Here is a 54,979-nt window from a genome sequence, read left to right as displayed (position 1 = left end):
ATGCCCCGCACCGGCTGATCGACATTGTAGGGGGCGTTCTTCGAGCCCTCCTGCCGGGTATAGCTCAGCACGTATTCGTCGGTCGGATTGGGGGTAAAGCCGAATTTCAGGTTCAGGCGGCTGTCCTCGCTGTCGGAATAGTCGCGATGTCCCGCCCCCTGAACGTCCGTCGGCGTGTAGTCGCGCGACAGGTAGTACCCGTCATTGTCGCGCGTGAGGTAGCTGCCCTGCACGAAGAACCGGTCCATCCGGCTGCCCAGCGACAAATACCCGTTGCGGGTCGTCATGTCGCCGCGGTTGCCGGCTTCCAGCCCGACCCGTGCCTCGCCCTCGAAGACTTCGGTCGGTTGCCGCGTGACCAGGTTGATCGCGCCGCCCATGCCGCCCGGCCCGTTCAGCACCGAGACATAGCCCTTCTGGATCTGGGTTTCCGCAAGATCCGGCGTCAGGAAGCGCCCGAAGTCGAGCCGGTTGTCCGCGGGCAGGTAGACGCGGATCCCGTCGACGTAAAGCGGCACCTGAAAGCGGTCGAAGCCGCGCACGAAGATCAGCCGCTCGTTGCGCGATCCGCCGGTATTGCCGACCGAGACGCCGGGCAGCGTGCGCAGCGCGTCGTCCAGCGTGGCGCGGTTGGTGCGCTTGATCTCTTCGGCGCCGACCGTGCGGCTGGTGCCGCCCTGAGCGGCCTCGCCGGACGACCGGACGACGATCTCGCCCAGCGCGAAGACCTCGTCCGGCCCGTCCGAGGACTGCTGGGCAAGGGCCGGAAGGCCGAAACCGCACGATACCAGACAGCCGGTTCGCACCAGCCGTAGAAGCAATGACATGTCTGTCCCCCAAGTCTTGCAGACGCCGCCGCATGGCGGGGTTGCCGATTCGCTATATCGTCAAACTATATAACGTTAACGATTGTGACAGCCCTGTGCCGCGCACCGGAGACCGAAGCGGGTCCGATGCCCGCCGCCAGAGCAGATGCGTCCTGCAGTGCCCATCTGCAGGGCGCCTTGCTGACGGCGGCCCCGGTGGAACGCCAGGCGAGACCTCGGGGCTCGGCCATGGCCCGGTTCCTTGGACCCCGGGCCGCCCGCGCCTGAGGGTCCGCCACCGCGTCCCTGCAATCGTTTAGCGCATCTCGGGATCGGCATCGTCATAGCGACCGGCCCCTATCAGGACCATGTGGAACACCATGTCCGAATGCCTGGCCAGCAGGATCAGAGGGGCTCCGCTGGGCCCGCGCTCTCCGGCGAACCAGTATTCCACGGTCCGCTCGCTTGCCCCGGTCCAGCGCATCGCCGTCTTGATCGCGCGATGGCCAGAGCCAAGCTCAGGCCGCAACGCCATGGCCAGCGTCCCGCGATAGCCGACCGTTTCCGGGCGAAGCTGCACAATTGTGTCCTTCTCCGGCACACCTGTGCCCATCTTGATCCGCATCTCTGCATCCTCCTCCGACAAGACTTCGCGAAGGACATGAGAGACGGCCGTTCGGACTGGCGCCCAATCCTCGGAAAAGGGCCAGTTGCCGGGATCGGCCCGAATGATCGTATCGGGAGGCGGGCGTGGCCCGGGCAAGTCGAGCCAATTCCGAGAAGCCCGACCGCCTGCTGGCGGCGGACTGCGTCCGGATGCCGACCGAGCATCAGCAATACTCCACCCGGAACCAGACGCAGACCATCCGCGACTGCGCCTGGCGGCACGGCATCAGGATTGTCAGAACCTATTCGGACGGCGCGAAAAGCGGGCTGGTCATCGGCGGCAGGATGGCCCTGCAGCAGATGATCGCCGACGTCGACTCCGGCGTGGCCGAATTCAGCGCGATTCTCGTCTATGATGTCCCCCGCTGGGGGCGATTCCAGGACATCGATGAATCGGCCTATGACGAATACCGCTGCCGGAAGGCCGGCATGCAGGTCGCCTATTGCGCGGAGCTGTTCGAAAACGACGGATCGCCGACCTCCACCATCGTGAAAAGCGTCAAGCGGGCCATGGCCAGCGAATACAGCCGCGAGCTGTCGGTCAAGGTTTCGCGGGCCAATGCCGCCTGATCGAGCTGGGGTACCGGCAGGGGCGGCCCGGCGGGCGTCGGGTTGCGCCGCGCCCTGCCCAGTGACCGTGGCGAGGTGAAGACTGACCTGAACCGCGGCGCGCACAAGAGCCTTCAAACCGATCGCGTCGTCCCGGTTCCGGGACCGGATGAGGCGGTTCGGACGGTGCGCGGGATCCAGGACCGCTTTCTCAAGCAAGGCGCGACACAGAGGACGAGATCGCGGCCGAGTTGAACGCGCGCGGCATCCTCACCGATCTGGGGCGGGCCTGGACCCGCGCGACCGTCCGTCAGATCCTGACCAATGAGAAATACTTCGGCAACAACGTCTGCAATCGCCGATCCCTCGAATTGAAACGCAAGCGGGTCGCCAACGGCCCGGAGATGTGGATCCGTTCGGACGGCGCCTTCGATGCCATCGTCGAGCCGAAACAGTTTCAGAAGGCTCAGGCCATCATCGCGGCGCGCAACCGTCGCTTCTCGGATGAGGAGAAGCTGGAGCGCCCGACCCGGTTGCTCCAGCGTCATGGGTGCATTTCCGGGCCGGTGATCGACGACGCAGATGGGATGCCCTCCAGCGGCGCCTGTGCCCATCGCTTCGGCAGCCTGCGCAGGGCCTACTTCCTTGTCGGGTTCACCCCGGATCGCGACCATCGCTGCATCGAAGCCAACCGCGTGTTGCGGCAATTTCACGGCAACGAGATTAAGCGCGTGATCCACGAAATCGCCCTGCTTGGCGGTGCCGTGATCAGGAACCCTGCGACGGACCTGCCGACCATCAACAGCGCATTCACGGCATCCGTCGTCGTCGCCCGCTGTCGCGAAACGTCCTCGGGCGGCTTGCGCCGGAAGATCCGCTTCGACACCGGCCTCGCGCCGGACATCACCATAGCCATCCGGATGAATCGCACGAATACCCGCGCGCTCGATTACGACCTGCTTCCGCAATTCCAGATGCGGAGCAACCTCTTGGGCTTGCCGCGGAAAACGGCCTGATGCTGGACGCCGTCCGGTTCGAGACGCTCGACCCTTTCTTCGACATGGCCCGGCGCGTTCCGGTTTCCGCGGTCTCGCCATGGTGAGGCAGACCGAAGCCGGGGCCGAGGTGCAGACCGTTCCGATCGCTGCGATCACCGGGGAAAATCCTCGCGCGCGGTCGGAAAAGACCTTTCGCGCAACGGTGGACAGTATCGGCAAGGTGGGGCTGAAGAAGCCGATCACCGTCGCGCGGGATGACACGGCGTCAGGGAATGCCTGTCGCCTGGTCTGCGGACGGGGCCGGATGGAGGCCTATGTTGCACTTGGCGGAACCCACATCCCGGCCATCGTGGTGGACGCGACCGAGGTCGACAGGCTTCTGCGCAGCGTGATCGAGACCGTCGCCCGCCGCCAGCAGCGGCCGCTCGAGCTGTTGCAGGACATCGCCACCCTCAGGAACCGCAAATATTCGGACCAGGAGATGGCCGAAAAGACCGGGCTGTCCCAGTCCTGCATCCAGGAAACCGGCGAGCTGATCGCCAACGGCGAGGAGCGGTTGCCGATTGCGGTCGAGACCGGTCAGATGCCCCTCAGTGTTGCACTGTATATCATCCGGGCGGAAGAGAAGGATGTGCAGAAGGCGCTGGAGGCAGCCTATGCCTCGGGTGAATTGCGGGGCAAGAAGCTGCTGGAAGCGCGGCGGCTGGTGGAACTGCGCCACCGGCATGGCAAGAAAGACGGTGCCACACGCACAAAACGATCTGGGGTGCGGATGACATCGGCGGCGATGGTCAGGGCCGATCGTGTCGGGGCGGAACGCCAGCAGGACATGATCCGCAGGGCGCAGGCGACGCGCGGCCACCTGCTGTTCCTCGACGCGGCGTTCCAGTCCGCGCTCGGGGACGAGACCTTCCTGACCCTGCTTCGCGCCGAGGGGCTCGACTCGCTGCCGACCATCATCGTCGAGGGACTGAAGGGCCCCCGGACATGACCGATCCGGGCAAAAGGTCCCCGCCCCGGGGGCCGGGTTTCGAGCCGACCCTGCATCCGATTGCGACCGCCGCCATCCTGCCGGTCAAGCATTTGCCGACATCCTTTCCCAAGGGTCGGAAATACGCCCAGATCGCCGCATCGATCCGCGAGGCGGGCCTGATCGATCCGCTCGGGGTCGCGCGCGCCCGGGACCAGGACGGCACCTTCATCCTGCTCGACGGTCATGTCCGGCTGCATGTCCTGAAAGAGATCGGCCATCCGGCGACCGAAGACACCGACTGGCGCGCCGTGGCGCCTCTGCGCAGGCACCAGCCGAAGGTCCTCCGAGATCACAAGAATTGCCCTGAGCGGACGGCGCTCGCCCGCCCCTTACGATCCAGGCGGCAATTGACCGGCTTGTTCCGCGTTGCAGACCGCAGAGGGCGTTGATTTCCATGCCCCCTTTCGGATCGACCTCGATGAGCTCAGGCTGACGCCTCTCCAAGGGCATAGAACGGGACAGATGCAACCCATGGGCCGAACGGCCTCAGGGCATGATCAGATAGGGCCGTCCGGGTTGAAGCCGTTCGATCTGGTAGACGCCCTCGCCGACCTCGGGCGGCAGGGTGCGGGTGTTGCCGTCATGGCCGATCCGGGTCCAGCCTGTCAGCGCCCCGGCCCCGTCATACTCGGCGCGGTCGGTCCAGGGGGCCGACCAGAACAGCAGCGGATCGTAATAGACCCCGCGCCCCATCGCGTCATAATCGATCGACACCAGCCGCATGCCGCCCGCCCCCGAGGTCGCGTAGGTGCGGTTCTGGTGATCGGGGAAGAACACCGTCACGAAGGCGGGGGCGCTGTCATTGACCCCGTTCGAGGCAAAGACCCCGATCTCGACCCGCGACTGGCGGCGGTTGTGATAGCCGCTGCGGTCGCGGGTGATCGCCGTCTTCGGATCGTGCCAGGCGACCCGGATGCGCGCGCGGCTGCCGTCGGGGTCGAGCGGCTCGATCCAGACCCGGGCCGGATCGCCCTGCAGCAGCGCCCAGGTGAAGGTCAGCTTGCGGCCGTTCGGATCGCGGGTTTCGGCGGCACTGACGGTCATCTCGCGCGACCAGCCGAAGTTGCGCCAGATCCGGGCGATGGCGCCTTCGGTGTCGAACAGCCGCTCGGACAGCCGCGCCAGCCCCTCGGCCTCGCCGAAACCGTCCTGCTCGACCCGAAGCCGCACCATCGGCGGGATCGCGTCGGGCCGCATCGCCGCCGCCTCGGCCATCATCCGCCCGGGGCGCAGCGCGTCGCCCTCGAAGACCACCGGATGGGCGATGCCGCTGAGATAGGCCTCGCGGCTGCGCACCGGGGCATAGCTGCGGCGCAGGATCATCTGCAGCGTCGGCGCCATCAGCCGGGTGTCGCGCAGCGCCGCGAAGGTTTCGGGCGGGAAGGCCGCCAGCGTCATCGCCAGCGCGGCCAGGAAGGGCTGGTCGGACCCCGACGAGCCCTGGCTGATCAGCATGTAGGGCCAGTTCGCGGGATAGCGGTCGGCCTCGTCATGGTCGCGGTGTTCGGGATAGACGTAAAGGTGGTTGTTCTCGTAGAGCCGCGCGCTTTGCGCGGGCCCGTCTTCCGAGGTCATCGCCAGCCGGGGCAGGCTGCGCTGGGCCGGCCCTGACGTGACCGAGGTCGAGGAATTGCCGAAGACGACGGCCGGCAGCAGGATCTTGCCCGCCAGCCCGTAATCGGCCCCCGCCTTGCGCAACGGGTCGCCATAGGTCAGGCGGGTCAGCCGCGGGAAGAGGTCCCCGGGCAGGGTGGAATGGCCCCGGTCGCGATTGTCGTAAAGCACGCCCTCGAAGCCGTTCACCGCCTGCTGCCCGGCCAGATGGCGCAGCACCTGCCCGCCCGAGCGCAGCCCCCGGCCGCCCACCAGCGGCAAGGTCTCGTCCTGCGGCGGCAGCGTGAGCCCCATCGCAAGATAGGTGCCCTGCGCCGCCTCGACCAAGGCCGAGCGCGCCAGCACGACCTCTTCAGCAGCAAGCCGCAGCGGCAAAAGACAGACCATCAGGCACAGGGCAACGAAACCGATACGCATGGGCCGATCCTGCCCAAGCCGGGCGCGCGGGTCCAGTGCCGACCGCGCGGGCCGCGCATTCAGGTCATCCGGATCACGTCCCTGTCGATGGCCAGCACATAGCCGCGCCGGGCCACGTTGCGCACCAGAAGCTCGCTGACGATCTGGTTGCCCAGCGAATCGCGCAGCCGCTTGATCCGGGTCGCGCCCGCGGCCTCGTCGCAATCCTCGGGGCGGCGGCCCGAGACGGTGGCCTCGATCTCGGCGCCCGACAGGATGTCATCGTCCATTCGCGCCTCGGCCAGCACCGACAGGGTCTCGATGGCCGCCTCGGTCAGCCGGAACGCCATGTCGTTCAGCATCACCGTGTTCTCGGCCCGGCTGATCACCAGCGACGAGACCCGGATGCCCGCGCGCTCGATTTCCGACATGCGGCGGTTCAGCGTGACGATGGTGAAGAGAAACACCAGCGCCGCGACCAGAAGCGCGGTCGAAAAGACCAGCAGCACGAAGATCACCATCCGGTAGGACGCCAGCACGTCGGAAAAGGCGGTGCCCGACTGGGCGAGGATCTCCAGAAGCTTCACCTCGGCGCCCGAGCGCAGCGCGTCGTTCTCGACGAAGATCCGCTCGACCCGGGCATTGAAGGCATTGGCGTCGGGCAGGTTCAGAAACAGCAGGACCGCAGCCCCCAGGAGGATGGCGACGATGGCCAGAAGACCGGCCGCCACGACCCGCCCGGCCTGCAGCGGGCGGCGCTTCGGCGGCGCGCTCACCTATCGGTCCTTTCCGGCCTGCCGCCCATCGTCAGTATTTCAGGAAGAAGCCATTGGCGCTGGCCTTGCGGTCGCCCAGCCCCTCGGCCCCGAAGATCGACATGACGTTCAGAAGCTGCCAGCCCCCCCGCCGGATCCGCCGGTCGATCTCGCGCGCGGCGGCGTCGCGGCTGCCGCAGGCCGCGTCGGGCAGCTCGATCACGCCGTAATGCAGCTTCAGCGGATTGTCCTGCTTGGCCTTGTAATCGGCATAGCAGGCGGCCGAGGCGGGCCCGCTGAGGGCGGCAAGCACAAGGCAGGCGAGGATCGGGCGCAGGATCATGGGCCGGAGCATGGTCCAGGCGGCAGCGCTATTCAATGACAACCGTCAGCCCCCTGCAGAAAGGCCCGCGGTTATCCGATAGCAGGCCCGCGTTATTGCGCGGCGGCCGGCCGGGGACCGAGCCTGCGCACATCGACAGGCGGCGGATGTCCCGCCGCGCCCGGATGCAAAGGACCAGATCATGAGACACCGCATCTTCGCCCCGCTTCTTGCCGCCGCGCTGGCATTTGGCACGGTCGGGGTCACCCCCGCCCGCGCCGCCGACGGATCGGATGTCGCCAAGGCCCTGCTGGGGGCGACCGCGCTGTTCGTCATCGTGAACGGGATCGACCGTCACACCGGCAAGGCAGGACGGCACGACCGGCGCCACGTCGCGCCCGCGCCGCCGCAGCGGGCCGACCGCTACGCACCCGACCGCCGCCACGCCGCCCGCTCGATTCCCGCCCGCTGCATCAGCCGGGTCGAGACCCGGCACGGCGCGCGCCCGGTCGCCTCGGGCCGCTGCCTGCGGCAGGCCGGGCTGCGGAACCTTCCCCACCACTGCGCGCTGCCCGGCCGGGGCAAGCGCGATGTCTACGCCATGAACTGCCTCGCCGACACCGGCTACCGGATCGCACCCCGGCGCCGCTGACCGTCCGGAAGGGGGCGTGTCGGGGCACCGGCGGGCAGGGCGCGGGCCGGGGGTAAGGCCCGTGCCGGGGGCGGAGGGAAACGAGGCACCCTCCGCCCCAACGTTTCGCCGTTTCGGTGGCTTCCGGCCACGGTTCCCGGGAATGGGCCTTGCCGGGCCGGGCATTTGGCGGTTCTGTTTGCCCATGACGAAGCCCCTTCCCGATTTCACCCTCGAAGCCGAGGCCCTTGCCGGCGGCGCCCGGCTGGTCGCGGGCGTCGACGAGGTCGGCCGCGGTCCGCTGGCAGGCCCGGTGATGGCCGCGGCCGTCTGCCTGACCCCCGACGACATTCCCGACGGTTTGCGCGATTCAAAGACCCTGACCGCGCATCGCCGCGAGGTGCTGGCCGCCGAGATCCGCGCCCGCGCCGCGGTCGGCCTTGGCGAGGCCAGCGCCCGCGAGATCGAAGAAATGAACATCCTGCAAGCCAGCCATCTGGCGATGTGCCGCGCGCTGGCCGCGCTGCCCGCACCGCCCGATCTGGCGCTGATCGACGGCAACAGCCTGCCCAGGGCGCTGCCCTGCCGGGGCATCCGCGTCGTCAAGGGCGATGCGCGCTGCCTGTCGATTGCCGCCGCCTCGATCGTGGCCAAGGTCGCGCGCGACGCGGTCATGGTGGAGCTTGCGCAACAGTATCCGGGCTACGGCTGGGATCATAACGCGGGCTATCCCACGAAAGAACACCTGCGCGCTCTCCGAGATATGGGGGTCAGCCCACACCATAGGCGTTCGTTCAAGCCTGTATACAATATCTTGTGGCAAGATAAATCCATAAGTCCCTGATTCAAAAAAGAAATTGACGGCGAATCGGGTATGACTCACATTGTCCTTACACAAAGGACGCCGAAGAACGGCGCGAAGCGAGGCAGTGTGACGACGATGACCAGAACGAAGGGGGCGCTTACGCTCCCGCTCAATACCATTTTGCCCGGCGACTGCATCGAGGCGATGAACGGCCTGCCTGAGGCATCGGTCGATCTGGTCTTTGCGGACCCGCCTTATAACCTGCAGCTCAAGGGCGATCTGCATCGCCCCGACAATTCCAAGGTCGATGCGGTCGACGACCATTGGGACCAGTTCGACAGCTTTGCGGCCTATGACCGCTTTACCCATGACTGGCTGGCCGCCGCGCGCCGGGTGCTGAAACCGACGGGCGCGATCTGGGTGATCGGCAGCTATCACAACGTCTTCCGCATGGGCGCCGAGTTGCAGAACCAGGGCTTCTGGATCCTCAATGACGTGGTCTGGCGCAAGTCGAACCCGATGCCGAATTTCCGCGGCAAGCGGCTGACCAACGCCCATGAGACGCTGATCTGGGCCTCGAAATCGGAAGGCGCGAAATACACCTTCAATTACGAGGCGCTGAAATCGCTGAACGAGGGTGTGCAGATGCGTTCGGACTGGGTGCTGCCGATCTGCACCGGACACGAACGCCTGAAGGACGAGAATGGCGACAAGGCGCATCCGACGCAAAAGCCTGAATCGCTTCTGCACCGGGTGCTGCTGGCCACGACCAATCCGGGCGATGTGGTGCTTGACCCGTTCTTCGGCACCGGCACCACCGGCGCGGTCGCCAAGATGCTGGGCCGCGACTTCATCGGCATCGAACGCGAAGAGGCCTATCGCAAGGTGGCCGAGCGGCGGCTGGCCAAGGTGCGCAAGTTCGACCGCGAGGCGCTGGTCGTCTCGGCCTCGAAACGCGCCGAGCCGCGCATTCCCTTCGGCCAGCTGGTCGAGCGCGGGCTGTTGCGCCCGGGCGAGGTGCTGATCTCGCCGCGCGGCAAGACCGCCAAGGTGCGGGCCGACGGCACGCTGGTCGGCGAGGCGGTGACCGGCTCGATCCATCAGGTGGGCGCCGCACTGGAAGGCGCGCCAAGCTGCAACGGCTGGACCTACTGGCACTACCGGCGCGAGGGGCAGACGGTCCCGATCGACGTGCTGCGCCAGCAGATCCGCGCCCAGCTTCACGACTGAGGCAAGGACAGTCGCCCCCGTGCCCGTCAGGGGCGCGGGGCGCGGCCTTGCGCTGCTTTGACCGGGCATCGTTCTCCTGGCGGACCTCGCCAGTGGTCGCGGCAGGCGGAATGCCGCTGTCTTTCCTCCGTTTCCTGTCAGAACCGGTCCGGCGCGCCTATCTGGTACCAGAGGAGGTGACGCATGAAACTGTTGGTGATCGGAGCAAGCAAGGGGATCGGGCTCGAGACGGTGCGCTATGCGCTGGGTCGGGGCCATGACGTCCGCGCCTTCGCGCGGCGCGCCGAAGGCATCGCGATCGACGATCCGAAGCTGGAAAAAGTGACCGGCGACGCGGGCGACGCGGCCGCGGTCAAGGCGGCGGTCCAGGGCGTCGATGCGGTAGTCATGACGCTGGGCCTGCCGAAGACGCTGCCCGCGATGATGCGGAAGACCACGCTTTTCTCGGACGCGACGCGGGTGCTGTTACCGGCAATGAAATCGTCCGGGGTGCGGCGGCTGCTGGCCGTCACGGGCTTTGGCGCGGGCGACAGCAAGGCGAAAATGAGCACGGTCGAAAAGCTGGGCTTCAAGGCCCTGCTGGAACGGGCCTATGCCGACAAGACCGCGCAGGAGCGGCTGATCCGCGAGTCCGGGCTGGACTGGACCATCGCCCGGCCCGGCATCCTGACCTCGACCGCGCCCAGCCATGCCTATGATGTGCTGGTCGAGCCCGAGACCTGGCATAACGGGCTGATCTCGCGCGGGGATGTGGCGCATTTCCTGGTGCATGCCGCCGAGGATGCCAGCCATATCGGCGAAGCGCCGGTGCTGATCCGCTGACCCTCAGCCCCGGGCGTTCCCGGGCGGATCGAAGGCCGGGCGCGCAAGGTCGAAGGCCTTGCGCATCACCGTCGGCAGGTCCGACGGCCGGAACGCGGCGGGCGCGAGAAACTGCCCGCGATCCGGAATGCAGTCCACGGGAAGATCGACCACCCAGAGATCGAGCCTCAGGTGAAAATGGGTGAATGTGTGCCGCACCTCCGCCCCCAGCGGGCGCCAGTCGGCCTCGGCGGGCGGAGCGGGAAAAGGCTCTGTTTCGGCCCAATCGCTGCCGGGCCAGCCCAGCATGCCGCCCAGAAGCCCGGTCTCGGGGCGGCGTTCCAGAAGCCAGGCGCCATCGGTCCGCCGCCCCAGATAGGCCCGCCCCAGCCGGGTCGGCTTGGGCGTCTTCGGCAGCTTGCGGGGCAGCGCGGCGGCGATGCCCTCGGCGCGGGCGAGGCACGGCGCGCGCCAGGGGCAGATCCCGCAGGCGGGGTTCCGGGGCGTGCAGATCGTGGCGCCCAGATCCATCACCGCCTGGGCGTGATCGCCGGGCCTTTCGGGAGGCGTCAGCCGGGCCGCCAGCGCCGTCAGGTCGGGCTTGGCGGTCGGCAGCGGCGTCTCGACCGCGAAGAGCCGGGACATCACCCGTTCGACATTGCCGTCGACCACGGTTTCGGGCCGGTCGAAGGCGATGGCCGCGATGGCCGCCGCCGTATAGGGACCGATCCCCGGCAATGCCAGCAGTGCCGCGCGGCTGTCGGGAAACCGCCCGCCATGGTCGGCGGCGACGGCGCGGGCGCATTTCAGAAGGTTCCGCGCCCGGGCGTAATAGCCAAGCCCCGCCCATTCGCCCATCACCCGGGCGTCCTCGGCCGCGGCCAGCGCCCCCACATCGGGCCAGAGCGTCGTGAAGCGGTGGAAATAGTCCTTCACCGCCGCGACGGTGGTCTGCTGCAGCATCACCTCGGACATCCAGACCCGGTAGGGATCGGGCCGTTCGCCCGCCTTGCGCGCCGCCGGGCCGACCCGCCAGGGCAACTCGCGCGCATGGATGTCGTACCAGGCCAGAAGCTCGGCACTCAACTCGTCGTCACGCAATCTTTATGCTCCCGCCCGGGTCATTTGTCTGGCTGGCCGCCCTGCCGCCGAATAAGGTAGGTCAGGGACCGGGAAATTGACAGGGATGCAGGGAAAAGCCGACCAGAACAGCCGGCGCAGACGCGGGTTCGAAAGAGCCTCGGCGCTGCTTGAGGGACGCATCCGGCGCGTGGGCGAGAAACGCGGCTTTGCGGTCGCGCGGCTTCTGACCCACTGGCCCGAGGTGGTCGGCGACGAGACCGCCCGGATCTGCCGCCCGGTCGAGGTCCGCTATGGCCGCGACGGCTTTGGCGCAACGCTGACCCTGCTGACCACCGGCGCCCATGCGCCGTTGCTGGACATGCAGAAGGACGCCCTCCGCGAGAAGGTGAACGCCTGCTACGGCTATGCCGCCATCGCCCGCATCCGCCTGACCCAGACCGCACCGACGGGCTTTGCCGAGGGCCAGGCGACCTTCGCCCCTGCCCCGAAGCCGCCCGCGCCTGCCCCCGATCCCCGGACCGCCGCCGCCGCGTCGGATCTGGCGGTCGAGGTCCGGGACGAGGGGCTGCGCGCCGCCCTGCAAGACCTCGGGACCAGGGTTCTGTCCCGTTCGAAACGCTAAGGAGACCGCTTCGATGATCCGCAAACTGACGCTGTCCTTCGGGCTGGCCGCGCTGACCACTCTGGGTCTGGGCCTTGCCCCGGCCTCGGCGCCGCTGCTGTCCTCTGCCGCCTGGGCCGAGGAGACGCCCGATGTGACCCCCTTCACCATGGGCGACCCGAACGCGCCGATCGAGCTGGAGGAGTTCGCCTCCTTCACCTGCGGCCACTGCGCGCATTTCCATGAGGACGTCTTCAAGCGCCTGAAGGCCGATTACATCGACACCGGCAAGGTCCATTTCACCTATCACGAGGTCTACTGGGACCCCTACGCGGTCTGGGCCGGTCTTCTGGCGCGCTGCGGCGGCGAGATGCGGTTCTTCGGCATCGTCTCGATGCTGTACGAGAAGCAGAAGGACTGGATCGACCCGAAGGACCCGCAGAAGACCTCGGAAAACCTGCGCCGGATCGGCCAGACCGCGGGGCTCAGCGAGGATGCGATGAACCAGTGCCTCAGCGATGCCGCGCTGGCCAAGGCGCTCAGCGAGACCTCGGACAAGACGGTCGATGCGGCCGGTGTCACCGGCACGCCCGCGATGGTGATCGACGGGCAGCTTTACAAGAACATGAGCTATCGCGACCTCAAGAAGATCCTCGACGAGAAGCTGGCCGGCTGAGCCGATGGCGGCCCCGCTTTCAGGTCTGAAGGTTGTCGAACTGGCGCGGATTCTGGCCGGCCCATGGGCGGGCCAGATCCTGGCCGATCTCGGCGCCGAGGTGATCAAGGTCGAGGCCCCCGAGGGCGACGACACTCGCCGCTGGGGGCCGCCCTTCGTCACCCGCGACGACGGCGTCCGCGAGGCGGCCTATTTCCACGCCTGCAATCGCGGCAAGCGGTCCGTGGCGGCCGATTTCCGCACCCCCGAGGGCCAGGCGCTGGTCCGCGCGCTGGTGGCCGAGGCCGATATCGTCATCGAGAATTTCAAGGTCGGCGGGCTTGCCAAATACGGGCTCGACTATGCCGGGCTGTCGGCGATCAATCCGCGGCTGATCTATTGCTCGATCACCGGCTTCGGGCAGGACGGGCCCTATGCCCATCGCGCGGGCTATGACTACATCATCCAGGGCATGTCGGGGCTGATGTCGATCACCGGCGAGGTCGACGGCCAGCCGCAACGGGTCGGCGTCGCGGTCGCGGATGTCTTCACCGGCATCTATGCCGCGACCGCGATCCTTGCGGCCGTGCATCAGCGGGCCGAAACCGGCCAGGGCCAGCAGATCGACATGGCGCTCTTCGACGTGGCGACCGCGATCACCGCCAATCAGGCGATGAACTACCTGACCACCGGCACCCCGCCCGGCCGGATGGGCAATACCCATCCCAATCTCGCGCCCTATCAGGTCTTCGACTGTGCCGACGGGCATGCCATCGTCGCGGTCGGCAATGACGCGCAATTCGGCAGGCTCTGCGACCTTCTGAACCTGCCCGAGCTGGCCGAAGACCCGCGCTTTGCGACCAATGCCGACCGGGTCGCCCATCGCGAGGCGCTGACCGCCGCCCTGACCGAGGCGACGCGGGCACGGACCAAGGCCGATCTGCTGGCCGCCTGCGAGGCCCGGGGTGTCCCCGCCGGGCCGATCAACCGCATGGACGAGGTCTTTGCGGATCCGCAGATCCGCCATCGCGGTCTGGTGGTCGAGAATGACGGCCTGCCGGGCGTGCGCACGCCGATCCGGTTTTCCGAGGCCGAGCTGACCCTGGACCGGCCCGCCCCGCGGCTCGATCAGGACGGGCCCGAGATCAGGGCGGCGCTCAGCGACCCAGCCCCAGCCGGTCGAAGGCCGCGTCGATAGCGCCCCAGTCGTCCAGCTCCAGCCGCACCGGCAGGGTCAGCACCTTCTGACGAAAGCTCGCGGGCAGCCGCACCGCGTCCTTCTCGGTGGTGACAAGCTGCGCGCCCAGCAGCTTCGCCTCGGTCTCGAGCCGGGTCATCAGCGCAGGCGTCAGCGGCTGGTGATCGTCCAGCGCCTCGGCCCGCAACAGATCTGCGCCGAGGCCTCTGAGCGTCGCGAAGAACTTCTCGGGATGGCCGATCCCGGCAAAGGCCAGTGCCCGGAGCCCCTGCCAGTCCATGCCCGTGGGCAAGGGATGCAGGGCCCCCGCGAGGCGCGGCACATGGATCTCGCGGCCCCAGGTCTCGGTGAACTGGCGTTGCGCGGTCCCGGTGCCGATCGACAAAAGCAGATCGGCCCGGCGCATGCCCGCGGCGACCGGCTCGCGCAGCGGCCCGGCCGGGATGGTGCGGCCATTGCCGAAGCCCTTGGCGGCATCGACCACCACCAGCGACAGATCGGGGGCCAGCGCGGGGTTCTGGAACCCGTCATCGAGCAGGATCGCCTCGGCCCCGGCCGCCACGGCAGCCCGTGCGCCCTCGGCCCGGTCGCGGGCCACCCAGACCGGCGCGAAGGCCGCGATCAGCAGCGGCTCGTCGCCGACATCGGCCGCGTCATGGGCGCGCTCCTCGACCCGGACCGGCCCGGTCAGCCGGCCGCCATGACCCCGGCTGACCACATGCACCGCGACGCCGCGCGCGATCAGCCGCATCGCCAGCGCGATCACCGTGGGCGTCTTGCCGGTGCCGCCCGCATTGATGTTGCCGACGCAGATCACCGGCACGCCCACCCGCGCGCGCGGCCCCTTGGCCAGCCGCCGGGCCGTGGCGCGGGCATAAAGCCGTCCCAGCGGACCCAGCACGCGGGCCGTCAGACCCGGCCGGTCGGGGGACGCGTACCAGAAGGCCGGAGCCTGCATCAGACCGCCTCGGCGATGTCGAGTGCCTCGATCATCCGGCGCACGACACGCTCGGTCGCCATCGTGCCCTGGGTCGAGACCTCCCAGGCGGCGCGGGCCATCGCGGCGGCACGGTCGGGGGCCAGCACATCGACCAGGACCTCGGCCATCGATCCTGCGTCCTGCACCGTGCGGGTCGCCAGCGCGTTCGACAGCCGCCGGTAGTGGTCGGGATAGGCCCCGGTCGCGGGGCCGTGCAGGATCGCCGAGCCCAGCGCCGCCGCCCGGTAAGGATCGGGGCCGGTATTCGCCCCGAGCGTGCCGCCCAGAAAGGTCACCGGTGCCAGCCGGAGCCAGAGCCCCAGCTCGCCCTCGGTATCGGCGACATAGATCTGGGTTTCGGCCGAGGGTTCCTCATCGTCGGATCTCAGCGCCACATCCCAGCCATCCTCGCGCAAACCGGCGGCCAGCGCCGGGCCGCGGGCCGGGTCCTCGGGAGCAAGGATCATCAGCAGGCGATGCGCAAAGCGCGTGGCCGCGGCATGCCCAGCGATCACGACCGGCTCCTCGGCTGCGGGAACGCCCGCCGCAAGCCAGGCCGGACGCCCGCCCATCAGCCCGGCCAGCACGTCGCGCTCGGCCTCGCTGCAGCCCAGAACCGCGCTGCCTTCGGACAGCGGCCCGCAGGGGCTGATCTGCCAGCGCGGCAAGCCCAGCGCGCGCAGTTCTCCGGCGGTGCCGGGGCTCTGGGCAAAGATCCGGTCGAACCGGCGCAACAGACGCCGGGTACCGCCGATCCCGACCCGCCAGCGGCTGTGCCAGGCGCGCGGCAGGTCGCGCGTGATCAGGAAAAGCGCGGTGCCCCGGGCATGGGTCAGCGAGATCAGCGTCGAGGGCAGATGATCGGGGTAGAAGACCGCAAGGTCCGGCCGCCACAGCTCGAGAAAGGCCGACACCGCCCGATGCCCGTCGGCGGGCGCGACGGTCCCGTTCGCCTGCGGCAGGCCGCGCGCCGCATCCACCCAGAGCGGGGGCGCATCGATGCCGGTCACCAGGACCCTCAGCGCGGGCTTTTCACGCGCCAGTTCGCGGATCAGCTCCACCGCCGCGGCCTGTTCGTCGGGCGGCGGGTTGTGCAGCCACAAGAGAGGCCCCGCGGCGGCGGTCCCGGAGTCCGCTTCCGCGCCCGGCACGGCATGCGTCCTGCGTGCCCCGGCGCCCGATCCGGCCTCCGGGTCCGGGGTCCAGGCCCTCTCCGGGCCAGGGTCGGCGCCGGTCATGGCCATGCTCGCGGGGGCGGTCGCCGTCATCGGTACGGGTCTGGATCAGGCGCCCAGCTCTTCGGTCGGGCCGGCTTCGACCTCCTCGTCGCGCAGGCGGTGAATATGGGCGATGAAATAGCGCATATGGGCATTGTCCACGGTGCGGTGGGCCTCGGCCTTCCAGGCGTTGTAGGCGGACTCGTAGTTCGGGTACATTCCAACGATATGAATGTCGTCGACGTTCTTGAAAACGGTATGCGTCGGATCGACGAGTTCCCCGCCGAAGACGAGGTGCAGGCGCTGGGTCATCTTGAGCCTCCGGATTGTTCCCTTCCGTCCGCGCGCACCCTAGACCAAGCCCGGGCGCGGCGGAAGGCCACATCGCCCGCCAAAGGCCCCGTGCGGACCAGGTGCGGGCCGCTCCGGTCAGGCCAGCCGCGACAGGATCTCGGCATGCAGCGCGGGCGGCGCGGCGACGATCCCGCGCGACAGCGGCGGCGCGGTGTTGTAGATCAGCGGACAGCCGCCAAGGTCGGTGACGGCGGCCCCGGCCTCGGTCAGGATCAGGCTGCCCGCCGCGGTATCCCAGTGCCAGCTGTCGCGGATCGTCAGCATCGCGTCGTAGCGGCCCTCGGCCACCAGGCACAGCCGGTAGGCCAGCGAGGCGCGCAGGGCGCGATGCACATGCGGCACCGGCCCGTCCCAATGTTCGGGGTCGAGCGCAGGCCGCGTCGCCAGGACCGAGGCCCCGTCAAGCGCGCTGCGCGCGCTGGGGCGGATCGAGGCACCGTTGAGATAGGCGCCGCCACCCCGGATCGCCGAATAAAGCTTGTCGCGCATGGGCAGGAACACGACCGCCGCGACCACGCGCCCGGCCTCGGCCACCGCGAGCGCATGGGCAAAGCTGCGATCGCCCTCCAGAAAGGCGCGGGTGCCGTCGATCGGGTCGACGATGAAGACCCGTTCGGCGCCAAGCCGGGCCGGATCGTCCTCGGTCTCTTCCGACAGCCAGCCATAGCCCGGCCGGGCTGCGGTCAGCATCTGCCGGAGGCGACGGTCGATGGCGATGTCGGCTTCCGAGACCGGGCCCTGATGGCCGGGCTTTTCCCAGGTCTCGGGGGAGGTGCGCCAGTAGCGGCGGGCAAGCTGTCCGGCCTCAAGGGCTGCCGTGGTCAGCAGCGCGAGGTCAAGCGCCGGCAAGCGTCATCCCCTCGACCAGCAGGCTGGGGACGCGGCGCGACAGGTGATCGCGGGCGTCATTCGCGGGCCGCAGGCGGCGCAGCATCTCGGGCAGCTTTCCGGCGATGGTGCATTCGTTGACCGGATAGGCGATCTGGCCGTTCTCGACCCAGAACCCCGAGGCGCCGCGCGAATAGTCGCCCGTGGTCGGGTTGATGGTGCTGCCGATCAGCGAGGTCACCAGAAGCCCGGTGCCCATCTCGGAGATCAGCGCCTCGCGACCGGCCTCGCCCGGGGTCAGGGTGACGTTGCCCGCCGCCGGAGAGGGCGGCGCCGAGACCGACCGCACCGCATTGCCGGTGCTTTCCATGCCCAGCTTGCGGGCCGACCCGAGGTCCAGCACCCAGCCGGTCAGCACGCCGTTCTCGACCAGCGCGCGGCGTGCCGTGGGCAGACCCTCGGCGTCGAACGGGCGCGACCCGGCGATCCGCGGCCGGTGCGGGTCCTCGATCAGCGACAGGGCGGGCGGCAGCACCTCGCGGCCCAGCAGATCGCGCGCCCAGGACCCGCCGCGCACGATGGCGCCGCCATTGATCGCCGACAACAGATGCCCGATCAGAGAGGCCGAGATGCGTTCGTCGAACAGCACCGGATAGGCGCCGGTCCGGGGCCGCCGCGCACCCGCCAGTGCCGCCGCGCGTTCGCCCGCGATCCGGCCGATTTCGTCGGGCGCGGGCAGTTCGGCCTGAAAGGTCCGCATCTCGGAATGCCAGTCACGCTCCATGCCGCTGCCCTCGCCGCTGATCGCGACGCAGGAGACCGAGCGGCTGGTGCGGGCATAGCCGCCGGAAAACCCGTTGCTGGCCGCCAGCACCATCCGGCGGTGACCGTAACCGGCGCTGGCCGACTGTACCTGCGCCACGCCCGGCACGGCACGGGCCGCGGCTTCGGCGCGGCGGGCGTCGTCTTCCAGCGCCGCCGGATCGGGCTCGGGGGACGGGTCGGCCAGATCGAGCGCATCGGCATCGCGGCGCCCGGCCAGCTGGGCCGGGTCGGCCAGCCCCACGGTCGCGTCCTCGGGGGCCTCGCGCGCCATCGCCACGGCACGGGCGGCCATCTCGGCCAGGGTTTCCGGGCGGCTGTCAGAGGCCGACACGCAGGCCTGCCGCCGTCCGATCAGCACCCGAAGCCCCAGTTCGATCCCTTCCGACCGTTCCGCCTGTTCCAGCCGTCCGGCGCGCACGTCGATCGACAGCGAGGTGCCCTCGGTCACCAGCGCATCGGCGGCCTCGGCACCGGCCTTGCGGGCGGCATCGAGCAGGGCCTCGGTCAGCGACGGGATGGGATCGGACATGGGGCCTCCGGAGCGTGGATCTTGGGGTCTGCTAATAGGGACGACCTGCCCACGCAAGACGGCGCGGGCAGGTCGCAAAGCGGTCGGACGGGTCGCGTCGGCCGGCTCAGCGCAGCCGCTGGCCGTTCGCGAGGACCTGGCCCTGTCCGTTGACGGTGATCTCCGAGACCATCGTGTCGGGGCCGTCGCCGGGTCGGGCGAACATGCCCATCATCATGCGCAGCCCCATCGCCTGATCCTGCGGGATGAGCCCCATCGCGACCAGCTTGTCCATCAGCCCGTTACCGCCCGCCAGCCGGAGCGACAGCGTGCCCTCGGGCCGCGCGATGCCGCTGAAGGTCACCTTGTCGGCGTTGTCGAAGGTGAAATCGCCCGATCCGGTCAGGTCGGCGCCAGCGACCTGCAGCCGCAGATCCTTGACGTTCAGCGCATGCAGCTCGGCCGGGACGTCGTCGCTGGACGCGATCGCCGGGTCGGTCAGATCGGCCAGCCAGCGCGCCTTGCCCGCCAGATCGACGATCAGCGTCGCCGGATCGCGCGGCAGCTGGCCGGTCGGATCGAACAGCGCCCAGACCTCCTTGCTGACCGTCACCCCGGCAAGCCGCAGCCCCAGCCCGAAATCGGCCGGGGTCTCGGTCTGCATCAGCGGCATCTCGAAATGCAAGCCGGTCTCGGCCATCTGCAGCTCGACCTGCGGCATCGGCAGTTGCGGCGTCGACAGGGCGACGCGGGTGTCCTTGCCGGTCACATCATAGGTCATGCCCGTCCCGCCCAGATCGAAGCCGATCCGGCCGGAATTGGCCGAGACCTCGACATGGGTCGGGTCGCCCTTCTCGGTCACATCGAGCGTGTAGCCCATGGCACCATGGGTCAGTGCGCCCTGCGAGGTGAACCCGGCCCGCAGCATCTGGCCCAGCTGGGTCGGATCGCCGCCGACCGGCATCCGGCTGTCCGAGCTCGAGTCGATGTCATGCACGCTGCCGACAAGGGTGACCTGCGTTCCGTCGGCGGGATCGGTCGCGGCAAAGTCGATCTGGACCCGATCAGCCTCGAAGCCGCTTTCGAAGGTCCGCATGCCGCCCTGGCTCTGGGCATAATGGCCGGTCATGCCGAACACCGTCATCCGGGCCTGCACATCGACCGGCTTGCCCCCGCTGACGCGATCCAGCGTCAGCGTTACCTCGGGCGCGGTGACGTCCTGTTTCAGCGCCTCAGGCGTGCCGCTCGCCACCATCTCGAAACCGGGCTGCCGCAAGGTGAAGTCGAGCGCGGTCACGTGCCCGTCCGCGTTGCGGGTTTCGACCGTCAGCGGATGGGTCTCGGGCATCCGGATCTCGACGCTGCCGTCGCCGCGTTCGGCGAAGGCGACCTGACCCAGCCCCACCCGGACCGACCCGCCCTGCCCGTCTTTGCTTGCGACCTGCAGGTCCTCGACCGTCAGCGTGGTGCCGCTGCGGCTTTCGCGGCCGGTCATGCTTTGACCCGAGCCCTGGGCGATGGCCTTCCAGGCCGCCCAGACCTGATCGGCTGTCACATCGGCCGACGCGGGCAGGGCCAGGCCGAACGCGGCGGCGATGGCCAGGGCAGAGGCCGTTTTCAGGGACGTCATGGCAAACCTTTCATCCTGAGGATTTGGCGCAAACATCGGTGCTGGGTCGGAGCAAGTCAACGGCACGTTGTGCTGGCGCGCCGCGGCCGGGCGGGATAGACCTTGGGGTCGCAGACCGTCGAGGGAGGGCACCATGACCGACATGACAGGCAAGAGCGTCCTGATCACCGGGGCGAGCCGGGGCATCGGGGCGGCGGCCGCCCGGGCCTTTGCCGAGGCAGGGGCGCATGTGGCGCTGGCCGCGCGCAGCGAGGAGGCCATCGCCACCATCGCGCAGGAAATCGCCGAAACCGGCCCGCGCGCCATCGCCATCGGCTGCGACGTGGCCGAGTTCGGACAGGTTGCCGACGCGGTGCGCACGACCGTTCAAGCTTTCGGGAGGATCGACGTTCTGGTGAACAATGCCGCCGTGATCGAGCCCATCGGGCGGCTCGACGCGGTCGATCCAGAGGACTGGTCGAAGGCCATCGACATCAACGTCAAGGGCGTCTTCCACGGTATCCGCGCCGCGCTGCCGGTGATGGCGGCGATGGGCGGCGGCACCATTCTCAGCATCGGGTCGGGCGCCGCGACCAGCCCGCTGGAGGGTTGGAGCGCCTATTGCACCTCGAAGGCGGCGGTGGCGATGCTGACCAGATGCGCCGATCACGAGGGCCGCGGCCAGGGGGTGCGGGCGCTGGCGCTGTCGCCCGGCACGGTGGCGACCGACATGCAGAAGACCATCCGCGACAGCGGGGTGAACCCGGTCAGCCGTCTCGACTGGTCCGAGCACATCCCGCCGGCCTGGCCCGCGCAGGCGCTGATCTGGATGTGCGGCCCCGATGCCGACGAGTTCCTCGGCCAGCAGGTGTCGCTGCGCGAACGCGCGATCCGGCGCCGCGTGGGGCTGCCGACATGATCGGGCTCCGGCGCGAGGGCGGTCTGTGGACCGTGACCCTGACCCGGCCCGAAAAGGCCAATTCGCTGACCCGCGACATGCTGGTCCGGCTTGAGGAAATCGCGCTTGAGGCCCAGGCCGAGGGCGTGGCCGTCCTGGTGCTGACCGGCGAGGGCAAGGTGTTCTCGGCCGGGGCCGATCTGGACGAGGCGCGGGCGGGGCTCGCGACCGACGGGGTCTGGGAACGGGTCTCGGCCGCCATTGCCGGGCTCGACGCGCTGACCGTCGCGGCGCTGAACGGCACGCTGGCGGGGGGCGCCTTCGGGATGGCGCTGGCCTGCGATCTCAGGATCGCGGTGCCCGAGGCGAAGTTCTTCTACCCGGTGATGAAGCTCGGCTTCCTGCCCCAGCCCTCGGACCCCGGGCGGCTGGCGGCACTGATCGGTCCGTCCCGGGCCAAGCTGGTCCTGATGGGCGGCGCGAAGCTGTCGGCCGACGAGGCGCTGGCCTTCGGTCTGGTCGACCGGCTGGTCCCGCGCGAGGACCTGATGGCGGCGGTAACCGACCTGACCGCCGACGCTCTGGCCGCCCGGGCCGAGCATCGCGCCGCGATCAAGGCGCTCTGCGGCGGGCGCCGGGGTTAGGCCCGGCGGTCAGGACCCGTCCCGGCCTTTGGCCGGGGCCGCCGCCGGTCCCTGTTTCGACAGCTGCACCGCCAGAATCCCGGCCATCACGATGGCGACACCCGCGATGTCCGCCGGGCCGAGCCGTTCGCCCAGCAGAAACGCCGCGATGCCGACGCCGAAGAACGGGCTGAGAAAATGGAAGGTCGCCGCGCGGACCGCGCCGACCCGGCGCACCAGCAGGAACCAGATCCACGTGGCCACCAGGCTTGGGAAAACGACGGTATAGGAGAACGCGAAGATCAGCGGCCAGGTCCAGTCGATCTCCCAGCGCTCGCCAGTCAGGACCGCAGCCAGCGCCAGCGCCGCCGCGCCCACCAGCATCTGCAGCCCGACGATCATCAGCAGGTTGCCGCCCGACGACGCCGTGCGGACCGCCAGCGTGGCCACGGTCAGCGCCAGCACCCCGGCCAGGGTCAGCCCCAGCCCCAGCGGATCGACCCCGCCCGAGATCCGGCTGCCCATGATCACGGCGACCCCCGCGAAGCCCACGGCAAGGCCCAGCGCCCCGAGCGGCCGCAGCCGCTGGCCCAGCGCGATCCAGCCGAACAGCGCCACCAGCAGCGGCATGCTCGAGGCGACGATTGCCGCCATCGAGGCCTCGAGCGTCTGCATCGCGACATAGTTGAGCCCAAGATACAGCGCGTTCTGGCTGAGCCCGAAGACCAGCGTGCCCTGCCATTGCGGCCGGGTCAGCCGCCAGCTTTGCCCCAGCGCCAGCGCGATGCCGACGCCGATCAGCCCCGAGACCAGAAAGCGCAGGCACAGCGCCGTCAGCGGCGGCGCCGCCCCGACGATGATCCGCCCCGAACTGAAGGCCGAGGCCCAGATGAAGGCGAAGGCCAGTCCCATCGCCAGTGCGCGGATGTCCATTCCCCCTCCCGGGATGACGCCCAAACAAAAGGGCCGCCCCACGGGGCGACCCTCGATCCCATCGGCCGTGAAGCCGTACGGCGGGTCAGCCGTTCACGCTGTCCTTCAGGGCCTTGGCGATGGTGACTTTCACCACCTTGTCGGAGTCCTTCTTGAACTGCTCGCCGGTGGCCGGGTTGCGCACCATGCGTTCGGGGCGCTCGCGGCAGTAGATCTTGCCCACGCCGGGCAGGGTCACCGAGCCGCCGGCCGCCACCTCGCGGGTGATGATTGCCGTCATCGCATCGAGGGCGGCAGAGGCAGTTTTCTTGTCGGCCTCCATCTCCTCGGCGAGGGCCGCAACCAGCTGGGTCTTGGTCATGGGTTTGGCCATGTATGGTCTCCTCGTTCCTGCCCTCTGTTGGGGCTGATCCGGCCTACTTAACTCGGTCTTGCGGTCCCACACAACCATTTGTGGGGGGCACAGCCGTATTTCATAGCGCTCTGCGACCGTTTTTCCCCGCATCGGCGGCGATGCGCAAGCCGAAGCGCATCGCGGCGGCACTTTTCCGCGCCACGGGGCCGCCCGAGAAGCGCCAGAGCCTCGGGACCACCCCGGCCGAGGCGGCAATCGCCCGCCCCGAAGCGCTGGCAATGGGGGGCGGAATTTGGCGTTCTTTCCTGTTTTCGTCCGCGCCCGACCAGATTGCCGCGGCCTCGGCGGCACGGCCGCTCTGCCCGGATCAGAGGAATGCGGTTTCCTCGAAACTGCGCAGTTTCCGGCTGTGGATGCGTTCCAGCGGCATGTCGCGCAAAAGCTCCATCGCCCGGACCCCGATCGCCAGATGCCGCGCGACCTGGGTCTTGTAGAAGGCCGAGGCCATGCCGGGCAGCTTCAGCTCGCCATGCAGGGGCCGGTCCGACACGCAAAGCAGCGTGCCGTAGGGCACCCGGAAGCGAAAGCCGTTGGCGGCGATGGTGGCGCTTTCCATGTCGAGCGCGATGGCGCGGGATTGCGACAGCCGCTGCACCGGGCCGGTCTGATCGGACAGTTCCCAGTTGCGGTTGTCGATGGTGGCCACGGTGCCCGTGCGCATGATCCGCTTCAGCTCGTAGCCTTCCAGCCGGGTGATTTCCTCGACCGCATCTTCCAGCGCGACCTGAATCTCGGCCAGCGCCGGGATCGGCACCCAGAGAGGCAGGTCGTTGTCGAGCACGTGATCCTCGCGCAGATAGCCATGGGCCAGCACGAAATCGCCCAGACGCTGCGAATTGCGCAGGCCCGCGCAATGGCCCACCATCAGCCAGGCATGCGGACGCAGCACCGCGATATGATCGGTCGCGGTCTTCGCATTCGAGGGGCCCACGCCGATATTGACCAGCGTGATCCCCTGCCCGTCGGCGCGCTTGAGGTGATACGAGGGCATCTGCGGCAGCTTGGCGGGCACCGGCATCGGCGCGTCGGGGGCCGCAATCTCGGCATTGCCGGGCCCGACCAGCGCGGTATAGCCGCTGGCCGGATCGGCAAGCGCCTGCCGGGCCAGCGCCTCGAATTCCTCGACATAGAACTGGTAGTTGGTGAACAGGACGTGGTTCTGGAAATGCTCGGGCGCGGTCGCGGTGTAATGTTCGAGCCGGGCCAGCGAGTAATCCACCCGCTGCGCGGTGAAGGGCGCCAGCGGACGCGCGACGCCATCGGGCTGGGCCAGCGTGCCGTTGACGATGTCGTCATTGGTGGTGGTCAGGTCCGGCACGTCGAAAAGATCGCGCAGCGGCACCTCCAGCGCGCCGTCCTGCGGCACCGTCACCCCGGCGCTGCCCATCGCGAAATGGATCGGGATCGGCGTGGCCGAGGGGCCGATCACCACCGGCTGGCCGTGATTTTCCAGAAGCAGGCCGATCTGCTGGCGCAGGTAATTGGCGAAAAGATCGGGCCGGGTGACGGTGGTGGCATAGGTGCCGGGCTCGGCGACATGCCCGAAGGACAGGCGGCTGTCGACCTGGGCATAGCTGACGGTGGACACGCGGATCTCTGGATAGACAGCACGAAACCGCGCGCGGGGGGCCTCCCCGGACAGGATCTCGGCAAAGCGCGCCCTGAGAAACCCGGTCGCGGTTTCGTAAAGCGCGACCAGACGCTCGACCGCGGCGGCCGCATCGGTGAAGGCCTCGGGCGCGGGCAGGTCGGGGCTTGAGAGGGGCGGGTCGCTGTAGTCCGGCATGGGCGGGTCTCCGGTCGGCTGGGTCGGGGGACGGGGTTGGGCCAAGTGTCACCCTTCGCGCCCGGGGTGCAAGCCCCGCCAGCAATCCGGGCTGGCCGAGAGCCCCCTTGCCAGACGCCGCCCCGGGCCCGATCTATGGGACATGACAAAGACGCTTCTTTCCATCGGGCATGGGTATTCCGCCCGCGAGCTTGCGCAGAGCCTCGGACCGGGCTGGCGCGTGATCGGCACCAGCCGCAGCCCCGAGGGCGCCGAGACACTTCGGCAGACGGGCATCGAGGCCCGGGTCTGGCCCGGCGAAGACATTGGCCCCGATCTGGCAGCGGCCACGCACCTTCTGACCTCGGTGCCGCCCGGGGCGTCGGGCGACCCGGTGCTGGCAACCCTTGGCGAGACGTTGCGCGAGGCCCGCCATCTGCGCTGGGTCGGGTATCTCTCGACCACGGGCGTCTATGGCGATCATGGCGGCGGCTGGGTCGATGAAACGACACCGCTGACGCCCGCGACATCGCGCGGCGCGGCCCGGGTCGCGGCCGAGGCAGGCTGGGCCGCGCTGGGTTTGCCGCTGCATATCTTCCGGCTGGCGGGGATTTACGGGCCGGGGCGCTCGCCGCTCGACCGGGTGCGCGAGGGCCGCGCCCAGCGCATCGTCAAGGACGGTCAGGTGTTCTCGCGCATCCATGTCGCGGATATCGCCCAGGTGCTGACCGCCTCGATGGCCGCCCCCGATCCCGGCGCGATCTACAACCTCGCCGATGACGAGCCGGCGCCCCCCGAAGACGTGATCGCCTTTGCCGCCGAAATGCTGGGCCTGCCGGTGCCGCCCGCCATTCCCTTCGAAGAGGCCGATCTGAGCCCCATGGCCCGCAGCTTCTACGCCGAATCCAAACGGGTGCGGAACGACCGGATCAAGACCGACCTCGGCATCCATCTGCGCCATCCCGACTATCGCGCCGGGCTGGCAGCCTTGCTGGAAACCGAACGCGCCGCGACCATGGGCTAGGCCTCAAGCCCGCAGCGCGGCCTGCGCGGCCGAGCCCGACAGCACCTCGCGCACCTTGGCCTCGATATCGGCCGCGTTCAGCCGGGCCTCGGCATACATCGCCTCGGCGCTGGCATGGTCGATGAAGGTATCGGGCAGCACCATCGAGCGGAACTTGAGCCCGTTGTCGAAGACGCCCCGCTCGGCCAGAAGCTGCGCCACATGGCTGCCGAAGCCGCCGATGGCGCCCTCCTCGATGGTGATCAGCGCCTCATGCTCGCGGGCCAGTCGCAGGATCAGGTCCTCGTCCAGCGGCTTGGCGAAACGGGCATCGGCGATGGTGGGCTCGATCCCTTCGGCGGCCAGCGCCTGGGCGGCCTCGCGGACTTCCTTCAGCCGGGTCCCGAAGCTCAGGAGTGCCACGCGCTTGCCCTCCTGGATGATGCGGCCCTTGCCGATTTCAAGCGGCACGCCCTTCTCGGGCAGCTCGACGCCGACACCCTCGCCGCGCGGATAGCGGAAGGCGATGGGGCCCTCGTCATGGGCGACGGCGGTGGCGACCATATGCACAAGCTCGGCCTCGTCCGCGGCGGCCATCACCACCATCCCCGGCAGGTTCGCCAGGAAGGCGGTGTCGAAGGCGCCCGCATGGGTCGCTCCGTCGGCGCCCACCAGCCCGGCGCGGTCGATGGCGAAGCGCACCGGCAGACGCTGGATCGCGACGTCATGGACGATCTGGTCATAACCGCGCTGCAGGAAGGTGGAATAGATCGCACAGAAGGGTTTCTGCCCGCCCGCCGCCAGCCCGGCCGAGAAGGTCACGGCATGCTGTTCGGCGATGCCCACGTCGAAGATGCGTTCGGGGAAGCGCTCGGCGAAAAGGTTCAGACCGGTGCCGTCGGGCATCGCCGCGGTGACGGCCACCACCTTGCGGTCGGCACGCGCCTCGCGGATCAGCGCCTCGGCGAAGACCTTGGTATAGCTTGGCGCATTGGCGGGGGTCTTCTTCTGAACCCCGGTCGCGATATCGAATTTCGAGACGCCATGGCCGCAATCGGGCGCGGTCTCGGCGGGCGCATAGCCCTTGCCCTTCTTGGTGATGGCGTGGATCAGCATCGGCCCGGTGGCGCGGGTCTTGACCGTCCTTAGGATCGCCAGAAGCTGCTCGAGATCGTGGCCATCGACGGGGCCGACATAGGAAAAGCCCAGCTCCTCGAACAGCGTGCCGCCGACGGTGACCTGCTTGACCAGATCCTTGGCGCGCCTGGCGCCTTCCTGGAAGGGCTCGGGCAGGTGCTTGATCGCGCCCTTGGCAATGGACTTGAATTCCTGGAACGGGGCGCCCGCGTAAAGCCGGTTCAGATAGCGCGACATGGCACCGACGGGCGGTGCGATCGACATCTCGTTGTCGTTCAGGATCACGATCAGCCGCTTGCCCAGATGGCCCGCATGGTTCAGCGCCTCATAGGCCATCCCGGCCGAGAGCGAGCCGTCGCCGATCACCGCGATGGCATCGCCGACGCCCGCTTCGGGCGCGGTGCCCAGATCGCGGGCGACGGCATAGCCCAGCGCCGCCGAGATCGAGGTCGAGCTGTGCCCGGCCCCGAAGGCGTCATATTCGCTTTCCGAGCGCTTGCAGAAGCCCGACAGCCCGCCCTGCTGGCGCAGGGTGCGGATGCGGTCGCGGCGCCCGGTCAGGATCTTGTGCGGATAGCACTGATGGCTGACATCCCAGATCAGCTTGTCGCGGGGCGTGTCGAAGACCGCATGCAGCGCGACCGTCAGTTCGACCACGCCCAGACCCGCGCCCAGATGCCCGCCGGTTTCGGACACGGCCGAAACCACCTCTTGCCGCAATTCATGGGCGACCTGCTTCAGCTGGTCGTCGGACAGGCCCTTCAGATCGGCCGGACAGCAGACCTTGTCGAGAAGCGGAGTGATCGGCCGGTTGCTCACTGGGACAGCCCTCCTGGGGCGCGGTTACGCGTTCATGACTCTCGAGCGATAACGAAGCGCGCCGCCTGCTTCAAGGTTTCCGCCCCCTCTCCGAAGGGCGACAAGGCGTCCTCGGCCTCTTCGACCAGCGCCTTTGCGCGGGCCTTGGCGCCGTCGAGCCCCAGAAGCGACACGAAGGTCGCCTTGCCGGCCTCGGCATCCTTGTGGACCCGCTTGCCGGTCTTGGCGGCGTCGCCCTCGACATCGAGAATGTCGTCGGCGATCTGGAAGGCCAGCCCCAGCGCAGTCGAATAGGCGGTCAGGGGCGCGATGTCGGCGCGGGCCAGACGTGCGCCCGCCTCGGCCGACCAGCGGATCAGCGCGCCGGTCTTGTTGGCCTGCAGCTCGGTGATTTCCTCGAGGCTCAGCGGCCGCCCGGCGGTTTCGGCGGCGATGTCCTGGGCCTGGCCCAGCACCATGCCGTCGATGCCCGAGGCCTTGGCCAGCGAGGCCACCAGGTCGATCCTGACCGCCGGATCGGCATGGCAGGAGGGCCCGGCCAGCAGATCGAAAGCCAGTGTCTGCAGCGCGTCGCCGGTCAGAAGCGCGGTGCCATCGTCCCATTTGACATGGACGGTGGGCTGGCCCCGGCGCAGGTCGTCATCGTCCATGCAGGGCATGTCGTCATGCACAAGACTGTAGGCATGCAATGCCTCGACCGCGGCGGCGGCATCGACGGCCGCCTCGGGCGCGATGCCGTAAAGCCCCGCGGACTCGATCACCAGAAAGCCGCGAAGCCGCTTGCCGCCCGAAACGGCATAGCGCATCGCATGGGTCACGGGCTGGTCCGCGGCGCCCTCAAGGGCCGCGCTCAAACGCGCCTCGATCCGCTCGGCGGCGGATGTCAGACTGGACTGGAACATGTTCGTCAAAGACCTTCGGCCGGTTTCGTCCCGGTGGGATTGCCCGCGGCGTCAAGCGTCATCGCCTCGATCTTGGCCTCGGCATCCCGGAGCTTGGTTTCGCAGTGCTTGCGAAGCTTCATCGCGTGCTCGGACAGCGCGATCGAGTCCTCGAGCGGCACGTCGCCGCGTTCAAGCGCGGCCACGGCCTCTTCCAGAGCCCGCATCGCCTCTTCGAAGGTCATTTCCCCGACCGGCTTTTCCGTCATGCCCCCCGCTCCATCAGCACCGCCACATGGGCCGCCACAGAGGCCGCCAGGGCTTCAAGATCATATCCGCCCTCCAGTGTCGAGACCAGCCGACGCCCCGAATGGGCCTCCGCGATGTCGCAGAGCCGCTGGGTGATCCAGGCGAAATCCGCCGTGCCCCAGGCCAGCTGCGCCAGCGGGTCGGCGGCATGGGCGTCGAACCCGGCCGAGACCAGCACCAGCTCGGGCGCGAAGGCGTCGAGCCGGGGCAATGCATGGGCCTCGATCTCGGCCCGGAAGCGGCGGCCGTCGCTCATCGGCGGCAGCGGCAGGTTCAGCACGTTGCCCGCGGCGCCGGTTTCCTCGGCCGCGCCGGTGCCCGGGTAAAGCGGCATCTGGTGGGTCGAGACGAACAGAACGCGCGGGTCGTCCCACAGCACGTCCTGGGTCCCGTTGCCATGGTGAACATCGAAATCGACCACCGCGACGCGCGACAGCCCGTGCCGGTCGAGCGCATATCTGGCGGCGATGGCGACGGTCGAGAACAGGCAGAAGCCCATGGCGCGGGCGGTTTCGGCGTGATGGCCGGGCGGGCGCACCGCGACGAAGGCATTGGCGGCCTCGCCTGCCATCACCATGTCGACCGCCCGAAGCGCGCCGCCCACCGCCCGCAGCGCCGCCCGGAACGAACCGGGCGACATGTGCGTATCGGGGTCGAGCGCCACCGTGCCCTCGGCCGGGCCGGCTGCCTTGACCTTGTCGACATAGCCCTGCGGATGGGCGCGCAGCAGTTCGGCCTCGTCGGCCAGCGGGGCGTCCTCGCGCAAGAGACCGGCGAAGCCTTCGGTCGTCAGCGCCTCGGCCACGGCGCGCAGCCGGTCCACCCGTTCGGCATGGCCGGGCGGGGTGACATGGTCCAGACAGTCGGAATGGGTCAAGAGGGCCGTTGTCATGGGCCGAGGCTACGCGGGCGATCCGCGACGGGGCAAGCCCGAATGACCGCCGGGTCAGTCCGGTGCCAGCATGTAGCCTTCGCCCCGCACCGTCTGCAGATAGCGGGGCTGTTTCGGGTCGCTTTCGATCTTGCGCCGCAGACGGGTGATCTGCACGTCGACCGCGCGCTCCTGCGCCTGCCCGCCGTCGCGCGCCAGTTCCTCGACCAGACGCGAGCGGCTGACCGCCTCGCCGGGATTGGCCGAAAAGATCCGCATCAGCTGGGCCTCGGTCGCGGTCAGGCGCACCCTCTCGTCGCCCAGCCAAAGCTCGCCGCGGCCGACATCGTAGCGCACCGGCCCCAGATGCAGGACCTTGGGCAGGTCGATCTCGGACCGGATCTGCGGCACCCGGCGCAGGATCGCGTTGATCCTCAGCAGCAGTTCCTTCGGCTCGAACGGCTTCGGCAGATAGTCGTCGGCCCCGGCCTCAAGCCCCCGGATCCGGTCCGAGGTCTCGCCCCGCGCGGTCAACAGCAGGATCGGCGTCGCGATCCGCTGGCGCAGCGCCCGGGTCAGCGCGATGCCATCCTCGCCCGGCATCATCACGTCAAGCACGATCAGGTCGAATTCGAGCCCCTGCAGCAGCTTGCGCGCATGATCGGCATCGCGCGCGATGCTGACCCAGAAGCCGTTGCGCATCAGGAACTTGCGCAACAGCTCGCGGATCCGTTCGTCGTCATCGACGATCAGCAGGTGAATGTCGGCCTCGCCCATCATGCGCCGCGTTCGGTGATCCGGTGGAAATGCCGGCGCATCTCGGGGTCCATCATCGCCTCGAGCACCTGCCGGAACCCGGCCACGGCAGCGGGGCCCGCGGCGCGATAGGCGTCGCGCATCCGCGCGCGCTGGGCATCGGACAGCTGATGTTCCAGCTCCAGCCCGGCCTCGGTCAGATACAGGTGGCGTTCGCGCTTGTCGCGGTGTCCGACCCGGCTTTCGACCAGCCCGTCCTCGATCAGCGAGCGCAGCACCCGGTTCAGCGACTGCTTGGTCACGCCCAGGATCGACAGGAGGTTGTTGACCGTGGTGCCGGGCGCCCGGTGGATGAAGTGGATCGCCCGGTGATGGGCCCGGCCATAGCCCTTTTCCTCGAGAATCCGGTCGGGATCGGCGGTAAAGCCGCGATAGGCGAAGAACATCGCCTCGATTCCCTTGCGAAGCTGCTCGTCCGTCAGGAACAGCAGGCTCTCGCCGCTCTTCTGCGCAACCGCTGGTGCGATCTGGGCCATGGCTCCCTCCCTCTTCGCATCGTGACCGAATTTTCAGCGATCTTATGTCAGCCTTGTTGACTTTCCAAGACTCAACTGATAGCGAGCGGTGAATTTTACGCAATATTATGTCCGATACGGGCCTAAGCAGCGCAATTTTCGCAAATCGCAACCCCAGAGGGGAAAAGAAAAGGACAAAGGCCATGACTGGCTACGACGACCGCGACGGCGTTATCTGGATGGATGGGAAACTGGTGCCGTGGCGCGACGCCAATGTGCACATCCTGACCCATGCCCTGCATTACGCCTCGGCGGTATTCGAAGGCGAGCGGGCCTATGGCGGAAAGATCTTCAAGTCGCGCGAGCATTCCGAACGCCTGAGACGGTCGGCCAACATGCTGGACTTCGAGATCCCCTATACGGTCGACCAGATCGAGGACGCCAAGGCCGAGGTGATGAAGGCGAACGGGATGACCGACTGCTATGTGCGTCCGCTGGCGTGGCGCGGGTCGGGCCCGGACATGGGCGTGGCCTCGGAACAGAACCCGGTCCGGATGGCGGTCGCCGTCTGGGAATGGGGCGCCTATTACGGGGCGGCCAAGATGAAGGGCGCCAAGCTCGACATTTCCAAATGGAAGCGCCCGAGCCCCGAAACCGTGCCGAGCCAGGCCAAGGCATCGGGGCTTTACATGATCTGCACCATGTCCAAGCACGCCGCCCATGCCAAGGGCTGCACCGACGCGATGATGTTCGACTATCGCGGCTATGTGGCCGAGGCGACCGGCGCGAACATCTTCTTCGTCAAGGACGGCGAGGTGCATACGCCCAAGGCCGACTGTTTCCTGAACGGGCTGACCCGTCAGACCGTGATCGAGCTGCTGCACGACAAGCAGATCAAGGTGCATGAGCGGCATATCGAGGCCTCGGAACTGGAAGGCTTCGAACAATGCTGGCTGACCGGCACTGCGGCCGAGGTGACCCCGGTGGCCGAGATCGGCGACTATAATTTCGAGGTCGGCGCGCTGACCCACGACATCGCCGAGACCTACGAAAAGCACGTCCGCGCCTGAGGCGCGGACCGGGTCGCGCGCATCAGCCCTGGGGGGTGACCCCCTTGCGCGCGCGGCCCCGCTCCAGCCCCAGCTGGCGTTCGCGCCAGATGATGAAGACGCCGGCCGCGATGATCAGCCCGGCGCCAATCAGCACCACCGGCGTCGGCGCCTCGGCGAAGACGAAATAGCCGATGACCAGCGCCAGCAGCATCGAGGCATAGTCGAAGGGCGCCACCAGCCCGGCCTCGGCGAAGCGATAGGCCGAGGTCAGGCAGATCTGCGCCACGCCGCCGAGCAGACCCGCCGCCACCAGCATCGTCGCGTCCCAGACAGACGGAACCACCCAGCCCAGCGGGATCGTGAACAGCGACAGCACGGTCGAGGTCACCGAGAACCAGAACACGATGGCCGAGGTCCGCTCGGTCTGCACCAGCTTGCGCACGAAGACCTGGGCCAGCGCCGCGGCGGCAGCCCCGGCCAGCGCGACGATGGCGCCAAGCGACTCGGCGGCGTCCATCCGGTCACCGCCGAAGGCCGACAGCCGCGGGCTGAGCACGACCACCACGCCGACAAGCCCCAGCGCCACCGCCGACAGCCGGAACAGCCGCACCTTCTCGCCGAGGAACATCGCCGCGAAGATCACGACAAGCAGCGGCGCGGCAAAGCCGATGGCGGTGGCCTCGGGCAGCGGCAGGATGCCCAGCGCGGCGAAGTTCAGCCCCATCGCGGTGCCGCCCACCAGCCCGCGCCACAGATGCCCCATCGGATCGCCCGTGCGCAGCCCCGCCCCAAGCTGCCCGGTCGCGCCCAGCCACACCAGGATCACCGGCAGTGCGAAAAGCGAGCGGAAGAACACCGTTTCGCCGGGCGGTACCCCATGTTCGGCCGCGGCCTTGATCAGCGCCGACATCACCACGAACAGCGTGACGGAGATGAGTTTCAGGCCGATGGCGCGGGCAGGATTCATGGGCTGGGCTCGGGTCAGCAGGGGGGCGGCATTTTGTCCATAGACCCGACACACCGCTTTTAGAAGCGTTTTCCCGAAGGACTTGCCCGGCCGCCGGTCAGGCGTCTTTCAGCCGGGCCAGCGCCCAGCGCGCGGCCTCGGCCACCGTGGCATCCGGGTCGTCCGTCAACGGCCCGACCGCCGCCGCCAGAACCGGATCGCCGGAATTGCCGATGGCATAGCAGACATTCCGCACGAAGCGGTCGCGCCCGATCCGCTTGATCGGCGAGCCGGAAAACCGCTCGCGAAAGGCCGTATCGTCGAGCGCCGCGAGGTCCGCCAGCGGCGGTTCGACCAGATCGGGGCGCGCGGCGTATTTCGCCTCGGTCGCGGCGACGGCGAACTTGTTCCAGGGACAGACGCCGAGGCAATCGTCGCAGCCATAGATCCGGTTGCCCAGAAGCGGCCGCAGCGCCGGGTCGACCGGCCCCTTGTGCTCGATCGTCAGGTAGGAAATGCAGCGCCGCGCATCGAGCTGGAAGGGCGCGGGAAAGGCCCCCGTGGGGCAGGCGTCAAGACAGGCGGTGCATTGGCCGCAATGCTGGGTCTCGGGCGCGTCGGGCGGCAGCTCGATCGTGGTGAAGATCGCGCCCAGGAAGAACCAGTTGCCAAGGCTGCGGCCCAGCAGGTTCGTGTGCTTGCCCTGCCAGCCCAGCCCCGCCGCCTGGGCCAGCGGCTTTTCCATCACCGGGGCGGTATCGACGAAGACCTTGATCCGGTGGCCCGGCGCCTCGTCCAGCAGCCAGCGCCCGAGCCGCTTCAGCCGCTTTTTCAGGACGTCGTGATAGTCGCGGTTCTGGGCATAGACCGAAATCGCCGCGCGGTCGGGCCGGTCCAGCGCCGCCAGCGGGTCATGGGTCTGGGTATAAGGCTCGGCGACCATCACCACGGACCGCACCTCGGGCCAGAGCGCCGCCGGATCGCCGCGCCAGCCCATCCGCTCGGCCATCCAGCCCATCTGGCCATGGCGCCCCCTGGCCACGAATTCGGCCAGCCGCCCGGCCGCCTCGGGGATCGCATCGGGCCGGCAGACCCCCATCGCGGCCAGCCCCTCGTCGCGGGCCCGGGCGGCGAGGCGGTCTTTCAGCGCCGCGCTCAAAAGTCGAGATTCGCGTAATGCCTGGGCGGCGGGAAGCCCGGCACCTGATCGGCCAGGATATTGCGGAAGGCGGGGCGCGACTTGATCTTGGCGTACCAGTCCTTGACCGCCGCGTTCCGGTTCCAGTCCACGTCCGAGATGTAGTCGAGGCAGGACAGATGCGCCGCCGCCGCGAAATCGGCCAGCGTCATCACATCGCCCGCCAGCCAGCGGCGCTGATCCAGAAGCCAGCCCATGTAGTCGAGGTGAAACTTGATCGCCGCCGCCCCCGCCTTGACGTTGCGGCTGTCGGGATAGCCCGACTTGGTGACCTTCTTGTTCACCCGCTCATACAGCAGCTTCGAGGTCACCTCGTGGTGGAACTTGTCGTCGAACCAGCAGACCAGCCGCCGCGCCTCGCAGCGCTCGACCGGGCCGCCGGGCAGCAGTTTGGGGTCGGGATAGACCTCGTCGAGAAATTCGCAGATCGCCTGGCTTTCGGCCATCGTGCGGCCGTCCATCCGCAGCACCGGCACCTTGCCGGCCGGGTTGCGCCGCATGAAATCGGCGTCGCGTTCCCAGTAGCGTTCCTCCACCAGTTCGACCTCGATCCGCTTCTCGGCCATCACCAGGCGGACCTTGCGGCAGAAGGGCGACAACGGCATGTGGTAGAGACGGTTCATTCGGACGTCCTGACGGTTGACCTGACGGCCTTCATGGCCCCTCGGCCCCCGATTTTCAACTCTCGAAACAGTTCGACCGGCCATCGGCCCGGATCGTGGCGGCGCCCTCCTCGACCTGCGCGGCCCGGCGCCGAAGCGTCGGCGACAGATGCGCGGGATCGCGCTCTTTCGGGTTGGGCAGCAACACCGCCAGCCGCGCGGCCTGGGCCGGGGTCAGCCTGGCGGGCGGGATGCCGTAATAATGCCAGGCGGCGGCGTCGATGCCAAAGACGCCCTCGCCGAACTCGGCCACGTTCAGATAGACCTCGAGGATACGACGCTTGGACCAGGTCAGTTCGACCAGCGGCGTCAGCACCGCCTCGAGCGCCTTGCGCGGCCAGCTGCGGCCCTGCCAGAGATAGACGTTCTTGACGGTCTGCTGGCTGATGGTCGAGGCGCCATAGCTGCCACCGGCCTCAAGCGCGCCGCGGATCGCGCCCATGTCGAACCCCCAATGCAGGCAGAAATTCGCGTCTTCGGCGGCCACCGCCGCGCGCTGCATCACCGGCGCGATGTCGCGCATCCGTGCCCATTGCTGGTCGATCTCGCCCAGGCGCATGCGTTCGGACATCATGGTGGGGGTGGTTGGCGGGTTGATGAGGCTTGGCGCGACCAGCCCGAGGGCCACGAGCGCGAGACCCGCAAGGGCCCCGCGCCGGGCCGTGCGGCGCAGGCGCCGGGCCAGCGGCAGGGGGGAGGCCGCAACCTTCGGCGCGCGCCGCGCAGTCTTCTTTCCGGTGCTCTTCGTCGCCTTTGCCATGCCCGCGTGATAGCCGAGCCCGCAGCGCTTGGCCACCGCCCCGCAAGGCCCGTCGTTGCCGGGGCGCCGCGGCGACGAGAGCCCCGGGGTCAGGCCACCTTGTCGCGGGTCCGCTCAAGCACCTCGCGCAGCGTTGCCTCGTCTTCCTTCGACAGCGAGGTGCGCAGGATGCGGCCCTCGGCATCGACCTCGCGCAGACGCTCGATCACGCGGTCACCGGTCGCCTTGCGCACCAGGACGAACAGCGCCGAACTGCCGGGGGTCAGTTTCTCGCCCAGCTCCTTCATGAAATCGTCGTCGATTCCGATGTCGCTGAGCGCGCCGCCGATGGCGCCTGCGCCCGCGCCCACCGCGAGCCCCAGGAGCGGGTTGAGGAACAGAAGCCCGATCAGAAGCCCCCAGAACGACCCGCCCACGGCGCCCGCCGCGGTCAGGTTCACCGCCTGGTGCAGCTTCACCTTGCCCTCGTCGTTGCGGGTCACGACGACCACGTCCTCCATGTCGAGCAGGTAATCCTTCTGCATCCGGACCAGTTCGCCCCGCATGTCGAAGGCCTTGCTTTCATCGTCGAAGGCCACGGCAATCAGATCGGCCATTTCAACCTCCTTTTACAGTTTCAATTACCAAAGGAGGTGGGGCCGCGAGGCCTGCCGAGAAACCCGTCGCGGGATCAAAAACGAGTGACCCCCGCGCACCTTTCGGCGGCGGGGGTCCTCATCTTCAGGCTCAAACAGGCTTTATTCCGCCGGAACCGCGCGTTCTTCGTTGCCCAGCGGATGGGTCAGGTGCGGCAGCATCTCGCGCGGGCAGACCTGCAGGAAGTTGCCCTTTTCCAGCTCCCAATGGGCGAGGATATCACGCGCCTTGGGGCTGCCGGTCTCTTCGGCATGGCGCGAGATCAGGCCTTTCAGCTCGGCCTCCCAGTGCTGGACCGCGACCTTGCAGGTGATCAGCGTCTCGGGGTTGATCTTCAGCGACGCCTCGCCCTCGGGATCGTAGAGATAGGCCATGCCGCCGGTCATGCCCGCGCCGAAGTTGGCGCCGATGGTGCCGAGGATCACGGCAATCCCGCCGGTCATGTATTCGCACCCGTTCGAGCCGCAGCCCTCGACCACCACCTTGGCGCCCGAGTTCCGCACGGCAAAGCGTTCGCCCGCCCGGCCCAGCGCAAAGAGATGCCCGTCGGTCGCCCCGTACAGCACGGTATTGCCGATGATGGTGTTCTCGGAGGCCACCAGCGGCGAGCTGAGCGGCGGACGCACCACGATGATCGCGCCCGACAGACCCTTGCCGACATAGTCGTTGGCATCGCCCGCGACGATGATCTTCAGCCCCGGCGCCCCGAACGCCCCCAGCGACTGCCCGGCACTGCCCGCAAGTTTCACGGTCAGATGGTCGGGCTGCAGCTTGTTGCGCATGCCGAAGCGCTGGACGATGTGGCTGGACACCCGGGTGCCGATGGTCCGGTGGGTGTTCCGCACCGCATAGCTGACCTGCATCTTCTCGCCATCCTCGAAGAACGGGGCGGCATCGCGCAGGATCTCGGCGTCGAGCGCATCCGGCACCTCGGTCCGCGGCCGGCTGCGGTCGAGGGTCGGGCGGTCGTTGGCATCGACCTGGATCAGCAGCGGGTTCAGGTCGAGGTCGTCGAGGTGGGCAGAGCCCCGGCTGATCTGGGTCAGCAGGTCCGACCGGCCGATGATCTCGTCCATGGACCGCGCGCCGATCTGGCTGAGCAGCTCGCGCACTTCCTGGGCGTAGAAGGTGATGAGGTTGACCACCTTGTCGGCATTGCCGGTGAACTTGCCACGCAGCTTTTCGTCCTGGGTGCAGACGCCCACCGGGCAGGTGTTCGACTGGCACTGGCGGACCATGATGCAGCCCATGGCGATCAGCGCGGCGGTGCCGATGCCATATTCCTCGGCCCCCATCATCGCCGCCATGACGATGTCGCGCCCGGTGCGCAGCCCGCCATCGGTCCGAAGCGTCACCCGCTCGCGCAGGTTGTTCATCGACAGAACCTGATGCGCCTCGGTCAGGCCCATCTCCCACGGAAGACCGGCATATTTGATCGAGGTCGCGGGCGAGGCGCCGGTGCCGCCGTTATGGCCCGAGATCAGGATCACGTCGGCCTTGGCCTTGGCCACACCGGCGGCGATGGTGCCGACGCCCGACGAGGCCACCAGCTTGACCGTCACCTTGCAGCGCGGGTTGATCTGCTTGAGATCGTAGATCAGCTGCGCCAGGTCCTCGATCGAGTAGATGTCATGATGCGGCGGCGGCGAGATCAGGGTCACGCCCTTGGTCGAATGCCGCAGACGCGCGATCAGGTCGGTGACCTTCATCCCCGGAAGCTGGCCGCCCTCGCCGGGCTTGGCGCCCTGGGCCACCTTGATCTCAAGCTCTTCGCAGTGGTTCAGGTATTCGGCGGTGACACCGAAGCGGCCCGAAGCCACCTGCTTGATCTTGGCCGAGGGGTTGTCGCCGTTGGGTTCCGGATAGAAATGCGCCGGGTCCTCGCCGCCCTCGCCCGAGTCGGACTTGGCGCCGATCCGGTTCATCGCGACATTCAGCGTCTTGTGCGCCTCGGGGCTGAGCGCCCCCAGCGACATGCCGGGCGTCACGAAGCGCTTGCGGATCGAGGTGATCGATTCGACCTCGTCCAGCGGCACCGGCTTGCCCAGCGACTTGATGTCGAGCAGATCGCGCAGATGGATCGGCGGGGTCGAGCGCATCGCGGCCGAATACTGCTTCCACACCTCGAAAGACGCCGTGTTGCAGGCCTGTTGCAGCATGTGCATGTTGCTGGCTTCCCAGGCGTGACGTTCGCCGGTGCGGCGGGCCTTGTAGAAACCGCCGATCGGCAGCACATCCTGGCCGCCCTTCCAGCCCAGCCGGTGCACCTCTTCCAGCTTGCGCTGGATGCCGGTGACGCCGATGCCGGAAATGCGGCTGTGCATGCCCGGGAAATACTCGGCGCACATCGCGCGCGACAGCCCCACGGCCTCGAAATTGAGCCCGCCGCGATAGGACGAGATCACCGAGATGCCCATCTTGGACATGATCTTCAAAAGGCCCAGATCGATGGCCTTGCGGTAATGGCCGACGGCCTCGGTCAGGCTGCAATCCAGCAGGCCGCGCTTGATGCGGTCGGCCAGCGTGTCCTCGGCCAGATAGGCGTTCACCGTGGTGGCGCCGCAACCGATCAGCACCGCGAAGTAATGCGGATCGACGCATTCGGCAGACCGCACGTTCAGCGAGCAGAAGGTCCGGAGCCCCTTGCGGGTCAGCCAGCTATGCACGGCCGAAGTCGCGAGGATCATCGGCATCGCGACCTTGTCCTCGCCCTGGTGATGGTCGGTCAGCACGATATGGCCCGCGCCCGAGCGCACCGCGTCCTCGGCCTCGTTGCGGATGCGTTGCAGCCCGAGGCGCAGCGCCTCGGGTCCCGCGCCCGGCGGGAAGGTGCAGTCGATCTCGGCCATCGGCACCGAGAAGTGCTTCACCAGCTCGTCGAACTGGGCATTGCCGAGGAACGGGCTTTCCAGGATCACGATCCGGGTCTGGCTGCCATCCTCGTCAAGCACGTTGCGCAGGTTGCCGAAGCGCGTCTTCAGGCTCATCACCCGGTATTCGCGCAGACTGTCGATCGGCGGATTCGTCACCTGGCTGAAGTTCTGCCGGAAGAAATGGCTGAGCGGGCGGTACTTCTCGGACAGGACCGCCGAGGGCGTGTCATCGCCCATCGAGGCCAGCGCCTCCTTGCCGTCCTCGGCCATCGGCATCAGGATCGATTCGATTTCCTCGATGGTGTAGCCCGCCGAGATCTGCCGCCGGCGCAGGTCCGCCCCGTCGAACAGCGGCTTTTCGGACACCGCGGTCAGCACCTCGTCGATCTCGGTCACCTTGTCGAGCCATTCGCCAAACGGTTGGGTGGCCGCCATCATGTCCTTGATTTCGCTGTCGCGCAGCAGCTTGCCCTCGGTCATGTCGACCGCGATCATCTGCCCCGGGCCCAGCGCACCCTTCTCGCGGACGGTGGCCTCTTCGGTCGGGACCATGCCGCTTTCGGACCCGGCGATCAGCAGGCCGTCGCCGGTGACGACATAGCGCATCGGGCGCAGGCCGTTCCGGTCGAGACCGGCACAGACCCAGCGGCCGTCGGTCATGGCCAGGGCGGCCGGACCGTCCCAGGGCTCCATCACCGAGTTCACATAGGCATACATGTCGCGCCAGGACTGTTTCAGCTCGACCGTCTGCTGCGACCAGGCCTCGGGCACCAGCATGGTCTTGGCCATCGGCGCGTTGCGGCCCGCACGAACCAGAACCTCGAACACGGAATCGAGCGCGGCCGAGTCCGAAGACCCTTGCGCCACGATCGGCTTGATGTCTTCGGCAAGCTCGCCGAAGGCCGAGGACGCCATCCGGATCTCGTGGCTTTTCAGCCAGTTGAGGTTGCCCTTCAGGGTGTTGATCTCGCCGTTATGGGCCAGCATGCGGAACGGCTGGGCCAGCCACCATTGCGGGAAGGTGTTGGTCGAATAGCGCTGGTGATAGATCGCAAAGGCCGATTCGAACCGGTCGTCCTTGAGGTCGGGATAGAATTCGGCGACCTGCTCGGCCAGCATCATGCCCTTGTAGATCAGCGACCGGCAGCTCAGCGAACAGATATAGAGCGAGGGCACCTGGGCGGCGGCGGCGGCCTTCTCGATCCTGCGGCGGATCACGTAAAGCTCGCGCTCGAAGGTCTCTTCATCGACATCCTTGGAATTCGAGATCAGGATCTGTTCGATCTCGGGCCGGGTCGCGTTGGCCTTCTCGCCCAGGACGTCGATATTCACCGGAACGTGGCGCCAGCCGTAGATATAGTAGCCCATGCGCAGGACTTCGGTCTCGACGATGGTCCGGCAGACCTCCTGCGCGCTGAAATCGGTGCGCGGCAGGAAGACCTGGCCCACGGCGATCAGACGGTCGGCATGGGGCTCGTGGCCGGTGCGGCGGATCTGGTCGTAGAAGAACGGCACCGGGATCTGCACATGGATGCCCGCGCCGTCGCCGGTCTTGCCGTCGGCATCGACCGCGCCGCGGTGCCAGACCGCCTTCAGCGCGTCGATCCCGTTCTCGACGACCTTGCGCGAGGGCTTGCCGTCGATGGCAACGACCAGACCCACGCCACAGGACGAATGTTCGTCTTCGGGGCTGTAAAGACCGTGTTCGGCCACGAAAGCCCGCTTGGCTTCTTCCCGGGCGACCCAGGCGGCATCGTATTTGGTCATTTCTGTTCTCCTTCGGAGCCCGTCGAGCCCATGCTCATTCCGTCTGCGGCGGCGGCCATCATCTGGGCCTCGGTCAACCGCACGTGATCGCCGGCGAAGGCATAGCCGCCGGGTTTGCTGTCGATATAGACCTCCGAGCTCAGCGGCAGGTCGCGGGTGCCCTCGAACAGCCCGGCCGACACGAAGCAATGCCCCTTGTGCGCGCCTTCGGCGGTGAAGGCGTACCAGAGCGACGAGCCGCAGTCCGAGCAGAAGGCGCGCTCGGCCCATTGCGACGAGGCATAGGTCTTGACCGGACCCTCGGCCCGGATCGGCTGCGTGGTATGGACTGCCATCAGCGGCCCCGAGGTCCATTTGCGGCACATCCCGCAATGGCAGGCGCCAAGCACCTGCTGCGCCGGTTCGATCTCGACCGTGACGGCGCCGCAGAGACAGTGCCCCTTCAGAGTGGTGTCCGACATCGGCTGGCCCCCTATTCCGCGGCGACCTGGGCGGGCTGCGCCAGGAAGTCGAGAATGCTGTCAGCCGCCTCGCGCCCGTCGCGGATCGCCCAGACGACAAGGCTTGCGCCGCGCACGATGTCGCCGACCGCGAAGACGCCCGGCAGCGAGGTCTCGTGGCTGCGGAAATCGGCCTTCACGGTGCCCCAGCGGGTCACTTCCAGCGCGTCCTCGCCCCAAAGCGCGGGCAGGTCCTCGGGCTCGAAGCCCAGCGCCTTGATGACCAGATCGGCAGGCTCGACATAATCGGCGCCCTCGATCACCTCGGGCGATTGCCGCCCAGAGGCATCCGGCGGGCCAAGCCGCATCTTCTGCACCATGACCGAGGTCACCGGATCGCCGGCAAAGCCCTTCGGCGCCGAGAGCCAGACGAAATCGACGCCCTCCTCTTCGGCATTCTGAACCTCGCGCTGCGAGCCCGGCATGTTGGCGCGGTCGCGGCGGTAAAGGCATTTGACGCTGACCGCGCCCTGCCGGATCGCGGTGCGCACGCAGTCCATGGCGGTATCGCCGCCGCCGACCACGATCACCCGCTTGCCCTCGGCGTTCAACTCGCCCGACAGGTATTCCGGCACCTCGTCGCCAAAGCTGACCCGGTTCGAGGCGGTCAGGTAATCCAGCGCGGCAACGATGCCCTGGGCGCCCGCGCCGGGGCCGGTCAGGTCGCGGCCCTTGTAGACACCGGTCGCGATCAGCACCGCGTCATGCTTGCCGCGGATCGCGTCGAAGCTGATATCGGTGCCGACATTGCAGTTCAGCACGAACTCGACACCGCCCTGTTCCAGCTGCGCCACGCGGCGCATGACGATGTCCTTTTCCAGCTTGAAGCCGGGAATGCCATAAGTCAGCAGCCCGCCCGCCCGGTCGTGCCGGTCATAGACGGTCACCTGAAGGCCCGCGCGCCTAAGCCGGTCGGCCGCCGCCAGCCCGCCCGGGCCCGCGCCGATGATGCCCACGCTTTCGCTGCGGTCTTCGGCAGGCGCGATCGGCGGCACCCAGCCTTCGTCCCAGGCGGTGTCGGTGATGTACTTCTCGACCGCGCCGATGGTCACGGTGCCGTGGCCGGACTGCTCGATCACGCAATTGCCTTCGCACAGCCGGTCCTGCGGACAGATCCGCCCGCAGATCTCGGGGAAGGTGTTGGTGGCCTGGCTCATCGCATAGGCCTCTTCCAGACGGCCCTCGGCGGTCAGCCGCAGCCAGTCGGGGATGTTGTTGTGCAACGGACAGTGCGACTGACAGAACGGCACGCCGCACTGGCTGCAGCGCGAGGCCTGCTCGGCGGCCTTCTCGGCCGCGAATTCGGCGTAGATTTCGTCGAAATCCTTCGCGCGGTCACCGGCCTCGCGTTTCTCCGGCGTCTCTTTCGCCACGCGGACGAACTGAAGCATCTTTTGCTGCGCCATTGCCTTTCCTTCCAGGATGGGTCGGGACCTTCGGGACGCTTCTATACGAAGGAAGCTCGTCCATTAAAAGTCAGCAATGCTGTCTTATTTGCAAGAAATTTCGCCCCCATCTCCGCCAGCTCTGCGGCAAACCGCTTTTTTAGGTCAGCACGCATTCCCTATAGCGGAGTCTTCCCTTTCCGAATCACGTCCCTATGCTGGGCGCCATCCTGAACCTCCGGGCCATCCCATGACGCTTTTCCACCTGTTTCTGATCGCGGTGATCCAGGGCATCACCGAGTTTCTTCCGATTTCCTCTTCGGGCCACCTGATTCTGCTGCCGGGCCTGACCGGCATGGCCGACCAGGGCCATATCATCGACGTGGCGGTGCATGTCGGCACGCTCGCGGCGGTCGTTCTTTACTTCCGGAAGGATGCGATGCTGGCCCTGGGCGGCCTGACCCGGGTCGCGCGCGGCAAGATCGACACGCCCGGCGCCTTTCTGGCGCTGTGCCTGATCGTGGCCACCATTCCGGTGATGGCGGTCGGGCTGGTGCTGGAACTGACCGGGCTTGAGGACATGATGCGCAGCATCGCGGTGATCGGCTGGACCATGCTGATCTTCGGCCTCGTTCTGTGGGTCGCCGACACCCGCTTTCCCGAGACCCGCAAGGCCAATACCTGGACGCTGAAACACGCCATCATCCTGGGCCTGTGGCAGGTGGTCGCGCTGATCCCCGGCACCTCGCGGTCGGGCATCACCATCACCGGGGCGCGGATGCTGGGCTATGACCGGGTCGGCGCCGCGCGGCTGTCGATGCTGATGTCGATCCCGACGATCCTGGCCTCGGCGGTGCTGGTCGGCGGCAAGGCCGCGGCCGAGGCCGACATGGCGGTGCTGCGCGACGGCGCCATCGCCGCGGGCTTTACCTTCGTCTCGGCGCTGATCGCGCTGGCCGTGATGATGCGGCTGGCCCGGTCGATCAGCTTCACGCCCTATGTGGTCTACCGGGTGATCCTCGGCCTCGTCCTGCTGTGGATCGCCTATACCTGATCAGGGACGCAGCCGCTTGGCCGCCTCGCGGATTTCGTAGAACTGACCCGCGGGGCGGTAGCGCCACAGATATTCCGGCAACACCGCCTCCATCGCGGTGGGCTGGATGCCCAGTTCGGCCAGCCCCGGCATGCCCTCGCCCACGACATTGTCGCGCCCGAGATTGCGGACCTGGTCGCGGGTCACGACCTTGTTGTCCAGAATCCCCAGCGACAGCGACTGCACCAGATCGAAGACCGTCCCCATCGCGGCACCCAGCGCCAGCGGCAGCGGCAGCACGATCCGGTTCGGACGGCCGATCACTTCAAGCATCTCTTCCATCAGTTCGCCGAAGCTCCGCACCTCGGGGCCGCCCAGTTCGTAGATGCCCGGCGCGGCCTCGCCCATCGCGGCTTTCGCCGCAGCGGCGGCAACGTCGTCGACATAGACCGGCTGGAACCGGGTGAAATAGCCGACCACCGGCAGAACCGGCGAGAACCGCGCCATCTGCGCGAAGCGGTTGAAGAACTGATCCTCGGGACCGAACACCAGCGAAGGCCGCAGGATCACCGCGTCGGGAAAGCTCTCGCGCACCGCCGCCTCGCCGCGCCCCTTGGTTTCGGAATAGGCGCTGTCCGACTCGATATCGGCACCGATCGCCGAGATCTGCACCAGCCGCGTCACCCCGGCGGCCCGTGCCTCTTCGGCGATGTGAAGCGCGCCGTAATGCTGCACCAGCCCGAAGGTGTTGCGCCCCGATTCGGCAAGGATGCCGACGCAGTTCACCGCCGCCTCGGCCCCCTGCAGCGCCAGCCGGACCGAGTCGCGGTCGCGGACATTGCACAGCACGGGTTCGACCTGCCCCACCGCGCCATAAGTGCGCACGAACAGCGCCTCGTTCGGACGCCGCACCGCCACGCGTACCCGCCAGCCCGCGCGGGCCATGCGCCGCGCGACGTAGCGGCCGACAAATCCCGACCCGCCGAAGATGGTGACCAGCTTGGACATGGAGAGACGCCTCCTTGGCATATGATGGTATGCAACCGAATATAGGGGCCGGGCGCCCCAAGCAAGAGATCGTATCGCGAGGCAAAAATCGCCGTTGACACCGTCTGCGGCCACCTATAGATCACCGCCTCACGACACCTGCCCAGGTGGCGGAATTGGTAGACGCGCTAGCTTCAGGTGCTAGTGTTCGCAAGGACGTGGAGGTTCGAGTCCTCTCCTGGGCACCAACCCCAAAAGCCGGGGAATCATCCCCTAAAGTCAGGGGAAGACGTGGCGAATTACCTACATTCCAAAGACTTGCCCGACGGTCTCGATCTCGGGCCCGTGGTGGCCATCGACTGCGAGACGATGGGGCTGAACCCGCATCGCGACCGGCTGTGCCTGGTGCAGATGTCGTCGGGCGACGGCGACGCGCATATGGTGCAGATCGCGCAGGGCCAGACCGAGGCCCCGAACCTGACCCGGATGCTGGCCGATCCGAAAACGCTGAAACTTTTCCATTTCGGCCGATTCGACATCGCGATTTTGCAGCACACGTTCGGCGTGACCACCGCGCCGGTCTATTGCACCAAGATCGCCTCGAAGCTGGTGCGCACCTATACCGACCGGCATGGGCTGAAATACCTGCTGCAGGAACTGCTGGACATCGACATCTCGAAACAGCAGCAAAGCTCGGACTGGGGCGCCGCGTCGCTGAGCCCGGCACAACTCGACTATGCCGCCTCGGACGTGCTGTACCTGCACCGGCTGAAAGAGACCCTGGACGGCATGCTGGCCCGCGAGGGCCGCAGCGAGATGGCCCAGGCCTGCTTCGATTTCCTGCCGACCCGGGCCCGGCTCGATCTTTCCGGTTGGCCCGAGACCGACATCTTCGCACACTGAGACCATGACGCCCGAAACCTGCCTGTCCATCGGCCGCCGCGTTCTGCGGATCGAGGCCGACGCCGTCCATCGCCTGGCCGAGAGCCTCGACCAGGACTTCACCCGCGCGGTCGAAACCATCCTTGGCGCCACCGGACGGGTCATCGTCTCGGGCATGGGCAAGTCGGGCCATGTCGCGCGCAAGATCGCGGCGACCTTCGCCTCGACCGGCACGCCCGCGCATTTCGTCCACCCCGCCGAAGCCAGCCATGGCGATCTGGGCATGGTGGCGCGGGGCGATGTCTGCCTCGTGCTGTCGAATTCCGGCGAGACGCCCGAGCTGGCCGATATCGTCGCCTATACCCGCCGCTTCGGGATTCCGCTGATCGGCGTCGCGGGCAAGCCGGGCAGCACGCTTTTGCGCCAGGCCGACGTGGCGCTGGTGCTGCCGCCCGCCGACGAGGCCTGCCCGATGGGGCTGGCGCCCACCACCTCGACCACGATGACGCTTGCACTGGGCGATGCGCTGGCCGTGGCGCTGATGGAGCACCGCCAGTTCACCCCCGAGCATTTCCGCGAATTCCACCCCGGCGGCAAGCTGGGGGCGCGGCTGTCGACCGTCGCGGACCTGATGCATTCGGGCGAGGACATCCCGCTGGTGCCGGTGGGCACCGCGATGGCCGAGGCGCTGATCGTGATGAGCCGCAAGAGCTTTGGCGTCGTCGGCGTGACCGACATCGACGGACGGCTGGCCGGGATCGTCACCGATGGCGACCTGCGCCGCCACATGACGGGCCTGCTGGAGCGCAGCGTCGAGGAGGTGATGACCGCGAACCCGCTGACCATCGCCCCCGACGTGCTGGCCGAAAAGGCGGTCGCGGTGATGAACGACCGCAAGATCACCTGTCTTTTTGCGGTCGAGACCGGTCGCCCCGTCGGCATCCTGCATATCCACGACTGCCTGCGCGCCGGGGTCGCATGACATATGCGGTCCTATGACAACGCCTATTCCCGGTTCATCGCAGCGGCCAAGATCGTGTTTCCGCTGGCCGCGCTGGGGCTGTTGTCGACCCTGTTCCTGATTTCGCGCGACCATGGCAGCGCCGGCACCGGCGACGGCCTGCCCTATGCCAAGGTCGAGATCGACGACCTGCTGCGCCAGCAGCGGCTGGGCGCGCCCAACTATGCCGGTGTCACCCGCGACGGCACCGCGATCTCGATGCGGGCCGACTCGGCCCGGTCGGACCCAGACCGGCCCGGCCGCGGCGAGGCCCAGGCGATGCAGGCACGGCTGACCCTGCCCGATGGCAGTTCGGCCGAGATCGAGGCCGATACCGGGTCGATCGACACCTCGGATCAGGTGGCGGTACTGGAGGGCGACGCGCGGATCTCGACCTCGACCGGCTACACCATCGAGACCGACCGCCTGCGGTCGGCCTTCGCGGACACCAATGTCGAGGCGGACGGCCCGGTCACCGCCAACGGACCGCCCGGCCGGATCGAGGCAGGCAGCATGACGCTTAGCGCCGACCCCGCGGACAAGGGCAGGTATCTTCTGGTTTTCAAGGACGGCGTGAGGCTGATATATGAGCCCGAGCATTAGGGGAAAGGGTCCGGTCGTGTCGATACGCGGTCGTCTGGCGGCGCTTGCGCTGGTCTTGGCTGTTCCGGTGGCCGCCTGGGCGCAGGGCGCCCAGATCGCCTTCGGGTCGCTCGATCACGATGCGTCGCTGCCCGTCGAGGTCACGGCCGAAAGCCTCAGCGTCGATCAGGGCGACGGCACTGCCGTCTTCAGCGGCGATGTCGTCGTGGGGCAGGGCACGCTGCGCCTTTCGGCCGCGCGGGTGCTTGTGGTCTACGGCTCGGGCGGCGCAGGCAGCGGCAAGATCTCGCGGCTCGAAGCCTCTGGCTCGGTGGTTCTGGTGCTGGGCGAGGACGCGGCCCAGGCGCAGGAGGCCGTCTACAGCATCGACACCGCCACCATCGTCATGACCGGCGACGTGCTGCTGACCCAGGGCGACAACGCCGTCGAGGGACAGCGGCTGGAGGTCGATCTGAACCGCGGCACCGGCGCGATGGAGGGTCGCGTGCGGACCGTGCTGACCCCGGCCTCGGACAAGCCGTGATGGCGGACGGTGCCGCAGCCTTTGGTTTCGCAGAGCCCGGCGGCGGGCTGCGGGTCGTCGACCTGCGCAAGAGCTATCGCCGCCGACCCGTGATCCGCGATGTCAGCCTCAGCCTCGACCGGGGCGAGGTGGTCGCGCTGCTCGGCCCGAACGGATCGGGCAAGACCACCTGCTTCTATGCCGTCGCCGGTCTGCTGACCCCCGAGGGCGGCAAGGTCCTGCTGGACGGCCGCGACGTGACCACGCTGCCGATGTATCGCCGCGCCCGGCTGGGCATCGGTTATCTGCCGCAGGAGGTCTCGATCTTCCGCGGGCTCGATGTCGAGGACAACATCAAGGCGGTGCTCGAAATCGTCGAGCCCGACCGCCACAAGCGCCGCGAGCGGCTCGAAGAACTGCTGTCGGAATTTTCCATCGAACATCTGCGCCGCGCGCTCGCCCTGTCGCTGTCGGGCGGGGAACGGCGCCGGGTCGAGATCGCGCGCTGCCTCGCGGCCAATCCCCGCTACCTCCTGCTCGACGAGCCCTTCGCCGGCGTCGATCCGATTGCCGTGGGCGAGATTCGCAACCTGGTCGCCGACCTCAAGACCCGGGGAATCGGGGTGCTTATCACCGATCACAATGTCCGCGAAACGCTGGAGATCGTTGATCGCGCCTATATCCTGCACGACGGCAAGGTGCTGATGAGCGGCACCACCCAGGAGGTGATCCGCGACGAGAACGTGCGCCGGGTCTACCTTGGCCAGAGCTTCCGGATCACCTGAGGCCCGGGCATGCAGGCCGTCTTCTTCCCGCCTTTTCCGCGACCTTGGCCGGGTTTTGCCGAACCGACCGGCAGGACCGCCGCCAAGTCGCTGCCATGGCCGCCCGTCGCGTCAGCTTTCGGGCCGGTCGCGCGGACCGGCGCTGCCGCAGCGCAGCGCGGCGAGGGCGTTGACATGGCGGGGGGACCTGTCGCCAAATACGCGCGATGCCTGCCCCGTCCGCCATCCATCCGACGCCCGCGCCAAAAGGGCCGCAGACAGGGATACGCTTCCTTGTTGCCGTTGACCCCGCCGCGCCCCGGCCTTAACGGAGTGCAACCCTGCGCCTGCAGGCAATCTCAGGAGGAACAATGCTGTACCAGATCAGCGGCAAACAGATCGACATCGGCGAGGCTCTGCAGACCCATGTCAAGGACGAGCTGAGCGCTGCCGTCTCGAAGTATGCCGACCGGCCGACCGATGCCAACGTGGTGTTCTCGCGGAACGCGCATCAATATGTCTGCGAGGCGACGGTGCACCTGTCGACCGGCCTGACCGCTCAGGCGAGCGCCCATGCCACCGAGATCTACGCCGCTTTCGACAGCTGCTGCGACAAGATGGAAAAACAGCTGCGCCGCCACAAGCGTCGGCTGAAGGACCATCACCGCGATCGTTCGGAACCGGTGGAACTTTCCGGCGGTTCGGCGTATATCCTCGCAGCGACGGACGAAAATGACGAGTCCGACAACCTGCAGCCGATGATCATCGCCGAGATGGAAACCCAGATTCCGTCGATCTCGGTCGGTGAGGCGGTCATGCAGATGGAGCTGAAGGGCGCGGCCCTCCTGGTGTTCCGGAACGAGAAGACCGGCAACATCAACGTCGTGTATGCCCGCGAAGACGGGAACGTGGGCTGGATCGAACCCTGACCCGCAGCTGACACTGCCGCGTCCGTTATCCGGGCGCGGCGCGTCCGAAGCGAGAGGCCTATGCAGCTATCCACGCTCATCACGCCGGAAGCCGTTCGCGTCTTCGGCACCATGTCCAGCAAGAAACGCCTGTTCCAGGAGCTTGGCGAGGTCGCCCACGCCGCCTATGCGCTGCCCTCGGGCACCGCCGTCGACGCCCTGCAGGAACGCGAGAGCCTCGGGCCGACCGGGGTGGGACAGGGCGTGGCCCTGCCCCATGCCCGGCTGTCCGGCATCGACCGGGTCCGGGGCGCCTTCATCCGGCTGGAAAAAGCGATCGATTTCGGGGCGGTCGACCGCCAGCCGGTCGATCTGATCTTCGCGCTGTTCGCGCCGCTCGATTCCGGCGTCGATCACCTGAAGGCGCTGGCGCTGGTGTCGCGCACGCTGCGCGACGGCACCGTCTGCGCCAAGCTGCGCGCCAATACCGACCCGGCCACGCTGCATGCGGTGCTGACCGAGGCGGCGGCGTCGCAGGCGGCCTGACCTGGCCGGGCCAGCCCCCAAAGCCGAATCTCAGGAAATCGCGGCGGCGGGCTTCGGCCGCCGCCGCGTTCAGGTCCGCGACATGGATCGCGGCTAGGGGAACCGGCCCGACCGGCGCCGGATCGGGCAGCGCCGGGGCCGCTTGCCCGAGACTTGCGGCAAGCTCGGCCGATCGCAGCCCAGCGTCCCGGCGTGGATGATCCGGTCGGGCAGCAGCGATTGCGCCATGCCCTCCGGCAGAACCGATTGCGACGCCCAGGACGGATCGACGCGCAGCGCGCTCTGGCCGCCAAGCTGGCCCTTGAGGAAGGTCAGAAACCCAAGAAACGCCGCCCGGTGCGCAGCCGCATCATAGCCCGGCCCGCCGGGTCCGCCCTCGGGCAGCGGCACCCCGTAAAGCTCGCGCAGCGCCCGGCATAGCCGCGGGAAGCTGTCCGGACCGACCGGCAGGACATGGCGGCAAAAGGCGCGATGCGCCCGCTCCTGCGGATGGCCGATCACGGTAAAGCTGCGATGGCCCGGATGGCGCCGCAGCCAGTCGTCCAGCGTCTTGCGGGTAAAGCCCCGCCGCAGCGCCTCGGGGCCGAGCCCGTCCGGCGCGGCCAGCCAGGCCTCGATCTCTGCCACCGGCCCGCCCGGCACCGGAAGGGACAGAAGCGGGCTTCGGGGCGCAGCCACATGGCGCCGCAGGGCAGGACCGTGCCCCGGCTCGAAGAGGTTTCCATCGAACAGCGCGCAAGGGTCGGGATCGGCCAGCGCGCGCGTCATCTCATCGAAATTCTCGACCCGCGCCGAAAGCGGCCCGGGGTTCTGCTTTTTCAGCCAGGGGGGCGCGGCGTCCAGCCGGGCGTCGGTTTCCAGGAAGGTCGGCAGGCCGTTCAGCACCTCGAGATCGCCGATCTGGCCATAGCCGATCCGGAACGGGGTCTGGCCCGCAACCTGCAGCCTGCGCGTCAGCTGCGCCCGGAAGGCGGCCAGCCGATCGATCCGGTCGGCGAATTCCGCGGGACCGAACCGCGCCCGCACCTGGGGCGCGCGGAGGATATCGAGAAAGGCGGCCTCGATCCTCTGCTGCTCGGCCGCGCGCTTGCGCAGCACCGCGACGTCCTGACCCGACCGAAAAAGCGGCACCGCCCAGGCCCCGGTCGCCACCGCGATATGAGCATTGCGGTCGATGGCCAGAGGCCAGGCGATCTCTTGCCGGTCGGCCGGTCCGAACATGAAGCACTGGCATTCGCCGCGTCCGTCCCAGATCAGGTTGCGCAGAAAGCCGGCCGGATCGTAGTCGCGCCGCGCTGCCGCATCGGAGATTCCGCCCGAAAAGGACGCCCCGCCGCCCGCGAATTCGTCCCGTTCCGGCGCGAACAGGTGCCCATGCGCGCGGGCCCCGGCATGGCGTTCGAACCAGGGCGCGAGATCTTCGAAAAAATCGTCAAAGCCCTGCAGGACGGAAAACGGTGCGCATGTCGTGGCATGGGCCCAGTCCGGGCTGGGCAGGCGGCTTTGCATGACAAGCCCGGGCCGCCCCCCGCACGCGCCGGTCATCCGCCGCCGTCAGCATCCGGTCGAGCCGCGCCGGATCGGGCTCGGCCGCCCCGCGCGACGGCAGACCCGGATCGAGGAAGGTATCGTAAAGCCAGTCCGCCCCGGGCCAGATCCTGCGGGCGACGAAACAGTCCGACCGACGCAAAAGCTGCAGGTGATCGTCGTAGAAGACGAAGGGCCGCCCCTGCCGGTTGAACCGCGACAGCGTCTGCGACCGGCTTTCGACCCGGCGGCCGTGGCGGCGCATCAGCCTCTGGAGATAGCTTTCGTCCGGGATCCAGACCCGGCCGAAATAGCGATCGATCCGGCGCCGGACCGGATCGGTCAGGATCGCGGTCAGCGTGCGCCGGGTCAGGCACCACCATTGCGAGCCCGGATGCGGCTCGGCCCCGGCGGGAGGGCGGCGCCCCCCAGCCGCCGCGGCAGCGCGACGTGGCAGTCGAACACCCGGCGATGCCGTTTCCAGGCGAAGGGAAAGCTCAAGGAAAGGCGCTCGGTGCTAAGCCCGCCCATCGCCCAGGGGGCCTCGTCGGCGGTAACGGATTCGAAGACGTCGGTCTCGGGCCGCGCGGCGAGCGCGGCGAGACAGGCGGTCAGGTCGGCCGCAGGGCGCAGGGCGCAGCGGCAGGCAGGCGCCCGATGCCAGATAGACATGGCCGATCTCGGGAAAGGCGGCCAGCGCCAGCTCGACCGCCGCCAGCGTGGCCCGCACGATGGCCCAGGTGCCCCATTCGCAGCGGTGGCGGGCGCAGAAGCGCACATTGGCCAGCCCGGCCAGCGCCTGTCGCATGGCCACGACCTCGGCCTCGGGCACCCGGCCTCGGCCCAGTGCCGCGCCACGGCGGCGGCCCGGTCGAGCGCGGTATGCACGATCATGACAAAGCCGACGCTCATGCCCAGTTGCCCTGCGAAATCAGTCCCGGCAGGTCCAGCTGGCGCCAGCCTGCATATGTCTCGGACCCGTCGCACCAAGGCTCTGCCCCCGATCCAGACCGGTGCGGTCGGCGCGGTATTCGCGGCCGCCGGCATAGTGCTGTCGGCGCTCGGCCTCTTCGGCGGCCTTGACGGCGAAACATCCAGAAACGTCGCGTGCAGCAGCGCGCCGCAGGCCTTTTCGCCGCCGGTCTCGTCCTGGACGAGGTTCGGCCCGCGCGGCAGCAGCCGGTGGGTCGAGCTGGTATAGGCATAGGGGCGGCGCCAGCGCACCAGCGGGATCTTGTTCAGCGCGGGCGCGCGGGCCGCCCTGAATCCACAGATTGCGATAGGTGGAGTCCTTCCGGAATCTGTAGCTGCCGCTGTCGAACCAGCAGGCGATCTCGAACGGGTCCCGCCCGGCGTGATCGCGCGCGGCGCCGATCGGCCCCTTCGGATAGGTGTCGACCAGCATCGCCCCGAAGGACCGGCCCCCGCGCGCAGTCGAACCCGTCGGTCAGCGCCCGCAGAGGCCGCGTATCGCAATGGGGATAGACCGGAAACGCGTCCACATCGACGGTCAGCGCCCAATGGCCGTGCCCGCAGCGGCTCAGCAGCCCGTTCAGCCAGTCGATACCGAAATGCGCCTGCCGGTAGCTTGCCCCGGTGGTCCAGAGCGACACATCGGCTGGTCCCGCAACAATGCCCGCGACCCGTCTCCGGACCCTGTATCGATGATCGCGAAGTGGTCGATGCCAAGCCGACGGTAACAGGTCAGGAAATAGGGAAGCCGCACCGCCTCGTTGCGCAGGCAGACACAGGCCAGAAGCGCGCCGGGGGCGGATCTGCACCGTCCGGTCGGCGGCAGACCGCAACTGGCACCGCGCGCGCCGTGCCCGCAGTTTCCAGAGCTCGCGTTCGAGCCTGAGCCGATATATGGAGATGGCGCCCAAGCGGCCTCCTGCCGGTCCCCGTCGGATCGGGCCCAATGGAAACCGCCCAGACCTTTCTTAAAGCGCACCCGGCGGCGCCCAATTCCCGCCCGCGATCAGCCCCAGCGCCTGCAACTGACACCAGTTGCGGAACCGCACGGACCCGGCATCGGCCCGAATCGGGTCGGCACGGATCGCGTCGTAATGGGCGCCATAGCGGCCGGGATGGGCGAAATGCCGACAACAGACCTTGCCTCGGCCAATTCCGCCAGCGCGAGGTCCAGGAACTTGCTGTGCAGAAGCGCGCCGCTGGGCGCGTCCCGCCGCGCATCGAAGCCCGCATTCAGGCGGCGCGGCAAGGCGATGCGGGTCGAGCTGACACCGACATGGCCGCGCCTCCAGAGAATCAGCGGCATCTTGTGCAGATGCGGCGCGCTCGGGCGCGTCGGCGAGGAAGGCCCGCCGCCGGACGCCCCGGAGGATCGAGATCCCGGCATAGCGGCGCTGGCGGTCCCAGAGACAGCCCTCGGCATCGAACAGCGGCAGCACGTCCAGCGGATCGGCCCCGGGCGCACGGCGGGCCGAGGACCGCGAGCCTTCGGGGTAAAGCTCCAGCATCAGCGCGGCCAGCTTCGGGATGCGGCGGGCGTCGAGCCAGGCGATCAGCGCGCGCAGGCCAAGGCTGTCAAGGCGCGGAAGGACCAGCACTTCGTCGGCATCGAGCGTCAGGCACCAGTGCCCCGCCCCGTGGCGGGTCAGGAACCAGGTCAGCCGGTCCATGCCGAAGTGCGCCGCGCGATAGGACGCCTCGCTGCGCCAGACCGACACGTCGGCGGCGTCGGCCAGAAGCCGCGGCGTGGCGTCGGTGCTGGCATTGTCGACGATCAGGAACTGGCTGACGCCAAGCCGCCGGTGATGGTCGAGGAAATAGGGCAGACGCTCGGCCTCGTTCCGGAGGCAGGCGAAGGCGAGGATCGCGGCGGTGCGGTCCGCGACCGGCCGCAACTCGCCTCGCTTGCGCAGCGCCCGGGCCAGAAGCCGTGCGCGGCGCCAGTGCAGCCGGAGGGCCCACCGGGGCCCGTCCGGGTCGGAAAAAGAGCCTTAGCCCCTGTACCCTTGTGACTGGAACCATTTCCAGGCGTCCTGGATCATGGTGGGGAGGTCGGAGCGTTCGGGGGACCAGCCCAGCTCGGTCTCG

55 protein-coding genes, 1 tRNA gene and 2 pseudogenes (1 of these 58 cut by a window edge) are annotated in these 54,979 nt (G+C 68.3%); 24 read left to right on the top strand and 34 right to left on the bottom strand.

Translation table 11 applies throughout. From position 1 onward, the window contains the following. Together EV657_RS10685 and EV657_RS10680 are read right to left on the bottom strand one after the other, a co-directional pair. A protein-coding gene (locus EV657_RS10685; RefSeq protein WP_134077867.1) for a TonB-dependent receptor plug domain-containing protein crosses the window boundary here: on the bottom strand, positions 1 to 827 show its 5' end (the start). The gene continues 1,261 nt to the left of window position 1, outside the view; the window shows 827 of its 2,088 coding nt (coding positions 1–827); it begins with the start codon at positions 825 to 827; its stop codon lies off the left edge, out of view. A gap of 295 nt (positions 828 to 1,122) precedes the next feature. Next, positions 1,123 to 1,431 (bottom strand): XRE family transcriptional regulator, encoded by a 309-nt coding sequence (locus EV657_RS10680; protein WP_134077866.1) that lies wholly within the window; start codon positions 1,429 to 1,431, stop codon positions 1,123 to 1,125. A 125-nt stretch (positions 1,432 to 1,556) separates the two neighbouring features. Between EV657_RS10680 and EV657_RS22180 the strand changes: the two genes are divergently transcribed. The 4 genes from EV657_RS22180 (at position 1,557) to EV657_RS10665 (ending at position 4,441) form a co-directional block, all read left to right on the top strand. Then, positions 1,557 to 2,042, top strand: coding sequence for a recombinase family protein (locus tag EV657_RS22180; protein WP_243837552.1), 486 nt, complete (start codon positions 1,557 to 1,559; stop codon positions 2,040 to 2,042). Positions 2,043 to 2,272: 230 nt separating this feature from the next. After that, positions 2,273 to 3,037: a recombinase family protein gene (locus EV657_RS22175; RefSeq protein ID WP_243837550.1), complete on the top strand. Its 765-nt coding sequence runs from the start codon at positions 2,273 to 2,275 to the stop codon at positions 3,035 to 3,037. A gap of 79 nt (positions 3,038 to 3,116) precedes the next feature. Continuing rightward, on the top strand, positions 3,117 to 4,010 hold the full coding sequence (locus EV657_RS10670) for a ParB/RepB/Spo0J family partition protein (protein ID WP_134077865.1): 894 nt from the start codon (positions 3,117 to 3,119) through the stop codon (positions 4,008 to 4,010). Then, positions 4,007 to 4,441: a ParB N-terminal domain-containing protein gene (locus EV657_RS10665; protein ID WP_134077864.1), complete on the top strand. Its 435-nt coding sequence runs from the start codon at positions 4,007 to 4,009 to the stop codon at positions 4,439 to 4,441. Before EV657_RS10670 ends, EV657_RS10665 begins: the two co-directional genes overlap by 4 nt. 97 nt (positions 4,442 to 4,538) lie before the next feature. Here EV657_RS10665 and EV657_RS10660 read toward each other — a convergent pair whose 3' ends face one another. The 3 genes from EV657_RS10660 to EV657_RS10650 are packed head-to-tail and all read right to left on the bottom strand — an operon-like array spanning position 4,539 to position 7,160. Then, positions 4,539 to 6,083 carry a hypothetical protein gene (locus tag EV657_RS10660; protein ID WP_134077863.1) on the bottom strand — a complete coding sequence of 515 codons (1,545 nt, stop codon included), beginning with the start codon at positions 6,081 to 6,083 and terminating at the stop codon, positions 4,539 to 4,541. Between the two features lie 59 nt (positions 6,084 to 6,142). Beyond that, positions 6,143 to 6,838 carry a winged helix-turn-helix domain-containing protein gene (locus tag EV657_RS10655; RefSeq protein WP_113669132.1) on the bottom strand — a complete coding sequence of 232 codons (696 nt, stop codon included), beginning with the start codon at positions 6,836 to 6,838 and terminating at the stop codon, positions 6,143 to 6,145. A 31-nt stretch (positions 6,839 to 6,869) separates the two neighbouring features. Continuing rightward, on the bottom strand, positions 6,870 to 7,160 hold the full coding sequence (locus EV657_RS10650) for a hypothetical protein (protein WP_075787401.1): 291 nt from the start codon (positions 7,158 to 7,160) through the stop codon (positions 6,870 to 6,872). A gap of 181 nt (positions 7,161 to 7,341) precedes the next feature. Here EV657_RS10650 and EV657_RS10645 point away from each other — a divergent pair, with 181 nt between their 5' ends. The 4 genes from EV657_RS10645 (at position 7,342) to EV657_RS10630 (ending at position 10,627) form a co-directional block, all read left to right on the top strand. Continuing rightward, positions 7,342 to 7,791, top strand: coding sequence for a hypothetical protein (locus tag EV657_RS10645; protein ID WP_134077862.1), 450 nt, complete (start codon positions 7,342 to 7,344; stop codon positions 7,789 to 7,791). Positions 7,792 to 7,975: 184 nt separating this feature from the next. Then, on the top strand, positions 7,976 to 8,614 hold the full coding sequence (locus EV657_RS10640; RefSeq protein WP_134077861.1) for a ribonuclease HII: 639 nt from the start codon (positions 7,976 to 7,978) through the stop codon (positions 8,612 to 8,614). 96 nt (positions 8,615 to 8,710) lie between these two features. Then, complete coding sequence (locus EV657_RS10635) at positions 8,711 to 9,805, top strand: site-specific DNA-methyltransferase (RefSeq protein WP_108028702.1); 1,095 nt, start codon at positions 8,711 to 8,713, stop codon at positions 9,803 to 9,805. 183 nt (positions 9,806 to 9,988) lie between these two features. Further along, entirely contained in the window at positions 9,989 to 10,627 is a 639-nt protein-coding gene (locus tag EV657_RS10630) for an NAD(P)-dependent oxidoreductase (RefSeq protein ID WP_075783903.1), read from the top strand. Between the two features lie 3 nt (positions 10,628 to 10,630). Here EV657_RS10630 and EV657_RS10625 read toward each other — a convergent pair whose 3' ends face one another. Next, a complete protein-coding gene (locus EV657_RS10625) occupies positions 10,631 to 11,707 on the bottom strand; it encodes an A/G-specific adenine glycosylase (RefSeq protein WP_113669130.1) in 1,077 nt (358 codons plus the stop codon). An 85-nt stretch (positions 11,708 to 11,792) separates the two neighbouring features. Here EV657_RS10625 and EV657_RS10620 point away from each other — a divergent pair, with 85 nt between their 5' ends. The 3 genes from EV657_RS10620 to EV657_RS10610 are packed head-to-tail and all read left to right on the top strand — an operon-like array spanning position 11,793 to position 14,143. Next, the gene (locus EV657_RS10620) at positions 11,793 to 12,311 is read left to right on the top strand and encodes a DUF721 domain-containing protein (protein WP_113669129.1); all 519 of its coding nucleotides are present in this window, start codon (positions 11,793 to 11,795) and stop codon (positions 12,309 to 12,311) included. A 13-nt stretch (positions 12,312 to 12,324) separates the two neighbouring features. Beyond that, positions 12,325 to 12,966: a DsbA family protein gene (locus EV657_RS10615; protein WP_113669128.1), complete on the top strand. Its 642-nt coding sequence runs from the start codon at positions 12,325 to 12,327 to the stop codon at positions 12,964 to 12,966. Between the two features lie 4 nt (positions 12,967 to 12,970). After that, positions 12,971 to 14,143: a CaiB/BaiF CoA transferase family protein gene (locus EV657_RS10610; RefSeq protein ID WP_134077860.1), complete on the top strand. Its 1,173-nt coding sequence runs from the start codon at positions 12,971 to 12,973 to the stop codon at positions 14,141 to 14,143. Here the strand turns inward: EV657_RS10610 and lpxK are convergent. From lpxK to EV657_RS10580, 6 genes are all read right to left on the bottom strand, one after another. Then, entirely contained in the window at positions 14,103 to 15,101 is a 999-nt protein-coding gene (lpxK, locus tag EV657_RS10605) for a tetraacyldisaccharide 4'-kinase (RefSeq protein ID WP_113669126.1), read from the bottom strand. The genes EV657_RS10610 and lpxK overlap by 41 nt on opposite strands. Next, a complete protein-coding gene (locus tag EV657_RS10600; protein WP_166673690.1) occupies positions 15,101 to 16,273 on the bottom strand; it encodes a 3-deoxy-D-manno-octulosonic acid transferase in 1,173 nt (390 codons plus the stop codon). Before EV657_RS10600 ends, lpxK begins: the two co-directional genes overlap by 1 nt. Positions 16,274 to 16,405: 132 nt before the next feature. Continuing rightward, positions 16,406 to 16,651: a DUF4170 domain-containing protein gene (locus tag EV657_RS10595; RefSeq protein ID WP_075783910.1), complete on the bottom strand. Its 246-nt coding sequence runs from the start codon at positions 16,649 to 16,651 to the stop codon at positions 16,406 to 16,408. A gap of 117 nt (positions 16,652 to 16,768) precedes the next feature. Continuing rightward, complete coding sequence (locus EV657_RS10590) at positions 16,769 to 17,542, bottom strand: inositol monophosphatase family protein (RefSeq protein WP_134077858.1); 774 nt, start codon at positions 17,540 to 17,542, stop codon at positions 16,769 to 16,771. After that, the gene (locus tag EV657_RS10585; RefSeq protein WP_134077857.1) at positions 17,529 to 18,875 is read right to left on the bottom strand and encodes a TldD/PmbA family protein; all 1,347 of its coding nucleotides are present in this window, start codon (positions 18,873 to 18,875) and stop codon (positions 17,529 to 17,531) included. The genes EV657_RS10590 and EV657_RS10585 overlap by 14 nt, the downstream gene beginning before the upstream one ends. Positions 18,876 to 18,981: 106 nt before the next feature. Beyond that, entirely contained in the window at positions 18,982 to 20,484 is a 1,503-nt protein-coding gene (locus EV657_RS10580) for a DUF2125 domain-containing protein (RefSeq protein WP_166673689.1), read from the bottom strand. A 133-nt stretch (positions 20,485 to 20,617) separates the two neighbouring features. Between EV657_RS10580 and EV657_RS10575 the strand changes: the two genes are divergently transcribed. Further along, complete coding sequence (locus tag EV657_RS10575) at positions 20,618 to 21,382, top strand: SDR family oxidoreductase (protein WP_113669227.1); 765 nt, start codon at positions 20,618 to 20,620, stop codon at positions 21,380 to 21,382. Then, a complete protein-coding gene (locus EV657_RS10570) occupies positions 21,379 to 22,005 on the top strand; it encodes an enoyl-CoA hydratase/isomerase family protein (protein ID WP_113669121.1) in 627 nt (208 codons plus the stop codon). The genes EV657_RS10575 and EV657_RS10570 overlap by 4 nt, the downstream gene beginning before the upstream one ends. A 9-nt stretch (positions 22,006 to 22,014) precedes the next feature. Here EV657_RS10570 and EV657_RS10565 read toward each other — a convergent pair whose 3' ends face one another. From EV657_RS10565 to EV657_RS10555, 3 genes are all read right to left on the bottom strand, one after another. After that, entirely contained in the window at positions 22,015 to 22,917 is a 903-nt protein-coding gene (locus EV657_RS10565) for a DMT family transporter (protein WP_075783916.1), read from the bottom strand. 85 nt (positions 22,918 to 23,002) lie between these two features. Continuing rightward, positions 23,003 to 23,290, bottom strand: coding sequence for an HU family DNA-binding protein (locus EV657_RS10560; protein WP_075783917.1), 288 nt, complete (start codon positions 23,288 to 23,290; stop codon positions 23,003 to 23,005). 349 nt (positions 23,291 to 23,639) lie between these two features. Beyond that, the gene (locus tag EV657_RS10555; RefSeq protein ID WP_134077855.1) at positions 23,640 to 25,118 is read right to left on the bottom strand and encodes an AMP nucleosidase; all 1,479 of its coding nucleotides are present in this window, start codon (positions 25,116 to 25,118) and stop codon (positions 23,640 to 23,642) included. 142 nt (positions 25,119 to 25,260) lie between these two features. Between EV657_RS10555 and EV657_RS10550 the strand changes: the two genes are divergently transcribed. Beyond that, positions 25,261 to 26,121, top strand: a complete 861-nt coding sequence (locus tag EV657_RS10550; protein ID WP_134077854.1) for an SDR family oxidoreductase — start codon at positions 25,261 to 25,263, stop codon at positions 26,119 to 26,121. Between the two features lie 3 nt (positions 26,122 to 26,124). Here EV657_RS10550 and dxs read toward each other — a convergent pair whose 3' ends face one another. The 6 genes from dxs to EV657_RS10520 are packed head-to-tail and all read right to left on the bottom strand — an operon-like array spanning position 26,125 to position 31,409. After that, entirely contained in the window at positions 26,125 to 28,056 is a 1,932-nt protein-coding gene (gene dxs / locus EV657_RS10545) for a 1-deoxy-D-xylulose-5-phosphate synthase (RefSeq protein ID WP_134077853.1), read from the bottom strand. Between the two features lie 32 nt (positions 28,057 to 28,088). Further along, entirely contained in the window at positions 28,089 to 28,958 is an 870-nt protein-coding gene (locus EV657_RS10540) for a polyprenyl synthetase family protein (RefSeq protein ID WP_134077852.1), read from the bottom strand. 5 nt (positions 28,959 to 28,963) lie between these two features. Beyond that, the gene (locus EV657_RS10535; RefSeq protein WP_075783922.1) at positions 28,964 to 29,206 is read right to left on the bottom strand and encodes an exodeoxyribonuclease VII small subunit; all 243 of its coding nucleotides are present in this window, start codon (positions 29,204 to 29,206) and stop codon (positions 28,964 to 28,966) included. Continuing rightward, complete coding sequence (locus EV657_RS10530) at positions 29,203 to 30,138, bottom strand: histone deacetylase family protein (protein WP_134077851.1); 936 nt, start codon at positions 30,136 to 30,138, stop codon at positions 29,203 to 29,205. The genes EV657_RS10535 and EV657_RS10530 overlap by 4 nt, the downstream gene beginning before the upstream one ends. A 54-nt stretch (positions 30,139 to 30,192) precedes the next feature. Beyond that, positions 30,193 to 30,894, bottom strand: a complete 702-nt coding sequence (locus tag EV657_RS10525; RefSeq protein ID WP_134077850.1) for a response regulator — start codon at positions 30,892 to 30,894, stop codon at positions 30,193 to 30,195. Continuing rightward, on the bottom strand, positions 30,894 to 31,409 hold the full coding sequence (locus EV657_RS10520; protein WP_134077849.1) for a MarR family winged helix-turn-helix transcriptional regulator: 516 nt from the start codon (positions 31,407 to 31,409) through the stop codon (positions 30,894 to 30,896). The genes EV657_RS10525 and EV657_RS10520 overlap by 1 nt, the downstream gene beginning before the upstream one ends. 182 nt (positions 31,410 to 31,591) lie before the next feature. Here EV657_RS10520 and EV657_RS10515 point away from each other — a divergent pair, with 182 nt between their 5' ends. Further along, positions 31,592 to 32,458, top strand: a complete 867-nt coding sequence (locus tag EV657_RS10515; RefSeq protein ID WP_075783926.1) for a branched-chain amino acid aminotransferase — start codon at positions 31,592 to 31,594, stop codon at positions 32,456 to 32,458. Positions 32,459 to 32,480: 22 nt separating this feature from the next. Here the strand turns inward: EV657_RS10515 and EV657_RS10510 are convergent, their stop codons facing one another. The 8 genes from EV657_RS10510 to EV657_RS10475 form a co-directional block, all read right to left on the bottom strand. Further along, the gene (locus EV657_RS10510) at positions 32,481 to 33,407 is read right to left on the bottom strand and encodes a DMT family transporter (RefSeq protein WP_134077848.1); all 927 of its coding nucleotides are present in this window, start codon (positions 33,405 to 33,407) and stop codon (positions 32,481 to 32,483) included. Positions 33,408 to 33,504: 97 nt separating this feature from the next. After that, on the bottom strand, positions 33,505 to 34,545 hold the full coding sequence (queG, locus tag EV657_RS10505; RefSeq protein WP_279587387.1) for a tRNA epoxyqueuosine(34) reductase QueG: 1,041 nt from the start codon (positions 34,543 to 34,545) through the stop codon (positions 33,505 to 33,507). Continuing rightward, positions 34,542 to 35,207: an FtsZ-binding protein FzlA gene (gene fzlA / locus EV657_RS10500; protein WP_075783928.1), complete on the bottom strand. Its 666-nt coding sequence runs from the start codon at positions 35,205 to 35,207 to the stop codon at positions 34,542 to 34,544. Before fzlA ends, queG begins: the two co-directional genes overlap by 4 nt. Before the next feature lie 55 nt (positions 35,208 to 35,262). Continuing rightward, a complete protein-coding gene (gene mtgA, locus EV657_RS10495; protein ID WP_113669224.1) occupies positions 35,263 to 36,006 on the bottom strand; it encodes a monofunctional biosynthetic peptidoglycan transglycosylase in 744 nt (247 codons plus the stop codon). A gap of 89 nt (positions 36,007 to 36,095) precedes the next feature. After that, complete coding sequence (locus EV657_RS10490) at positions 36,096 to 36,602, bottom strand: DUF1269 domain-containing protein (RefSeq protein WP_108028683.1); 507 nt, start codon at positions 36,600 to 36,602, stop codon at positions 36,096 to 36,098. Positions 36,603 to 36,743: 141 nt separating this feature from the next. Beyond that, a complete protein-coding gene (gene gltB, locus EV657_RS10485; protein ID WP_113669112.1) occupies positions 36,744 to 41,282 on the bottom strand; it encodes a glutamate synthase large subunit in 4,539 nt (1,512 codons plus the stop codon). Then, positions 41,279 to 41,743, bottom strand: a complete 465-nt coding sequence (locus EV657_RS10480; protein WP_208323253.1) for a GFA family protein — start codon at positions 41,741 to 41,743, stop codon at positions 41,279 to 41,281. The genes gltB and EV657_RS10480 overlap by 4 nt, the downstream gene beginning before the upstream one ends. 11 nt (positions 41,744 to 41,754) lie before the next feature. Beyond that, on the bottom strand, positions 41,755 to 43,188 hold the full coding sequence (locus EV657_RS10475) for an NAD(P)-dependent oxidoreductase (RefSeq protein ID WP_113669111.1): 1,434 nt from the start codon (positions 43,186 to 43,188) through the stop codon (positions 41,755 to 41,757). A 229-nt stretch (positions 43,189 to 43,417) separates the two neighbouring features. Between EV657_RS10475 and EV657_RS10470 the strand changes: the two genes are divergently transcribed. Continuing rightward, positions 43,418 to 44,221, top strand: a complete 804-nt coding sequence (locus EV657_RS10470) for an undecaprenyl-diphosphate phosphatase (RefSeq protein WP_075783933.1) — start codon at positions 43,418 to 43,420, stop codon at positions 44,219 to 44,221. Here EV657_RS10470 and EV657_RS10465 read toward each other — a convergent pair whose 3' ends face one another. Then, positions 44,222 to 45,208 (bottom strand): complex I NDUFA9 subunit family protein, encoded by a 987-nt coding sequence (locus tag EV657_RS10465; protein WP_134077847.1) that lies wholly within the window; start codon positions 45,206 to 45,208, stop codon positions 44,222 to 44,224. Positions 45,209 to 45,348: 140 nt separating this feature from the next. Between EV657_RS10465 and EV657_RS10460 the strand changes: the two genes are divergently transcribed. The 8 genes from EV657_RS10460 (at position 45,349) to EV657_RS10425 (ending at position 50,392) form a co-directional block, all read left to right on the top strand. Next, positions 45,349 to 45,435, top strand: a tRNA-Leu gene (locus EV657_RS10460). Between the two features lie 43 nt (positions 45,436 to 45,478). Further along, a complete protein-coding gene (locus tag EV657_RS10455; protein WP_113669109.1) occupies positions 45,479 to 46,090 on the top strand; it encodes a ribonuclease D in 612 nt (203 codons plus the stop codon). Between the two features lie 4 nt (positions 46,091 to 46,094). Further along, positions 46,095 to 47,051: a KpsF/GutQ family sugar-phosphate isomerase gene (locus EV657_RS10450; protein WP_113669108.1), complete on the top strand. Its 957-nt coding sequence runs from the start codon at positions 46,095 to 46,097 to the stop codon at positions 47,049 to 47,051. Positions 47,052 to 47,054: 3 nt separating this feature from the next. Beyond that, positions 47,055 to 47,672 carry an LPS export ABC transporter periplasmic protein LptC gene (lptC, locus tag EV657_RS10445; protein WP_113669107.1) on the top strand — a complete coding sequence of 206 codons (618 nt, stop codon included), beginning with the start codon at positions 47,055 to 47,057 and terminating at the stop codon, positions 47,670 to 47,672. Between the two features lie 22 nt (positions 47,673 to 47,694). Continuing rightward, positions 47,695 to 48,195, top strand: coding sequence for a lipopolysaccharide transport periplasmic protein LptA (gene lptA, locus EV657_RS10440; protein ID WP_371412555.1), 501 nt, complete (start codon positions 47,695 to 47,697; stop codon positions 48,193 to 48,195). Then, positions 48,195 to 48,959 (top strand): LPS export ABC transporter ATP-binding protein, encoded by a 765-nt coding sequence (gene lptB, locus EV657_RS10435; protein WP_134077846.1) that lies wholly within the window; start codon positions 48,195 to 48,197, stop codon positions 48,957 to 48,959. Before lptA ends, lptB begins: the two co-directional genes overlap by 1 nt. Before the next feature lie 350 nt (positions 48,960 to 49,309). Beyond that, on the top strand, positions 49,310 to 49,867 hold the full coding sequence (gene hpf / locus EV657_RS10430; protein ID WP_075783940.1) for a ribosome hibernation-promoting factor, HPF/YfiA family: 558 nt from the start codon (positions 49,310 to 49,312) through the stop codon (positions 49,865 to 49,867). 60 nt (positions 49,868 to 49,927) lie between these two features. Further along, entirely contained in the window at positions 49,928 to 50,392 is a 465-nt protein-coding gene (locus EV657_RS10425) for a PTS sugar transporter subunit IIA (protein ID WP_075783941.1), read from the top strand. 801 nt (positions 50,393 to 51,193) lie between these two features. On the opposite strand, the pseudogene EV657_RS22860 reads toward EV657_RS10425, so the two are convergent. The 4 genes and pseudogenes from EV657_RS22860 to EV657_RS10400 form a co-directional block, all read right to left on the bottom strand. Then, positions 51,194 to 52,831: pseudogene (locus tag EV657_RS22860) on the bottom strand (DUF5927 domain-containing protein); the annotation flags it as partial. 19 nt (positions 52,832 to 52,850) lie between these two features. Continuing rightward, positions 52,851 to 53,324 carry a hypothetical protein gene (locus tag EV657_RS22720; protein WP_425057253.1) on the bottom strand — a complete coding sequence of 158 codons (474 nt, stop codon included), beginning with the start codon at positions 53,322 to 53,324 and terminating at the stop codon, positions 52,851 to 52,853. Between the two features lie 100 nt (positions 53,325 to 53,424). Then, positions 53,425 to 53,645: pseudogene (locus tag EV657_RS22715) on the bottom strand (glycosyltransferase family 2 protein); the annotation flags it as partial. 214 nt (positions 53,646 to 53,859) lie between these two features. Next, the gene (locus EV657_RS10400; RefSeq protein WP_166673688.1) at positions 53,860 to 54,786 is read right to left on the bottom strand and encodes a glycosyltransferase family 2 protein; all 927 of its coding nucleotides are present in this window, start codon (positions 54,784 to 54,786) and stop codon (positions 53,860 to 53,862) included. Between the last annotated feature and the right edge of the window lie 193 nt (positions 54,787 to 54,979).

Origin of the sequence: Rhodovulum visakhapatnamense (genome assembly GCF_004365965.1) — a bacterium.
GTDB lineage: Bacteria > Pseudomonadota > Alphaproteobacteria > Rhodobacterales > Rhodobacteraceae > Rhodovulum > Rhodovulum visakhapatnamense.
The sequence above is the reverse complement of the archived record's forward strand: the minus strand, read 5'-3'. Positions and strand labels throughout refer to the sequence as shown.

What these genes read in the sequence shown, in the direction of transcription:
- EV657_RS10680 (WP_134077866.1), bottom strand. Translation starts at nt 1,431, where the DNA reads ATGCGGATCAAGATGGGCACAGGTGTGCCGGAGAAGGACACAATTGTG.
- EV657_RS10670 (WP_134077865.1), top strand. Translation starts at nt 3,117, where the DNA reads ATGGTGAGGCAGACCGAAGCCGGGGCCGAGGTGCAGACCGTTCCGATC.
- EV657_RS10665 (WP_134077864.1), top strand. Translation starts at nt 4,007, where the DNA reads ATGACCGATCCGGGCAAAAGGTCCCCGCCCCGGGGGCCGGGTTTCGAG.
- EV657_RS10660 (WP_134077863.1), bottom strand. Translation starts at nt 6,083, where the DNA reads ATGCGTATCGGTTTCGTTGCCCTGTGCCTGATGGTCTGTCTTTTGCCG.
- EV657_RS10650 (WP_075787401.1), bottom strand. Translation starts at nt 7,160, where the DNA reads ATGATCCTGCGCCCGATCCTCGCCTGCCTTGTGCTTGCCGCCCTCAGC.
- EV657_RS10645 (WP_134077862.1), top strand. Translation starts at nt 7,342, where the DNA reads ATGAGACACCGCATCTTCGCCCCGCTTCTTGCCGCCGCGCTGGCATTT.
- EV657_RS10640 (WP_134077861.1), top strand. Translation starts at nt 7,976, where the DNA reads ATGACGAAGCCCCTTCCCGATTTCACCCTCGAAGCCGAGGCCCTTGCC.
- EV657_RS10635 (WP_108028702.1), top strand. Translation starts at nt 8,711, where the DNA reads ATGACCAGAACGAAGGGGGCGCTTACGCTCCCGCTCAATACCATTTTG.
- EV657_RS10630 (WP_075783903.1), top strand. Translation starts at nt 9,989, where the DNA reads ATGAAACTGTTGGTGATCGGAGCAAGCAAGGGGATCGGGCTCGAGACG.
- EV657_RS10620 (WP_113669129.1), top strand. Translation starts at nt 11,793, where the DNA reads ATGCAGGGAAAAGCCGACCAGAACAGCCGGCGCAGACGCGGGTTCGAA.
- EV657_RS10615 (WP_113669128.1), top strand. Translation starts at nt 12,325, where the DNA reads ATGATCCGCAAACTGACGCTGTCCTTCGGGCTGGCCGCGCTGACCACT.
- EV657_RS10610 (WP_134077860.1), top strand. Translation starts at nt 12,971, where the DNA reads ATGGCGGCCCCGCTTTCAGGTCTGAAGGTTGTCGAACTGGCGCGGATT.
- lpxK (WP_113669126.1), bottom strand. Translation starts at nt 15,101, where the DNA reads ATGCAGGCTCCGGCCTTCTGGTACGCGTCCCCCGACCGGCCGGGTCTG.
- EV657_RS10595 (WP_075783910.1), bottom strand. Translation starts at nt 16,651, where the DNA reads ATGACCCAGCGCCTGCACCTCGTCTTCGGCGGGGAACTCGTCGATCCG.
- EV657_RS10585 (WP_134077857.1), bottom strand. Translation starts at nt 18,875, where the DNA reads ATGTCCGATCCCATCCCGTCGCTGACCGAGGCCCTGCTCGATGCCGCC.
- EV657_RS10580 (WP_166673689.1), bottom strand. Translation starts at nt 20,484, where the DNA reads ATGACGTCCCTGAAAACGGCCTCTGCCCTGGCCATCGCCGCCGCGTTC.
- EV657_RS10575 (WP_113669227.1), top strand. Translation starts at nt 20,618, where the DNA reads ATGACCGACATGACAGGCAAGAGCGTCCTGATCACCGGGGCGAGCCGG.
- EV657_RS10570 (WP_113669121.1), top strand. Translation starts at nt 21,379, where the DNA reads ATGATCGGGCTCCGGCGCGAGGGCGGTCTGTGGACCGTGACCCTGACC.
- EV657_RS10565 (WP_075783916.1), bottom strand. Translation starts at nt 22,917, where the DNA reads ATGGACATCCGCGCACTGGCGATGGGACTGGCCTTCGCCTTCATCTGG.
- EV657_RS10560 (WP_075783917.1), bottom strand. Translation starts at nt 23,290, where the DNA reads ATGGCCAAACCCATGACCAAGACCCAGCTGGTTGCGGCCCTCGCCGAG.
- EV657_RS10555 (WP_134077855.1), bottom strand. Translation starts at nt 25,118, where the DNA reads ATGCCGGACTACAGCGACCCGCCCCTCTCAAGCCCCGACCTGCCCGCG.
- EV657_RS10550 (WP_134077854.1), top strand. Translation starts at nt 25,261, where the DNA reads ATGACAAAGACGCTTCTTTCCATCGGGCATGGGTATTCCGCCCGCGAG.
- EV657_RS10540 (WP_134077852.1), bottom strand. Translation starts at nt 28,958, where the DNA reads ATGTTCCAGTCCAGTCTGACATCCGCCGCCGAGCGGATCGAGGCGCGT.
- EV657_RS10535 (WP_075783922.1), bottom strand. Translation starts at nt 29,206, where the DNA reads ATGACGGAAAAGCCGGTCGGGGAAATGACCTTCGAAGAGGCGATGCGG.
- EV657_RS10530 (WP_134077851.1), bottom strand. Translation starts at nt 30,138, where the DNA reads ATGACAACGGCCCTCTTGACCCATTCCGACTGTCTGGACCATGTCACC.
- EV657_RS10525 (WP_134077850.1), bottom strand. Translation starts at nt 30,894, where the DNA reads ATGGGCGAGGCCGACATTCACCTGCTGATCGTCGATGACGACGAACGG.
- EV657_RS10520 (WP_134077849.1), bottom strand. Translation starts at nt 31,409, where the DNA reads ATGGCCCAGATCGCACCAGCGGTTGCGCAGAAGAGCGGCGAGAGCCTG.
- EV657_RS10515 (WP_075783926.1), top strand. Translation starts at nt 31,592, where the DNA reads ATGACTGGCTACGACGACCGCGACGGCGTTATCTGGATGGATGGGAAA.
- EV657_RS10510 (WP_134077848.1), bottom strand. Translation starts at nt 33,407, where the DNA reads ATGAATCCTGCCCGCGCCATCGGCCTGAAACTCATCTCCGTCACGCTG.
- fzlA (WP_075783928.1), bottom strand. Translation starts at nt 35,207, where the DNA reads ATGAACCGTCTCTACCACATGCCGTTGTCGCCCTTCTGCCGCAAGGTC.
- mtgA (WP_113669224.1), bottom strand. Translation starts at nt 36,006, where the DNA reads ATGGCAAAGGCGACGAAGAGCACCGGAAAGAAGACTGCGCGGCGCGCG.
- EV657_RS10490 (WP_108028683.1), bottom strand. Translation starts at nt 36,602, where the DNA reads ATGGCCGATCTGATTGCCGTGGCCTTCGACGATGAAAGCAAGGCCTTC.
- gltB (WP_113669112.1), bottom strand. Translation starts at nt 41,282, where the DNA reads ATGACCAAATACGATGCCGCCTGGGTCGCCCGGGAAGAAGCCAAGCGG.
- EV657_RS10480 (WP_208323253.1), bottom strand. Translation starts at nt 41,743, where the DNA reads ATGTCGGACACCACTCTGAAGGGGCACTGTCTCTGCGGCGCCGTCACG.
- EV657_RS10475 (WP_113669111.1), bottom strand. Translation starts at nt 43,188, where the DNA reads ATGGCGCAGCAAAAGATGCTTCAGTTCGTCCGCGTGGCGAAAGAGACG.
- EV657_RS10470 (WP_075783933.1), top strand. Translation starts at nt 43,418, where the DNA reads ATGACGCTTTTCCACCTGTTTCTGATCGCGGTGATCCAGGGCATCACC.
- EV657_RS10465 (WP_134077847.1), bottom strand. Translation starts at nt 45,208, where the DNA reads ATGTCCAAGCTGGTCACCATCTTCGGCGGGTCGGGATTTGTCGGCCGC.
- EV657_RS10450 (WP_113669108.1), top strand. Translation starts at nt 46,095, where the DNA reads ATGACGCCCGAAACCTGCCTGTCCATCGGCCGCCGCGTTCTGCGGATC.
- lptC (WP_113669107.1), top strand. Translation starts at nt 47,055, where the DNA reads ATGCGGTCCTATGACAACGCCTATTCCCGGTTCATCGCAGCGGCCAAG.
- lptB (WP_134077846.1), top strand. Translation starts at nt 48,195, where the DNA reads ATGGCGGACGGTGCCGCAGCCTTTGGTTTCGCAGAGCCCGGCGGCGGG.
- hpf (WP_075783940.1), top strand. Translation starts at nt 49,310, where the DNA reads ATGCTGTACCAGATCAGCGGCAAACAGATCGACATCGGCGAGGCTCTG.
- EV657_RS10425 (WP_075783941.1), top strand. Translation starts at nt 49,928, where the DNA reads ATGCAGCTATCCACGCTCATCACGCCGGAAGCCGTTCGCGTCTTCGGC.
- EV657_RS22720 (WP_425057253.1), bottom strand. Translation starts at nt 53,324, where the DNA reads ATGCTGGTCGACACCTATCCGAAGGGGCCGATCGGCGCCGCGCGCGAT.